At 64.0% G+C, this 56,185-nt stretch carries 56 protein-coding genes (2 of these 56 cut by a window edge); 16 read left to right on the top strand and 40 right to left on the bottom strand.

The window, feature by feature from the left end; all coding sequences use genetic code 11:
* The 25 genes from IVA74_RS29815 to IVA74_RS29695 all read right to left on the bottom strand — a co-directional run.
* Nucleotides 1-81, bottom strand: the beginning of a protein-coding gene (locus tag IVA74_RS29815) for a carbohydrate kinase (RefSeq protein ID WP_247350117.1). The gene continues 852 nt to the left of window position 1, outside the view; 81 of the gene's 933 nt are visible here — the first part of the coding sequence; the start codon lies at nt 79-81; its stop codon lies beyond the left edge, outside the window.
* Entirely contained in the window at nt 75-1,724 is a 1,650-nt protein-coding gene (locus tag IVA74_RS29810) for an FGGY-family carbohydrate kinase (RefSeq protein WP_247350115.1), read from the bottom strand. The genes IVA74_RS29815 and IVA74_RS29810 overlap by 7 nt, the downstream gene beginning before the upstream one ends.
* Before the next feature lie 37 nt (nt 1,725-1,761).
* Nucleotides 1,762-2,535 carry an SDR family oxidoreductase gene (locus tag IVA74_RS29805; RefSeq protein ID WP_247350114.1) on the bottom strand — a complete coding sequence of 258 codons (774 nt, stop codon included), beginning with the start codon at nt 2,533-2,535 and terminating at the stop codon, nt 1,762-1,764.
* 52 nt (nt 2,536-2,587) lie between these two features.
* Entirely contained in the window at nt 2,588-3,595 is a 1,008-nt protein-coding gene (locus IVA74_RS29800) for an ABC transporter ATP-binding protein (protein ID WP_247350112.1), read from the bottom strand.
* Nucleotides 3,596-3,611: 16 nt separating this feature from the next.
* Entirely contained in the window at nt 3,612-4,442 is an 831-nt protein-coding gene (locus tag IVA74_RS29795) for a carbohydrate ABC transporter permease (protein ID WP_247350109.1), read from the bottom strand.
* A gap of 3 nt (nt 4,443-4,445) precedes the next feature.
* Nucleotides 4,446-5,318 carry a sugar ABC transporter permease gene (locus tag IVA74_RS29790; protein ID WP_247350107.1) on the bottom strand — a complete coding sequence of 291 codons (873 nt, stop codon included), beginning with the start codon at nt 5,316-5,318 and terminating at the stop codon, nt 4,446-4,448.
* A gap of 91 nt (nt 5,319-5,409) precedes the next feature.
* Nucleotides 5,410-6,723 (bottom strand): sugar ABC transporter substrate-binding protein, encoded by a 1,314-nt coding sequence (locus IVA74_RS29785; RefSeq protein WP_247350104.1) that lies wholly within the window; start codon nt 6,721-6,723, stop codon nt 5,410-5,412.
* 350 nt (nt 6,724-7,073) lie between these two features.
* Nucleotides 7,074-8,024 carry a sugar-binding domain-containing protein gene (locus tag IVA74_RS29780; RefSeq protein ID WP_247350102.1) on the bottom strand — a complete coding sequence of 317 codons (951 nt, stop codon included), beginning with the start codon at nt 8,022-8,024 and terminating at the stop codon, nt 7,074-7,076.
* Between the two features lie 20 nt (nt 8,025-8,044).
* On the bottom strand, nt 8,045-8,698 hold the full coding sequence (locus IVA74_RS29775; RefSeq protein WP_247350101.1) for an HAD family hydrolase: 654 nt from the start codon (nt 8,696-8,698) through the stop codon (nt 8,045-8,047).
* A gap of 115 nt (nt 8,699-8,813) precedes the next feature.
* Nucleotides 8,814-10,004, bottom strand: coding sequence for a multiple monosaccharide ABC transporter permease (gene mmsB, locus IVA74_RS29770; protein WP_247350099.1), 1,191 nt, complete (start codon nt 10,002-10,004; stop codon nt 8,814-8,816).
* Nucleotides 10,001-11,578 carry a multiple monosaccharide ABC transporter ATP-binding protein gene (mmsA, locus tag IVA74_RS29765; protein ID WP_247350097.1) on the bottom strand — a complete coding sequence of 526 codons (1,578 nt, stop codon included), beginning with the start codon at nt 11,576-11,578 and terminating at the stop codon, nt 10,001-10,003. Before mmsA ends, mmsB begins: the two co-directional genes overlap by 4 nt.
* A 230-nt stretch (nt 11,579-11,808) precedes the next feature.
* Entirely contained in the window at nt 11,809-12,882 is a 1,074-nt protein-coding gene (chvE, locus tag IVA74_RS29760) for a multiple monosaccharide ABC transporter substrate-binding protein (RefSeq protein ID WP_247350094.1), read from the bottom strand.
* Nucleotides 12,883-12,955: 73 nt separating this feature from the next.
* Nucleotides 12,956-13,834 (bottom strand): SMP-30/gluconolactonase/LRE family protein, encoded by an 879-nt coding sequence (locus IVA74_RS29755; RefSeq protein ID WP_247350272.1) that lies wholly within the window; start codon nt 13,832-13,834, stop codon nt 12,956-12,958.
* Nucleotides 13,834-14,910, bottom strand: a complete 1,077-nt coding sequence (locus IVA74_RS29750; protein WP_247350092.1) for an aldose epimerase family protein — start codon at nt 14,908-14,910, stop codon at nt 13,834-13,836. Before IVA74_RS29750 ends, IVA74_RS29755 begins: the two co-directional genes overlap by 1 nt.
* 2 nt (nt 14,911-14,912) lie before the next feature.
* On the bottom strand, nt 14,913-15,839 hold the full coding sequence (locus tag IVA74_RS29745) for a Gfo/Idh/MocA family oxidoreductase (protein WP_247350090.1): 927 nt from the start codon (nt 15,837-15,839) through the stop codon (nt 14,913-14,915).
* Entirely contained in the window at nt 15,836-16,612 is a 777-nt protein-coding gene (locus IVA74_RS29740) for a FadR/GntR family transcriptional regulator (RefSeq protein ID WP_247350089.1), read from the bottom strand. Before IVA74_RS29740 ends, IVA74_RS29745 begins: the two co-directional genes overlap by 4 nt.
* The gene (yjfF, locus tag IVA74_RS29735) at nt 16,609-17,589 is read right to left on the bottom strand and encodes a galactofuranose ABC transporter, permease protein YjfF (RefSeq protein WP_247350087.1); all 981 of its coding nucleotides are present in this window, start codon (nt 17,587-17,589) and stop codon (nt 16,609-16,611) included. The genes IVA74_RS29740 and yjfF overlap by 4 nt, the downstream gene beginning before the upstream one ends.
* Entirely contained in the window at nt 17,586-18,578 is a 993-nt protein-coding gene (locus IVA74_RS29730; protein WP_247350086.1) for an ABC transporter permease, read from the bottom strand. The genes yjfF and IVA74_RS29730 overlap by 4 nt, the downstream gene beginning before the upstream one ends.
* Nucleotides 18,575-20,119 carry a sugar ABC transporter ATP-binding protein gene (locus IVA74_RS29725; protein ID WP_247350270.1) on the bottom strand — a complete coding sequence of 515 codons (1,545 nt, stop codon included), beginning with the start codon at nt 20,117-20,119 and terminating at the stop codon, nt 18,575-18,577. Before IVA74_RS29725 ends, IVA74_RS29730 begins: the two co-directional genes overlap by 4 nt.
* Nucleotides 20,120-20,240: 121 nt before the next feature.
* Nucleotides 20,241-21,206 carry a galactofuranose ABC transporter, galactofuranose-binding protein YtfQ gene (gene ytfQ, locus IVA74_RS29720; protein ID WP_247350085.1) on the bottom strand — a complete coding sequence of 322 codons (966 nt, stop codon included), beginning with the start codon at nt 21,204-21,206 and terminating at the stop codon, nt 20,241-20,243.
* Nucleotides 21,207-21,590: 384 nt separating this feature from the next.
* A complete protein-coding gene (locus IVA74_RS29715; RefSeq protein WP_247350084.1) occupies nt 21,591-22,763 on the bottom strand; it encodes a fumarylacetoacetate hydrolase family protein in 1,173 nt (390 codons plus the stop codon).
* A 111-nt stretch (nt 22,764-22,874) separates the two neighbouring features.
* Complete coding sequence (locus IVA74_RS29710) at nt 22,875-23,852, bottom strand: HEAT repeat domain-containing protein (RefSeq protein WP_247350082.1); 978 nt, start codon at nt 23,850-23,852, stop codon at nt 22,875-22,877.
* A 2-nt stretch (nt 23,853-23,854) separates the two neighbouring features.
* Nucleotides 23,855-24,088: a ferredoxin family protein gene (locus tag IVA74_RS29705; RefSeq protein WP_008141081.1), complete on the bottom strand. Its 234-nt coding sequence runs from the start codon at nt 24,086-24,088 to the stop codon at nt 23,855-23,857.
* A 29-nt stretch (nt 24,089-24,117) separates the two neighbouring features.
* The gene (locus IVA74_RS29700; protein WP_247350080.1) at nt 24,118-25,860 is read right to left on the bottom strand and encodes a fumarate reductase/succinate dehydrogenase flavoprotein subunit; all 1,743 of its coding nucleotides are present in this window, start codon (nt 25,858-25,860) and stop codon (nt 24,118-24,120) included.
* A gap of 104 nt (nt 25,861-25,964) precedes the next feature.
* A complete protein-coding gene (locus tag IVA74_RS29695; protein ID WP_247350078.1) occupies nt 25,965-26,738 on the bottom strand; it encodes a ferredoxin--NADP reductase in 774 nt (257 codons plus the stop codon).
* 206 nt (nt 26,739-26,944) lie between these two features.
* Between IVA74_RS29695 and IVA74_RS29690 the strand changes: the two genes are divergently transcribed.
* The 5 genes from IVA74_RS29690 to IVA74_RS29670 all read left to right on the top strand — a co-directional run bounded on the left by IVA74_RS29690 (nt 26,945) and on the right by IVA74_RS29670 (nt 31,611).
* Nucleotides 26,945-27,241, top strand: a complete 297-nt coding sequence (locus IVA74_RS29690; protein WP_247350077.1) for a gamma-butyrobetaine hydroxylase-like domain-containing protein — start codon at nt 26,945-26,947, stop codon at nt 27,239-27,241.
* Between the two features lie 235 nt (nt 27,242-27,476).
* The gene (locus tag IVA74_RS29685; protein WP_247350076.1) at nt 27,477-28,250 is read left to right on the top strand and encodes a Crp/Fnr family transcriptional regulator; all 774 of its coding nucleotides are present in this window, start codon (nt 27,477-27,479) and stop codon (nt 28,248-28,250) included.
* A gap of 165 nt (nt 28,251-28,415) precedes the next feature.
* Nucleotides 28,416-29,837, top strand: coding sequence for an ABC transporter substrate-binding protein (locus IVA74_RS29680; protein ID WP_247350074.1), 1,422 nt, complete (start codon nt 28,416-28,418; stop codon nt 29,835-29,837).
* 35 nt (nt 29,838-29,872) lie between these two features.
* Complete coding sequence (locus tag IVA74_RS29675) at nt 29,873-30,742, top strand: ABC transporter permease (protein ID WP_247350072.1); 870 nt, start codon at nt 29,873-29,875, stop codon at nt 30,740-30,742.
* Nucleotides 30,739-31,611 (top strand): ABC transporter ATP-binding protein, encoded by an 873-nt coding sequence (locus tag IVA74_RS29670; protein WP_247350070.1) that lies wholly within the window; start codon nt 30,739-30,741, stop codon nt 31,609-31,611. The genes IVA74_RS29675 and IVA74_RS29670 overlap by 4 nt, the downstream gene beginning before the upstream one ends.
* A 201-nt stretch (nt 31,612-31,812) precedes the next feature.
* Here the strand turns inward: IVA74_RS29670 and IVA74_RS29665 are convergent, their stop codons facing one another.
* The 7 genes from IVA74_RS29665 to IVA74_RS29635 all read right to left on the bottom strand — a co-directional run bounded on the left by IVA74_RS29665 (nt 31,813) and on the right by IVA74_RS29635 (nt 38,120).
* Nucleotides 31,813-32,871: a putative sulfate exporter family transporter gene (locus IVA74_RS29665; RefSeq protein ID WP_247350068.1), complete on the bottom strand. Its 1,059-nt coding sequence runs from the start codon at nt 32,869-32,871 to the stop codon at nt 31,813-31,815.
* Between the two features lie 130 nt (nt 32,872-33,001).
* Nucleotides 33,002-33,181, bottom strand: coding sequence for a hypothetical protein (locus IVA74_RS29660; RefSeq protein WP_247350067.1), 180 nt, complete (start codon nt 33,179-33,181; stop codon nt 33,002-33,004).
* Between the two features lie 202 nt (nt 33,182-33,383).
* On the bottom strand, nt 33,384-34,097 hold the full coding sequence (locus IVA74_RS29655) for an ABC transporter ATP-binding protein (RefSeq protein WP_247350065.1): 714 nt from the start codon (nt 34,095-34,097) through the stop codon (nt 33,384-33,386).
* Nucleotides 34,094-34,849 (bottom strand): ABC transporter ATP-binding protein, encoded by a 756-nt coding sequence (locus IVA74_RS29650; RefSeq protein ID WP_247350063.1) that lies wholly within the window; start codon nt 34,847-34,849, stop codon nt 34,094-34,096. Before IVA74_RS29650 ends, IVA74_RS29655 begins: the two co-directional genes overlap by 4 nt.
* A 2-nt stretch (nt 34,850-34,851) precedes the next feature.
* A complete protein-coding gene (locus tag IVA74_RS29645) occupies nt 34,852-35,871 on the bottom strand; it encodes a branched-chain amino acid ABC transporter permease (protein ID WP_247350060.1) in 1,020 nt (339 codons plus the stop codon).
* Complete coding sequence (locus IVA74_RS29640) at nt 35,868-36,770, bottom strand: branched-chain amino acid ABC transporter permease (protein WP_247350058.1); 903 nt, start codon at nt 36,768-36,770, stop codon at nt 35,868-35,870. Before IVA74_RS29640 ends, IVA74_RS29645 begins: the two co-directional genes overlap by 4 nt.
* 90 nt (nt 36,771-36,860) lie before the next feature.
* The gene (locus tag IVA74_RS29635) at nt 36,861-38,120 is read right to left on the bottom strand and encodes an ABC transporter substrate-binding protein (protein WP_247350055.1); all 1,260 of its coding nucleotides are present in this window, start codon (nt 38,118-38,120) and stop codon (nt 36,861-36,863) included.
* A 171-nt stretch (nt 38,121-38,291) separates the two neighbouring features.
* On the opposite strand from IVA74_RS29635, the gene IVA74_RS29630 reads away from it, so the two are divergent.
* From IVA74_RS29630 to IVA74_RS29615, 4 genes are read left to right on the top strand one after another with little or no spacing between them, the layout of a single operon-like run.
* Nucleotides 38,292-39,785, top strand: a complete 1,494-nt coding sequence (locus tag IVA74_RS29630; RefSeq protein ID WP_247350054.1) for an AMP-binding protein — start codon at nt 38,292-38,294, stop codon at nt 39,783-39,785.
* On the top strand, nt 39,782-40,429 hold the full coding sequence (locus IVA74_RS29625) for a TetR/AcrR family transcriptional regulator (protein WP_247350053.1): 648 nt from the start codon (nt 39,782-39,784) through the stop codon (nt 40,427-40,429). The genes IVA74_RS29630 and IVA74_RS29625 overlap by 4 nt, the downstream gene beginning before the upstream one ends.
* A complete protein-coding gene (locus IVA74_RS29620; protein WP_247350052.1) occupies nt 40,426-42,339 on the top strand; it encodes an NAD(P)/FAD-dependent oxidoreductase in 1,914 nt (637 codons plus the stop codon). The genes IVA74_RS29625 and IVA74_RS29620 overlap by 4 nt, the downstream gene beginning before the upstream one ends.
* 21 nt (nt 42,340-42,360) lie before the next feature.
* Nucleotides 42,361-42,996: a DsbA family protein gene (locus IVA74_RS29615; protein WP_247350050.1), complete on the top strand. Its 636-nt coding sequence runs from the start codon at nt 42,361-42,363 to the stop codon at nt 42,994-42,996.
* A 9-nt stretch (nt 42,997-43,005) separates the two neighbouring features.
* Here the strand turns inward: IVA74_RS29615 and ald are convergent, their stop codons facing one another.
* A complete protein-coding gene (gene ald, locus IVA74_RS29610) occupies nt 43,006-44,121 on the bottom strand; it encodes an alanine dehydrogenase (RefSeq protein WP_247350048.1) in 1,116 nt (371 codons plus the stop codon).
* Between the two features lie 133 nt (nt 44,122-44,254).
* On the opposite strand from ald, the gene IVA74_RS29605 reads away from it, so the two are divergent.
* The 4 genes from IVA74_RS29605 (at nt 44,255) to IVA74_RS29590 (ending at nt 48,586) form a co-directional block, all read left to right on the top strand.
* A complete protein-coding gene (locus IVA74_RS29605; RefSeq protein WP_247350047.1) occupies nt 44,255-44,734 on the top strand; it encodes an Lrp/AsnC family transcriptional regulator in 480 nt (159 codons plus the stop codon).
* 138 nt (nt 44,735-44,872) lie between these two features.
* Nucleotides 44,873-45,364 (top strand): (2Fe-2S)-binding protein, encoded by a 492-nt coding sequence (locus IVA74_RS29600; protein WP_247350046.1) that lies wholly within the window; start codon nt 44,873-44,875, stop codon nt 45,362-45,364.
* Nucleotides 45,361-46,377, top strand: coding sequence for a xanthine dehydrogenase family protein subunit M (locus IVA74_RS29595; protein ID WP_247350044.1), 1,017 nt, complete (start codon nt 45,361-45,363; stop codon nt 46,375-46,377). Before IVA74_RS29600 ends, IVA74_RS29595 begins: the two co-directional genes overlap by 4 nt.
* Before the next feature lie 7 nt (nt 46,378-46,384).
* The gene (locus IVA74_RS29590; RefSeq protein WP_247350042.1) at nt 46,385-48,586 is read left to right on the top strand and encodes a xanthine dehydrogenase family protein molybdopterin-binding subunit; all 2,202 of its coding nucleotides are present in this window, start codon (nt 46,385-46,387) and stop codon (nt 48,584-48,586) included.
* Nucleotides 48,587-48,623: 37 nt separating this feature from the next.
* Here the strand turns inward: IVA74_RS29590 and IVA74_RS29585 are convergent, their stop codons facing one another.
* Together IVA74_RS29585 and IVA74_RS29580 are read right to left on the bottom strand one after the other, a co-directional pair.
* Nucleotides 48,624-48,836, bottom strand: coding sequence for a hypothetical protein (locus tag IVA74_RS29585; RefSeq protein ID WP_247350040.1), 213 nt, complete (start codon nt 48,834-48,836; stop codon nt 48,624-48,626).
* Between the two features lie 133 nt (nt 48,837-48,969).
* Nucleotides 48,970-50,019: a hydroxyacid dehydrogenase gene (locus IVA74_RS29580; protein WP_247350037.1), complete on the bottom strand. Its 1,050-nt coding sequence runs from the start codon at nt 50,017-50,019 to the stop codon at nt 48,970-48,972.
* A 265-nt stretch (nt 50,020-50,284) separates the two neighbouring features.
* On the opposite strand from IVA74_RS29580, the gene IVA74_RS29575 reads away from it, so the two are divergent.
* The 3 genes from IVA74_RS29575 to IVA74_RS29565 all read left to right on the top strand — a co-directional run bounded on the left by IVA74_RS29575 (nt 50,285) and on the right by IVA74_RS29565 (nt 51,919).
* Nucleotides 50,285-50,851, top strand: a complete 567-nt coding sequence (locus tag IVA74_RS29575) for a thiamine pyrophosphate-binding protein (protein WP_247350033.1) — start codon at nt 50,285-50,287, stop codon at nt 50,849-50,851.
* 11 nt (nt 50,852-50,862) lie between these two features.
* Nucleotides 50,863-51,465, top strand: a complete 603-nt coding sequence (locus IVA74_RS29570; protein WP_247350031.1) for a thiamine pyrophosphate-dependent enzyme — start codon at nt 50,863-50,865, stop codon at nt 51,463-51,465.
* Nucleotides 51,466-51,541: 76 nt separating this feature from the next.
* Complete coding sequence (locus IVA74_RS29565) at nt 51,542-51,919, top strand: VanZ family protein (RefSeq protein ID WP_247350029.1); 378 nt, start codon at nt 51,542-51,544, stop codon at nt 51,917-51,919.
* Between the two features lie 42 nt (nt 51,920-51,961).
* On the opposite strand, the gene IVA74_RS29560 is transcribed toward IVA74_RS29565, so the two are convergent.
* The 5 genes from IVA74_RS29560 to IVA74_RS29540 all read right to left on the bottom strand — a co-directional run.
* Entirely contained in the window at nt 51,962-52,345 is a 384-nt protein-coding gene (locus IVA74_RS29560) for a DUF1236 domain-containing protein (protein WP_247350027.1), read from the bottom strand.
* A gap of 98 nt (nt 52,346-52,443) precedes the next feature.
* A complete protein-coding gene (locus tag IVA74_RS29555; RefSeq protein ID WP_247350026.1) occupies nt 52,444-53,346 on the bottom strand; it encodes a 2-hydroxy-3-oxopropionate reductase in 903 nt (300 codons plus the stop codon).
* 12 nt (nt 53,347-53,358) lie between these two features.
* Nucleotides 53,359-54,144, bottom strand: a complete 786-nt coding sequence (gene hyi, locus IVA74_RS29550; protein ID WP_247350025.1) for a hydroxypyruvate isomerase — start codon at nt 54,142-54,144, stop codon at nt 53,359-53,361.
* An 11-nt stretch (nt 54,145-54,155) separates the two neighbouring features.
* Nucleotides 54,156-55,946 (bottom strand): glyoxylate carboligase, encoded by a 1,791-nt coding sequence (gene gcl, locus IVA74_RS29545; RefSeq protein ID WP_247350022.1) that lies wholly within the window; start codon nt 55,944-55,946, stop codon nt 54,156-54,158.
* A 152-nt stretch (nt 55,947-56,098) separates the two neighbouring features.
* Nucleotides 56,099-56,185: the 3' end of an adenine deaminase C-terminal domain-containing protein gene (locus IVA74_RS29540; RefSeq protein ID WP_247350020.1), read on the bottom strand. 1,716 nt of this gene lie beyond the right edge of the window; the window shows 87 of its 1,803 coding nt (coding positions 1,717-1,803); its start codon lies beyond the right edge, outside the window; its stop codon occupies nt 56,099-56,101.

Here is a 56,185-nt window from a genome sequence, read left to right as displayed (position 1 = left end):
GGCCGGCATCACCGCTTCGCGCCCGTCGGTGTTTCGCGTCGGGACGAAATCGATCAGCGCATCGCCGCAGGTAATCAGCATTCGTTTCGACCTCTGGCCATCGCGGCACGGCTGCCGCGATCGACCTCGCGAAGCAGCTTGTAGACCTCGCGCTTGCGGGCGTGAAAGGCGGCGATATCGGGCGCGGTCGGCTCGCTCTTTCGTCCCAGCGTCGACATTTTGGCCATGGTCTCGCCGATCGAGGCATAGGCGCCGCCGGCCACCGCGCCGAGCATCGCGGCGCCGAGCAGCACCGGTTCTTTGGTCTGCGGCAGCGCGACCGTGAGGCCGGTGGTGTCCGCCATGATCTGCCGCACCAGCGGGCTACGGCTCGCTCCTCCGCCCATGATCATGATGCTGGAGCGAACGCCATGCGCGGCAAAGGCCTCGATCACCTCGGCAAGCCCATAGGCGAGCCCGCACAGGCCGGCGACGAACAGCCGTTCCATCGAGGCGATATCGGTATCGAGATCGAGGCCTGCGATCACCGCGCGCGTGTCAGGATCTGCGTAGGGCGAGCGGTTGCCGATGAACTCGGGAAGGACATGGACGTCGGAGGCCAGCAGCGCGGCGCGGATGGCGCCGCCTGCGCGTGCGATGATGCGGCGCTCGAGGAACTCGATGAGGTCGACGCCCTCACTGCGCGCCGCCGCGCTCGCTTCGGCAAAGCCGGGATGCGATTTGAGGAGATGATCGATCGCCGCGCCCGCAGCCGACTGACCGCCTTCGTTGAGCCAGAAGTTCGGCACCATGCCGGAATAGTAAGGACCCCAGACGCCCGGCACGAAGCACGGCTCCTTGGTCGTCGCCATGATGCAGGCCGACGTGCCCATGATATAGGCGAGCCGGTCGCTGACATCGGTCGCGCCGTCCGAGTCATCACGACCGCCGATCGCGCCGATGCCGCCGGCATGGGCATCGATCAGGGACGCACCGACTGGTGTGCCCACAGACAGGCCGAGGTCAGCCGCGGCAGTGCGGGTGAGACCTGCACCCAGGCCCGTACCGGGGGCGACGATCTCGGTGCCAATCCGGGCATATTTCTCGGCCACGAAATCCGAGAGGCCGATGCGCTGAAAGAACGGCGCGCTCCAGCCGCCGCCATCATGCGCGAGGTAGTTCCATTTGCAGGTGACGGTGCAGGTCGAGCGCTGCAGCGAGCCGGTCGCGCGCCAGGTCAGGTAATCCGCCAGATCGAAGAAGTGCCCTGCAGCGTCGAAGCTCGCGCGCATGTGCCGCTTCAACCACAGCAGTTTCGGCATCTCCATCTCGGGCGAGATCGAGTCGCCGACGTAGCGCAGCACGGCGTCACCGGTTTCGTTGATCAGCCGCGCCTCAGCCGTGGCGCGATGGTCCATCCAGACGATGACGTTGCGTTGCTTGTCGCCGGAGGCACTGACCGTGACCGGCTCGCCTTGCCGGTCGAGCACCACGAGGGAACAGGTCGCGTCGAAGCCAATGCCGCCGACGCTGTCGGGCGCGATGCCAGCCTCCGCCATCGCGGCTCGCACTGATCTCACGCAGGCGTCCCAGATATCCTGGGACGACTGTTCGACGATGTCGCCGGCCTCGTGCCAGGTCCTGATCGGATGCCGTGCGATCGCCAGCAAGGTGCCGGCCTCGTCAAATACCCCTGCCCGCGTGCTCGTGGTCCCTACGTCGACGCCGATATACGCTCGCGGCATTGTCGCTCCCGGTCGCTTCGTCAATTTTGACGCAAGCCTACCAGCAAGTGTAGCCGCCATCCACCAGCACAATGCTGCCGGTCATCAGGCTCGCTGCCTCTGAGGCAAGGAACAGTACGACGGAGGCGATCTCATCGACCTGCCCCATCCGCGCCATCGGGGTTCCACCAATCCAGGCATCGTACATTCTCGGATTGCTCTTCACGAAGGCGTTGAGGGGCGTCTCGATATAGGTCGGCGCCACCGCGTTGACGCGGACGCCGCGCGCGCCCCACTCGGCGGCCAGCGATTTGGTGAGATGGTGCACCCCTGCCTTGGAGGCATTGTAGAAGCACTGCTCCTGCGGCTTGTTGACGATGAAACCCGACATCGAGCCGACATTGACGATGGCGCCGCGCTTGGCGTTGAGCATGTGCTTGCCGAACTCTCGGCAGCACCAGAAGGTGCCGTTGAGATTGACGTCGATCACGTTGAGCCAGTGCTCGTCGGTCACGGTCTCCGCCGGCGTCTCGCTGCGGGCAATGCCGGCATTGTTGACGAGGATGTCGACGTTGCCATAGCGGGCGACGAGATCGCTCGCGACCTCCGCGACGCGCCTGGTGTCGGTCACGTCCATGATCGCCGTCTCGGCGTCGTAGCCCTTCGCCTTCAGGCTCTCTTTCGCGCTGTCGGCGACCTTGCTGTCGCGATCGCCGATGACGACCCTGGCGCCGGCTTCAGCCAGCGCCTCGGCGCAGGCGAACCCGATGCCCTGCCCGCCACCCGTGATGAACGCGGTCTTGCCAGTCAGCTTGAATTTTTCCAGGTACATGGTGGTATTTCCGTTTCTTTGCCGTTTCTTTGCCGTTTCTTGCGGTCTCTTGTCAGCCTCGAATGGCGTTGCCGCTCGCGTCGAAGCGATGGATCCGTGCGGGGTCCGGCACCAGCGACACGTGGTCGCCGGCGTGCAGGCTCAATTCACCGATGTAGCGCGCCGTCAGCATCCCGAGCTCACCGGCATCGACATAGAGGAAGGTGTCGCTGCCGAGATGCTCGGCGACCGCGATCGTGCCCTGCCAGCCGCCAGTGCCGTCGCGTTCGATCTTGAGATGCTCCGGCCGTACGCCGATCGTTGCTGCGCCCTTCTGCAAGGCGTGCCCGCCGGTGACGAAGTTCATCTTGGGCGAGCCGATGAAGCCGGCGACGAAGAGGTTGGCCGGCTTCTCGTAGAGATCCAGCGGCGAGCCATATTGCTCGATCTTGCCGCCGTTGAGCACCACGATCTTGTCGGCCATGGTCATGGCTTCGACCTGGTCGTGGGTGACATAGATCGCGGTGGTGCCGAGCTGCTTCTGAAGGCGCGTCACCTCGATACGCATCTGCACGCGCAGAGCCGCGTCGAGGTTGGAGAGCGGCTCGTCGAACAGAAACGCCTTGGGTTCGCGGACGATGGCGCGCCCAATCGCGACGCGCTGGCGCTGGCCACCGGAGAGCTCGCGCGGCTTGCGGTCGAGATAAGGCGTGAGGTTCAGCGTCGCGGCGGCAGCCTCGACCTTGCGGTTGGTCTCGTCCTTGGAAAGGCCCGCCATCTTCAGGCCGAAGCCGATATTGCCGCGCACGCTCATATGCGGATAGAGCGCATAGGATTGGAACACCATGGAAAGCCCACGCTTGGCGGGCGGCGTGTCGACGACGTTCTTGCCGTCGATCAGAATCTTGCCGCCGCTGACATCCTCAAGCCCGGCGATCAACCGCAGCAGCGTGGTCTTGCCGCAGCCCGAGGGACCTACGAACACCACGAACGACCCGTCGGCGATTTCAAGGTCCGCACCCTTGATGATGTGCACGGGACCGAAGGATTTTTGCACGTCCTGAAGTGTGATCTGACCCATGATTCGGCAGCCCTTCTTACTTTACCGCGCCAAAGGTGAGCCCGCGTACGAGCTGCTTCTGGCTGAACCAACCGAGGACGAGAATGGGCGCAATCGCCAGCGTCGAGGCCGCCGACAGCTTTGCCCAGAACAGCCCTTCCGGGCTCGAATAAGACGCGATGAACGTGGTGAGCGGCGCGGCGTTCGAGGTCGACAGATTGAGCGTCCAGAACGCCTCGTTCCAGGCCAGGATCAGGTTCAGCAGCATGGTCGATGCGAGCCCTGGGATCGCCATCGGCGTCAGGACATAGATCAGCTCGCGGCCTATTGTTGCGCCGTCCATGCGCGCGGCTTCGAGGATGTCGCGCGGGATCTCCTTGAAATAAGTGAACAGCATCCAGATCACGATCGGCAGATTGCCGAGGCACAGGATGAAGACAAGGCCGATGCGGGAATCGAGCAGGCCGAAGGTCTTGTAGATCAGGTAGATCGGAACCAGCACGCCGACCGGCGGCATCATCTTGGTCGAGAGCATCCAGAGCAGGATGTCCTTGGTGCGTTTGGTCGGCGAGAACGCCATCGACCAGGCCGCGGGGATAGCTATCAAAAGCGCAATGAGGGTCGAGCCGCCGGCGATGATGATCGAGTTCAGCGCGTGGTGAAAATAGTCGCTGCGCTCCTGCACGGTCGCGTAGTTCTCGGTGGTCCAGTGGAAGAACAGGAAGGATGGTGGAATCGCGAAGGCCTCAAGTTCGGTCTTGAAGCTCGCCAGCACCATCCAGAGGATCGGGAAGAAGATCAGGAAGCCGAAGAACCACGCCCCGATCGTCGAGACCACGACCCGCTGCCTCGTCGCTATCCGCGCCATGTCTCAAGCCTCCAGATTGCGGCCGACGATGCGGACCAGGAAGAAAGCTACGACGTTGGCGATCACGACAGCGACGAGGCCGCCCGCCGAGGCGGTGCCGACATCGTACTGGATCAGTGCCTGCGAATAGATCAGGAAAGCGATGTTGGTGGTCGACAGTCCCGGGCCGCCTCCCGTGGTGACGTAAATTTCAGCAAAGACGGTGAGCAGGAAGATTGTCTCGATCAGGATCACCACCGTGATGGGACGCGCGAGGTGCGGCAACGTAATGTAGATGAAGGTCGAGACCGCGCTGGCGCCGTCCATTTCGGCGGCTTCCTTCTGCTCCTCGTCGAGCGACTGCATCGCAGTGAGCAAAATCAGCGTCGCGAACGGCAGCCATTGCCAGGACACGATCAGGATCACCGCAAGCAGCGGCATGTCGTTGAACCAGTCGATCGGCGTCAGCCCGAACACCGAGGCGATCCAGGCAAACAGCCCGGATACCGGATGCATCAGCAGGTTCTTCCAGACCAGCGCGCTCACCGTCGGCATCACGAAGAACGGCGCGATCACCATCAACCGCACGATGTTGAGGCCGATCACGGGCTGGTCGAGCAGCAGCGCCAGCGGAATTCCGAGCAGGACGGTCAGCGCCAGCACCGAGCCGACCAGCACCAGCGTGTTCTGGAGCGAAGCGAGGAACGCGGGATCGGTGAGGAAGTAGCGGAAATTTTCCAGCCCGACGAATGATTCCGAGCCGGGATCGAGCAGACTGTAGTGCAGCGTCGAGAAATAGAGCGTCAGCGCGAGCGGGACGATCATCCAGATGAAGAGCAGCCCGACCGCAGGCGTCAGGAGCGTCCGTGCGAGAAGCTGCGTCTGCCGGGTTGCCATTCTTGGCTTCTCCGCTTGCGGGAAGAAGGCGGCCATCCATCCCGAGCGGGTGGATGGCCGCAAGTCTGAGCTCAGGAGGGAGAGCTCGGGTTCACTTGATGTAACCGGCCCGCTTCATCTCGCGCTCGGTTGCGGACTGCGCGGCGGCGAGCGCGGCATCGACCGTCATCGAGCCCGCAAGCGCGGCCGAGAACTGCTGGCCGACCTGCGTGCCGATGCCCTGGAATTCGGGGATCGCCGCATATTGCACGCCGACGTAAGGCACCGGCTTCACGGTCGGCCTGTTCGGATCGGCCGCATCGATCGAGGCCAGCGTCAGCTTGGCGAACGGGGCGACCTTCAGATAATCCGGGTTCTGGTAGAGCGAGGTTCGCGTGCCCGGCGGCACGTTGGCCCAGCCCTCCTTTGCGGCGACGGTCTTGGTGTAGTCCTTGCTGGTGGCCCAGGCGATGAACTTCTCGGCCGCTTCCGTCTTCTTGGAGCCCGCGGGGATCGCGAGATTCCAGGCCCACAGCCAGTTGGCGTTCTTGCCCAAGCCCGTGTTGGGCGCGAGCGCGAAGCCGACCTTGTCGGCGACCTTGGAGTCCTTCGGGTTGGTGACGAAGGACGCCGCGACCGTGGCGTCGATCCACATCGCGCACTTGCCGGCATTGAACAGCGCGAGGTTCTCGTTGAAGCCGTTCGAGCTCGCACCGGGAGGGCCGGCCTGCTTCATCAGGTCGACATAGGTCGACAGCGTCGCCTTCCATTCCGGGGTGTTGAACTGCGGCTGCCACTTCTCGTCGAACCAGCGCGCGCCGTAGGAATTGGCCATGGCGGAGAGGAACGCCATGTTCTCGCCCCAGCCGGCCTTGCCGCGCAGGCAGATGCCATAGACGCCGGCGCTCTTGTCAGTGAGCTTCTTGGCGGCGTCGATGACGAAATCCCAAGTCGGCTTTTCCGGCATCTTCAGGCCGGCCTTGTCGAACAGGTCGGTGCGGTACATCACCATCGAGCTCTCGCCGTAGAACGGTGCGGCATAGAGCTTGCCATCGACGGAGACGGCATCCTTGATCTTGGGCAGGAGGTCGGCGACGTCGTAATCGGCGCCGAGATTGGCGAGCGGCACCAGCCAGCCCTTCTTGGCCCAAATCGGCACCTCATAAGTGCCGATGGTGAGCACGTCGAACTGGCCGCCCTTGGTGGCGATGTCGGTGGTGACGCGCTGGCGCAGCACGTTCTCCTCAAGCGTCACCCATTTCACGGTGATGTCGGGGTTCTTCTTGGTGAATTCAGCCGTCAAACCCTGCATGCGGATCATGTCGCCGTTGTTCACGGTGGCGATCGTCAGGGTCGTTTCGGCCATCGCGGGGACGGCCAGCAACAGGCAAGACGCGCCGCAGACGGCGCCAAGGACGTGTTTCACGGGTGACCTCCCTAGGATCGCGCTTTTGAGCATATGCCCACGCGTTGGGCGTATGTTCAACCGAGGGCGGACCGTTGTCAAGCAGGCGCGAGGGCGTTCGCGCAACTTATGAGTGCTGCGGTGCGGGAGATGGTGTCGTGTGCCGCGAGTGGGGTGGCCGTTGCTCGAGCCGAGCGCACGCAACTTGCTCCACGTCCCCCGCTTCCGGGAGAAGTCGTATCGCATCGAAGATGCGATACGGGTGAAGGCTTTCTCCTCTTGGGCAGTCTTGCCAGCGGAGAGACCCTCTCCCCAGCCCTCTCCCGCAAGCGGGAGAGGGAGAGCAGCGGCGCTGTCGCGCTAGCTCTGCCTCAGCGCTCGATAATTGCCCTTGCGGTCGTCTCGTCGGTAATGAGCCCGTTGATCAACCGCCCGTTCAGCGCCGCCGCGATCGCCGCCACCTTGGCCGCACCGACTGCGGCGCCGATCGTCGTGGTTTTTGCCGGCACTTCCGGCGGAATGCTGGTCAAGCGTTTGTTGGTGCCGGCTTTGAGCAGGCGGCCCTTGGAATCATAGGCCCAGCCGGTGATTTCGCCGATCGCCCCTTGCCGCATCATCTCGAACAATTCGTCGCGGGTGACGAAGCCGTCGACGTGGACCTGCGCCTTCTGGTCCATCTGGCCGATGCCGACGAGGCGCAAATCCGCCTTGATCGCGACCGCCTTTACCTTGGCGATGGGCTCGATCCGCACCATCTTGTTGCGCTCGTCCTCGGACGACATCAGGAACGGCAGCGGCATCGGATAGTGCCGCGCGCCGGTGCGATCGGCGAGCCGGCCGACAGTATCGTAGAAGCTCGCAGAACCGTCGGCGGAGATGTTGCCAACCAGCGAGACGATCTGGTGGTTGGGCCGGTCGATCGGCGTGACGCGCTCGACCGCGGCGCGCACCGCCCGGCCCGTGCCGAGCGCGACGATGACGGGCGTCTCCGAACGCAGCGTGGCATCGAGCAGATTGGCGCAGCGTTCGGCAATGCCCGCTGTGGCCTGCGGCGCCGCCGGATCGGCCGGCACAACCTCGCAATGGACGAGATCAAACCGTTCCTTCAGCCGCGCCGCAAGTTCCATGCAGGCTGCGATGGGATGTTCGAGCCGGAAGGTGATGAGCCGCTCGGCGAGACACAGCGAGACCAGCCGCTGCGCCGAGGCGCGCGAGACCTGGAGCATTTTAGCGATTTCGTCCTGGGTGTGACCGGCAATGAAATAGAGCCAGCCGGCGCGTGCGGCGTCATCGAGCCTGGACTTTTCGTTCTCAGCGGCCATGGCAGGCGTCAGGCGTCCTTTCAGAAATCGATCATGCGCGCGAACACCCGGTCGGCCCCCGCACCCGACAATATAGCCTGCCCGTCGCGGCCGCGATAATGGCTGCCGCCGACAAATCCCCAGACGGTCATGCCGGCCGCCTTTCCCGCCTGCACGCCGCTGGCGCTGTCCTCGATCACCAGCGTGCGCGCGGGTTCCGCACCCATCTTCGCCGCCGCGTGGAGAAACAGATCGGGCGCTGGCTTGCCGTGCCTAACCATCTGCGCGGTGTAGACCCGATCGCCGAAATGCGCCCGCAGGCCGGTGACGTCAAGAGACAACGAGACGCGGTCGATGTCGCTGGACGACGCTACGCAAAACGGCCCGCGCAAATCGGAGATCACATCGGCGACGCCGGGAATTGGTTGAAGCGTAGCCGCGAACGTCGTCAGTACATACGACTTCAAGCGCGGCAGAAAGCCGTCCGGCACGGCCTGTCCGAGATCCCGATAATGCTGCTCGACCGCCTTGGTGCTGCGCCCGAGGAAGAGTTCGAGCGCCTGCTCTACGCTGAGCGCGATGCCGCATTCGGCCAGCACGTCGGACAAGCAGCGACAGCTCAACAGCTCACTATCGACCAGCACGCCGTCGCAGTCGAAGATGATCAGATCGGGTTTTGGCCGGCCCTGGTCCATCCGGCCATTCGATCATATACCCAACTCATGGGCAATAGCTCAGCAACGGGCGACCCTCCGCAGGCAATGCCGCGGCAGGAAACCGTAGCCGGGGCTCCATCCCGGCTGCGCGGCGTCACCTGCGCTGATTATAGACGTCGATGCACACCGCCCCGAGCAGGACCAGGCCCTTGATGACCTGCTGGTAGTCGATGCCAATGCCGAGGATGGACATGCCGTTGTTCATCACGCCCATGATCATGGCGCCGACCACGGCGCCGCCAACACGGCCGACACCGCCATAGGCCGACGCGCCGCCGATGAAGCAGGCGGCGATGACGTCGAGCTCGAAGCCGAGACCGGCCTTGGGCGTTGCGGTGTTGAGGCGCGCGGCGAAGACGAGGCCGGCGAGCGCGGCGAGCACGCCCATGTTGACGAAGGTGAGGAAGGTCAACCGTTCCGTCTTGATGCCCGACAGCTTTGCGGCTTTCGCATTGCCGCCGACCGCGTAGACCTGCCGGCCAATCACGGTGCGGCGGGTGACGAAGCCGTAGAGCGCGATCAACGCGGTCATGATGACCAGCACGTTCGGCATGCCGCGATGCGAGGCGATCAGATAGGTGAAGTAGAGCACGGCGCAGGCCAGGAGAATGCTCTTGCCGAGGAAGAACGCGTAAGGCTCGACCTCGATGCCGTGTAACTGCTCGCGCGAGCGACCCTTGGCGCCGGCGTAGACGAGGCCGAGCGCGAGCACGGCACCGATCAGCATGGACGTCGGATGCAGCGTGCCGGCCTCGGGCAGCATCTCCGGAATGAAGCCCGACGACAATTTCTGGAAGGTCGCCGGAAACGGTCCGAGCGACTGGCCCTGCAACACCGCGAGCGCAAGTCCCTTGAACACCAACATGCCGGCCAGCGTCACGATGAAGGACGGGATCTTGAAATAGGCCACCCAATAGCCCTGCGCCGCGCCGATCGCCGCGCCCAACAACAGGCAGGCGATGAAGGCGAGCGTGTAGTCGATCTTGTACGTCACCATCAGCACGGCGGCCACCGCGCCGACGAAGCCCGCGACCGAGCCGACCGAGAGGTCGATATGGCCGGTGACGATCACCAGCAGCATGCCCAGCGCCATGATGACGATGTAGCTGTTCTGGAGCACCAGATTGGTCAGGTTGAGCGGCTGCAGCAGCGTGCCGCCAGTCATGACCTGGAAGAACAGCATGATCGCGATCAGCGACATCAGCATGCCGTAATTGCGCAAATTGTTCTTGATGAAGCTGCCGTGCCGGCGCTCCTCGGGCAGCGATACCGTCTTGTCGGTCATGGCTGCGATCCTCCCATCTCCGCGCCCGCAAGGACGCTGCTTCCATAATTTCTATCGTTGCGCATGATGGCGCGCATGATCTTTTCCTGCGTCGCTTCAGTGCCCGGGAACTCGCCGACGAAGGCGCCGTCGTTCATGACACAGATGCGGTCGCAGATGCCGAGGAGCTCGGGCATCTCCGAGGAGATCACCACCACGCCGCGCCCGGCTTCCGCAAGCTCGTTGATGATACAGTAGATCTCGTATTTGGCACCGACGTCGATGCCCCGCGTCGGCTCGTCCAGGATCAAGACCTTGGGGTCCGTCATCAGCCATTTCGACAGCACGACCTTCTGCTGGTTGCCGCCGGAGAGCTGGCCGGTCTCTTGGTAGACGTCCGAGCAGCGGATGCGCATGCGGTTGCGGTAGTCGCTGGCGACCTTCAGCTCGGCGATGTCGTCGATCACCCGGCGAGGCGCGACCTGGTCGAGGCTTGCGAGCGTGATGTTCTTGCGAACGTCGTCGGCGAGGATCAGCCCGAGCTGCTTGCGGTCCTCGGTGACATAGGCAAGACCCGCGTCGATCGCGGCCGCGACGTTCGGCAGCACGATCTCATGGCCCTCGAGCCGGATGCGACCGCTGATGGTAGTGCCCCAGGACCGACCGAACAGACTCATGGCGAATTCAGTGCGGCCGGCGCCCATCAATCCGGCAATGCCGACGACCTCGCCGCGCTTCACGCCGAAATCGATGTTCTTGATCACCTGCCGCTCGGGATGGATGGGGTGATAGACCGACCAGTTCTCGACGGTGAGGACGGGCTCGCCGATCTCTGCGCTACGCTCCGGGAAACGGTGGGCGAGATCGCGGTTGACCATGCTGCGGATGATGCGGTCTTCCTGGATCGGCTCGGCGCGGCAGTCGATGCCGTCGACGGTGCGGCCGTCGCGCAGCACGGTGATGTGGTCGGCGACGCGGGCGACCTCGTTCAGCTTGTGCGAGATCAGGATCGAGCCGATGCCCTGCTCGCGGAAGGCCACGAGACGTTCGAGCAGCGCGGCACTGTCAGCCTCGTTGAGACTGGCGGTGGGCTCGTCCAGGATCAGCATCCGCACCCGCTTGGACAGGGCCTTCGCGATTTCGACGAGCTGCTGCTTGCCGACGCCGAGATCGGTGATCAGCGTATCCGGCGATTCCTTGAGGCCAACCTGCGCGAGGAGTTCCCGCGTGCGCCGATACACCTCGTCGCGATCGACGACGCCGAGTCTTGAAGGCGGATGCGACAGGAAGATGTTTTCGGCAATCGACATCAGCGGGATCAGCGCCAGCTCCTGATGGATGATGATGATGCCGAGCGCCTCGGAATCGTTGATGTCGCGAAAGCGCCGCTCCGCGCCATCAAAGATGATGGTGCCCTCGTAACTGCCGGCCGGATACACGCCGCTGAGCACCTTCATCAACGTCGACTTGCCGGCACCATTCTCGCCGACGAGGGCGTGGATCTGCCCGGCGTCAACCGAGAAGTTGACGTCGCGCAGCGCCTGCACGCCGGAAAAGCTCTTGCTGACGTTGCGCATCTCCAGCATTGCGGTCATCGTCGTTGTCCCTTGTTCAACCTCTCCCCATCTTGCGGGGATGATATCGCGGCATCCACATCGTCATTGCGAGCGCAGCGAAGCAATCCAGACTCTCTCCGCGGCGGAAGACTGGATTGCTTCGCTGCGCTCGCAATGACGGAGTGCATAGCAATCACTGCCCGTACGGAGATGGCCCCTCACCCCGCCCTCTCCCCGCGAGAGCGGGGCGAGGGCGAAGGAGAAAAGTCTTACTGGAATTGTGACTTCTTGTAGTAGCCGCTGTCGATCAGGACCTTCTCCCAATTGTCCTTATAGACCACGACCGGCTTGAGCAGGTAGGACGGCACGGTCTTGGCGCCGTTCTCGTAGGTCTTGGTGTCGTTGACGGTGACCTGCTTGCCGGCAAGCGCGGCGTCGACCATGTCGGCGGTCACCTTGGCGAGATCGCGGGTGTCCTTGAAGATGGTCGAATACTGGTCGCCGCGCAGCATCGCCTTGATCGAGGGCACCTCGGCATCCTGGCCCGAGATGACAGGCATCGGCTGGCCGGCGCTGCCATAACCGACGCCCTTCAGCGAGGAGATGATGCCGATCGACAGGCCGTCATACGGCGACAACACCGCATTGACCTTCTTGTTGCCGTAGTAGGCGCTGAGCAGATTGTCCATGCGAGCCTGCGCGGTGGCGCCGTCCCAGCGCAAGGTCGCGACCTTGTCCATGCCCATCTGGCCCGAAGCCACGACGAGCTTGCCGCTGTCGATGTACGGCTTCAGCACGCTCATCGCGCCGTTGTAGAAGAAGTAGGCATTGTTGTCGTCGGGCGAGCCGCCGAACAGCTCGATGTTGAACGGACCCTTGCCATCCTTGAGGCCGAGGCCCTGCACGATCGACTCGGCCTGGAGCACGCCCACCTGGAAATTGTCGAAGGTCGCATAGTAATCGACGTTCGGCGTGCCGCGGATCAGGCGGTCATAGGCGATCACGGTGATGCCCTTGGCCTTGGCCTGCTTGAGCACGTCGGAGAGCGTGGTGCCGTCGATCGCGGCGATCACCAGCGCCTTGGCGCCCTTGGTCACCATGTTCTCGACCTGCGAGAGCTGGTTCGGAATGTCGTCCTCGGCATATTGCAGGTCGGTGTTGTAGCCGCGTTCCTTCAGCACCTTGACCATGTTGTTGCCATCGTCGATCCAGCGCGCCGACGATTTGGTCGGCATGGCGATGCCGACCGTTGCTTTGTCCTGGGCTGAGGCGGTGACGCCCGCGGCCATCGTCGCGGCGCCGGCCAGCGCCAGCGCGAGGAATGTCGTCTTCAGTTTCAGCATGTTTCACTCCCTTATGGTGTCAGACTGTTTCTTGGCTTCGTCGAGAACGTGGCGATGAGCTGCTTCGGGCCTCCTATGCGAGCTTGACGTCCGGCTCCGCGCGACCATGCGCGGAGGCCTCCAACAGAAAGGTGCAGCCGGCCTGCGGATCGGCGGCGCGCGCCGCCGCGTCCATGTCCTGCCACGCCGAGGTGACGAGAATGCGCGATAAATCAGGGCCGACGAAAGCGGGGCAGCTTGCCTGCTTGGCCGGCACGCTGATCGAGCGCAGGCGCTCGCCCTGCGGCGAGTAGACATCGATGCGGCTTGCGCCCCAGCACGCGTTCCAGATCTGGCCATCTGCGTCGCACACCGAGCCGTCGAGGCCGCCGATGCCGGTATGGCGCAGCAGCACCTCGGGCTCGCCGCGCGGAAGGCCGGTCGCCGGATTGAGCGGCACGGAATAGAGCACGGCGCGTGCGGTGTCGGTGAAGTAGCCTGTGGCGCCATCGGGCGAGAAACAGATCGAGTTGGGAATGCTGATACCGGGAAACAGCGTCGAGATCTTGCCGCGATGGAACGCATAGATCGCGCCAGCCCCTCGCTCGGCCTTGCGGCCCATGGTGCCGATCCAGAACGTGCCGGATTGGTGCACGCGGCAATCATTGGAGCGCGTCGCGGGATTGTCGGCTTCGAGCGGGCAGAGCAGCGCCATCGCACCGTCGGCGAGCTTGCGGATGTAGAGTCCATCTTCCGCAACGATCAGCTGGCGCTCGGCATCGATGCGCCCGAGCGCGCTCGCCATCCGGCCGAGCGCATGGACGCGAATGCTGCCACGGCCGAGCTGCGCCTCGAACAGCCGCCCCTCGCGGATGTCGAACCACCAGGCCGTGTCGGTGGTCGCGTCATAGGTCGGTCCCTCGCCGAGATGGCAGGGATCGTCCGAGAGGACAGACGTCGGCACCTGCTCCATCATGGCGACCTCACCGCAAAGCGATAGACGGTATGATGGCGATAGACCCCGCCTGGATCGAGGCGCGGGCTTGGAAAATCCGGCCGGTTTGGTGAATTGGGCCACATGTGCGGCTCCAGGCACATCGCGTCCGACTGGCGATACAGCTTGCCGCCCTTCCCCGAGATCGTGCCGTCGAGATAGTTGCCGGAATAGACCTGAAGACCGGGCTGATCGGTGAACAGCTCCATGATCCGCCCCGAGCGCGGCGCCTCCAGCCGCGCCGCGAGCGCAAGCTTGCCGTCGCGGCCAAGACAGTAGGTATGGTCGTAGCCCTTGCCGTTCTGTAATTGCCGATCGCTCTCGCGGATGCGCGCGCCGACGGCCTGGGCGTCGCGGAAGTCGAACGGTGTGCCGGCAACGCTGCGCGGCGGCTCAGGAAGCGGAATGGCGGTGGGATCGATCGCCAGGAAATGTTCGGCGGCGACCGTCAGCTTGTGATCGAGAACGGGTGTGCCTGACGTCGCGCCCTCCAGATTGAAGAAGCTGTGATTGGTCAGGTTGACGATGGTCGGCCGGTCGGTCCGCGCCTCCATGGTGAGCGACAGCTCGCTCGGGCCGGTGACGCGATAGGTCAGGCGGACGTCGAGCCGGCCGGGATAGTTCTCCTCGCCATGCGGGCTCGTGTAGGTCAGCGTCACCGCCGACTCGGCGCCGTCGTCGATCTCCGCAATCTCCCAGAGCTTGCGGTCGAATCCGTCGAGGCCGCCATGCAACGCGTTCGGACCGTTGTTGACGGGAAGCTGCACCGTCTCGCCGTCCAGCGAAAATTGTCCGTTGGCGATGCGGTTGGCATAGCGGCCCACGGTGGCGCCAAAAAACTTCCGCTCGGCGAGATAGCCGGCGAACGCATCGTGACCCAGCACGACGTCGTCATAGCCGCCTCTCGTGTCCGGCGCGATCAGAGCCTGAATCACCGCGCCGTGGGTGATGATGCGCGCTTCGAACCCACTCTCCCCGCGCAGCACGATGCGCTCCACGCTACGGCCGTCCGGCAGTGTTCCGAAGACGTCTTTTTCTATTTTTGCGCCAGCCATGTCTAATCCACAAATGGTTCGACGATATTGCGCCTGCCGAGCAGGAAGGCATCGGCGACGAGACGAAGCGGCGCCAGATCGACGTCGCGGGCACCTGTTGCGGCAAGCGTGACGAGGCGCCGGTACAGCTCCCGATATTCCTCATCGGGCGCCTCGGCAACGGTCTTGCCGTCGATCGCCATGATCCGGCCGCCGCGGGATAGCGTCATCCGGCCCTGGTCGGTTTCGACGAGGATATCCCAGCTCTGCGGCCCGGTCTGGCGGAAATCGAACTCGGCGGTAACTCGCAGGCCATCAATATCGGCCAGCGTCAGGTTCGCGGCGATCGGCGCCTGGCAATTGGCGGGGAAGGCGAGCTCGGCCGCGGTGACGAACACCGGCTTCGGCAGGATCCTGGTCAGGATCGACAGCGCATTGATGCCGGGATCGAACACCCCGAGCCCGCCGGGCTCCCAGATCCAGGCCTGCCCGGGATGCCAGACGCGGACGTCCTCTTTCCAGTTGATGTGCACGGAGGCGATCCGCCGCGCGGCGAGCCATTGCCGCGCCGGCTCGACGGCCGGTGCTTGGCGCGAATGCCAGGTCGCAAACAGTGTGCGCTTCGCATCCGCCGCCATCGCGATCAAGGGATCGAGCTCGGCAACGCCGGTGCCGGGCGGCTTCTCCAGCATGACATGCTTGCCGGCGGCGAGCGCCAAGGCAGCCTGGGTGCGGCGCACCTGCGGCGGCGTGCACAGCGACACCGCATCGATCGACGGCCCCCTCTCCAGCAATTCCTCGATGGTGGCAAAGTGCGGCAGCCCCGGCAGCGAGGCGTTGCGGCTGGCAACGGCCGCGAGCGTCGCACCCGGCACCGCGGCGATCGCGCCGACATGCTGGTCCCGCGCGATCTTGCCGAAGCCGACGATGGCGATGCGAAGTTCAGTCACGATCTCTCTCCAGTGTCCGCGGACGGCAGCGCCTCGGCCGGTACAGTCTCGGTCACTGTACCCTCATGGCGGCGCATGCCGTTGTGAATGACGTAGACCATCGCCTCCGAGGCAGTCGCGGCATCACCCGTCGCGATGGCATCGACGATCTTCTGATGCCAGAGCAGCACGATGTCGCGGTCCTCCGGTTCGACAGGTGCGCTGAGCAGGAACGAGGCGCGCAAGGCGGCCTCGATGACGTGCCCGATCGAGCGCATGAACAGATTACCGGACGCACGCGCCACGGCGACATGAAGCGCGAGGTCGGCATCAGCAAAGCCGACGGAATCGGAAGCCTCATCCCGCATCCGCTCCATGCAGCGACGCAGCTCGGCCAAGTCCTGCTCCGACCGCTGCGCCGCTGCCAGCACGGCCGCGCGCGGCTCGACCGCAAGGCGGATCTCGGCGAGGTCGTTGAGGAAGCGCTTGTCGATGCCGGCGTCCAGATGCCAGGCCAGCACGTCGGCGTCGAACATGTTCCAGGCGACGCGCTCGCGCACGACAGTGCCGACCCTCGCCTTGGTGGTGAGCAGGCCCTTGGCGACCAGCGTCTTCACGCTCTCGCGCAGCACCGGCCGCGACACGCCGAACATCGCGATCATCTCGGCATCACCCGGAAGCCTTGTCCCCTCCGCGTAACGCCCGGCGATGATGTCGACGCCGATCGAGCGCGCCACCTCCGCGTGATTGGAGTGCGCCCGGCGCGTCGGGATGACGACGATGCGCGAGGTCATGAGACGGCTCCCGCGCGCTTCGCCACCGGCCGGCGCGCGAGCGCGACCAGCCCCTGCTGCAAGGCGATGAAGGCGAACAGCAGCACGCCGGTCGCGATCTTGGTCCACCAGCTCGACAGCGTCCCGTCGAAATTGATGTAGGTCTGGATCATGCCCTGGATCAGCACGCCGAGGAAGGTGCCGACCACCGAGCCCTGCCCGCCGGTGAGCAGCGTGCCGCCGATCACGACCGCCGCAATGCTGTCGAGCTCGACGCCGACGGCGGAAAGCGAGTATCCCGCACTGGTGTAGAAGGAGAAGACGATGCCCGCGATGCCCGCCAGCAGGCTCGACAGCATGTAGATCTTCACCGTCATCCTGCCGACGGCAACGCCCATCAGGCTCGCGGCCTGCCGGCTGCCGCCGAGCGCATAGACATTGGCGCCGAACCGGGTGAGACGCAGCAGCAATGCGCCGCCGATCACGATCGTAAGCATGATGATCGCGACCGCAGTCAGGCGCCCGCCGCCGGGTAGCCGCAGCGCGAAGTCCGACACGGTGGAATAGACCGGCGCGGTGATCGGCACCGATTCCGTCGAGAGCAGGAAGCTGGCGCCACGGGCCAGGAACATGCCGGCGAGCGTCACGATGAAAGGCGGCAGATCGAAGACGTGGATCATCGCGCCCATCGCCGCGCCAAAGGCTCCCGAGAGCGCGAGGATGGCGACGAAGGCGACGAGAGGTGGAACGCCCCAGCGCTCGATCGCCAGCGCGACGAATACAGTGGTAAAGCCGATCACCGAGCCGACCGAGAGATCGATGCCGCCGGAGATGATGACGAAGGTCATGCCGGTCGCGACGATGCCGAGGAAGGCATTATCGGTGAGGAGATTGCCGACCACGCGAGTCGAGGCGATGTTGGGGAATTGCACCGCGCAGAGCGCGAATCCCGCGACGAGCACGATGGCGGTGATGAGGACGGGCGGCAGGCCTTTCAAGCTTTTGCCCTCCGCAGCCGCGCCACGACACCGGCAACGCCGGACAGTTTCGGTGATTGCAGCAGAAGCACGGCGATCACCACCACTGCCTTGACCAGCAAATTGAACTCCGGCGGATATCCCGACAGCAAAATGCCGGTGTTCATGGTCTGGATGATCAGTGCACCTAACACAGCAAGAATTAGGCTGAAGCGGCCGCCGAACAGCGAGGTGCCGCCGATCACAACGGCCAGGATCGCGTCGAGCTCGAGCCAGAGGCCGGCATTGTTGGCATCGGCGCCCATGATGTCGGCAGCCGCGATCACGCCGGCGAGCGCAGCACAGACACCGCACCAGACATAGACCGCCAAAATCATGGCGCGCGTGCCGACGCCAGCGAGTTCGCTCGCCCGCGCATTGCCGCCGGTGGCCTCGATCAGCAGTCCGAGCGCCGAGCCGCGCACCACCGCGCCGGTGAGGATCAGCATGCCCAACGCAATCGCGACTGGCACCGGCACGCCAAGAATGGCGCCATTGCCCAGCCAGACCAGATCGGGCGAGGAGAAGGTCACGATGCGACCCTCGGTGATGAGCTGCGCGATGCCGCGTCCCGCCACCATCAGGATCAACGTCGCGACGATCGGCTGCATGCCAAGCACCGCGACGAGAAATCCGTTCCACAAGCCGCAGATCAAGCCCGCGCCGAGCGCGGCTGCCAGCACCACGGCCAGACTGTGGCTGTCGGCGAGGCTCGCCGCGATTGCGCCCGAGATAGCCATGATCGCGCCGACTGACAGATCGATGCCGCGCGTCGCGATCACCAGCACCATGCCGAGCGAGAGCAGCGCCACCGGCGTGCCGCGGTTGAGCACGTCGATCAGGCTGCCGAACAGACGGCCGTCCTGGAGACGCAGGTCGAAGAATTGCGGCGACACCACACGATCGACCGCGAGGATAACGATTAACGCAAGAATCTGGGCAAGGCCGCGGCGCGGCAACAGCGCTGTCATGCCCGGCCCTCATGCGCGACACTGCCGCCATCGGCGGCGATGGCGGCGAGAATGCTGCCGACGTCGATGGCCTCGCCGGCGAGCTCCTCGACATGGGCGCGATCGCGCAGCACCACCACACGATCGGAATAGGTCACGATCTCGTCGAGCTCGGAGGAGATCACGAGCAGCGCAAGCCCGTCGTCGCAGAGCTCGCGTATCAGGCGAATGATCTCGGCGTGCGCGCCGACGTCGATGCCGCGGGTCGGCTCGTCCAGCACGAGCAGCCGCGGCGAGGTTGCGAGCCAGCGAGCCAGCAGCACCTTTTGCTGATTGCCCCCGGACAACAGGCCCACGGGACGCTCCGGATCGGGCGGGCGGATGTCGAGCATCTTGACGTAACGTCTTGCGATCTCGTCCTGCTCGCGGCGCGACAGCGGCCGATGCAGGCCGCGCTTGGCCTGGAGCGCGAGCACGATGTTCTCGCGCACGGTAAGCTCGGCGACGATGCCGTCGGTCTTGCGCTCTTCCGGGCAATAGCCAAAGCCGTGGCGCACGCCATCGCGCGGCGACTGAAGCCGGACAGGCACGCCTTCGACTCTCGCCTGCCCGCGATCGGCGCGCTCGGCGCCGAACACCAGCCGCGCCGTCTCGGTTCGGCCGGAGCCAAGCAGACCGGCGAGGCCGACGACCTCGCCGTGGCGCAGCTCGAGATTGAACGGCGCGACGTAGCCGGCCTTGCCGTAATTCTCGAAGCTCGCACAGACGTCACGCGTCTTCTGCGCGCCTGCTGATGCCCGGGTGCTGGTGGTCTCCGCGAGCTCGCGGCCGAGCATCATCCGGATCAGCTCGAGCCGCGACAGAGACGCGGTCTCGCGCTCGCCGACCAGGCGGCCGTTGCGCAAGACTGTGATGCGATCGGAAATCTCGTAGACCTGGTCGAGGAAATGGCTGACGAAAACAATCCCGATACCGCGCCCGGCGAGCTGGCGCATGATGCGAAAGAGGATCTCGACCTCGTGGCGGTCGAGGCTCGCGGTCGGCTCGTCCAGGATCAGCACGCGCGCCGAGAGATCGACGGCGCGCGCGATCGCGGTGACGTGCTGCACGGCGACGGAATAGCTGCCGAGCGGCGCCGATACATCGATATCGAGACCGAAATCCGCGAGCAATGTCTTCGCGCGACGGCGCACCTCGCCTCCGCGCACGATGCCGAAGCGCATCGGCTGGCGATCGAGGAACAGGTTCTGCGCCACCGAGAGGTTCGGCAGCAAATTGACTTCCTGATAGACGGTGGCAATGCCGGCCTGAAGTGCGGCCTTGGCCGAGCGCGGCGCGACCTCTTCGCCGCTGATCCTGACGATGCCGGCATCGCGCGGGAACACGCCCGTGATCACCTTGATCAGCGTAGATTTGCCGGCGCCGTTCTCGCCGAGCAGCGCATGGATCTCGCCGGCGCGGAGCGTGAAGTCGACCTCCTGCAACGCATGCACAGCACCAAAACTTTTGCTGATCCCGCGCACCTCCAGCAGGGAAGCGGCAGAATCCGAGCTGTTCTCCATCGTGACGTCACTCCCACCGGCGCCCGCTGATGATGCGGACACCCAGCCTATCCGTTCGCGCAGCGGTTTCGAAGGGGGCCGCCGGACTGCCGAAACACGGCCGTCCGGCGACGCACTCGCCTCAGTAACCGAGGCCCTTCTTGCTGTCGTAGATCTTCTGCGGATCGTCGGTGGGCGTGTAGAGCTTCGAGTCGGTCTGGATCCATTTCGGCGGAACCGTGCCCTTATCCTTGAACGCCGCGATGGCATCGAGGGCGGGACCCGCCATGTTCGGCGTCAGCTCGACCGTGGCATTGGCTTCGCCTGCGACCATCGCCTTGAAGATGTCGGGGACCGCGTCGATCGAGACGGTGAGGATGTCCTTGCCGGGCTTGAGGCCCGCTTCCTTCATCGCCTGGATGGCGCCGACCATCATGTCGTCGTTGTGCGCATAGACCGCGCAGATCGACTTGCCGCCGCCTTCGGCCTTGATGAAGCTTTCCATCACTTCCTTGCCCTTGGCGCGGGTGAAGTCGCCGGTCTGGCTGCGCACCACCTTCAGGTTCGCATGCTTGGCGATGGCGGCGTCAAAACCCTTCTTGCGATTGGCGGCCACGCTGGCGCCGACGGTGCCCTGCAATTCGACGATGTTGCAGGCCTTGGCCCCGACGGTCTTCGCCAGCCAGTCGCCGGCGACCTCGCCTTCGTGCACGCTGTCGGAGGTCACGGCGGTGAGATAGAGCTCCTTGCCGGAGGGATCGATGTCGCGGTCGAGCAGCACGACCGGGATCTTGGCCTCCTTCGCTTCCTTCAGCACCGAGTCCCAGCCGGTCGAGACGACAGGCGCGAGGAAGATCGCATCGACGTTCTGCGCGATGAAGGAGCGGATCGCCTTGATCTGGTTCTCCTGCTTCTGCTGCGCGTCGGCGATCTTGAGATTGACCTTGCGCTTGGTAGCCTCCTGCTTGGAGACCGACGTCTCGGCCGCGCGCCAGCCGGATTCCGATCCGATCTGCGAGAAGCCGATGGTGAGTTCGGCGGCGTTGGCCGGCAGCGCGAGCAGCAACGCGGCGGTCGCGCTGGCCGCAAAGAGGGCTTTGAGGATCATCAGGCGTGTCTCCCAAAATGTTAATCCGGGCGCGCCGATTGGTAGCATGGCACCCGCAGACCGCCCTTGGAGGCGGCGGGAGGGACTATTTCACGGAAGTTTGGTTCCGACTAGTCATATTATCTGACTATTTGCGCTGAACACGGCAGTCGGCGGGGAGCGCCATCGTATGACACGCCCAGCGCGATTTTGTTCCGCGGATGCAACGGAAAGATGAAAAGAATGTGTGCGGCCCATCCTTCGAGACGCCCGCTGTTTGCGGGCTCCTCAGGATGAGGTTCATGTTGGCAGCTAAATCCTGAACCTCATGGTGAGGAGCGCCGCTTGCGGCGCGTCTCGAACCATGAGGCCCCGCAAGTGAGATGAAGCGAAGCGAAACCGGCGCTAGATCAGCTTCCGCTGCGCCAGATTCGTCATCAGCGCACCGATGCCAAAGGTCCAGGGCTCGCACTCGTCGCTGGTCCGCATGCGGTTGACGAGCTTGCCGAGCTGGGGCGCCGAGATCGTGACGATGTCATCGCGCTTGTGGGTGAACCCCTGCCCCGGCGCATCGCGATCCTTGACCGGCGCGAACATCGTGCCGAGGAACAGTACGAAGCCATCAGGGTATTGATGCACCTTGCCGATCGTTTGCTCGACCAGGTCGGTGGGATCGCGGCTGATCATGCTGATCGAGGAGTGGCCGTCGAGGACAAAACCGTCCGCCCCTTTCACGTTCAGGCTGATGTCCAGCTTGCGCGCGTCGTCGAGCGAAAAACTGTCGTCGAACAGGCGCAGCAGCGGGCCGATCGCGCAGGAGGCGTTGTTGTCCTTGGCCTTAGACAACAGCAGCGCCGAGCGGCCCTCGAAGTCGCGCAGATTGACGTCGTTGCCGAGCGCGCCGCCGACGATCTTGCCGCGGCTGGAGACGAACAGCACCAGCTCCGGCTCCGGATTGTTCCAGGTCGATTTCGGATGCAGCCCGGCATCCATGCCGGTGCCAACCGAGGACAAGGTCGGCGCCTTGGTGAAAACCTCTGCGTCGGGGCCGATGCCGACTTCGAGGTATTGGCTCCAGGCGTTCTGGTCGATCAGCACCTGCTTCAGGTGTATCGCCTGATCCGAGCCCGGCTTGAGTTTTGACAGATCATCGCCGATCAGCCGCGTCACTTCTTTGCGGATCGCTTCCGCCGAGGCCGGATTGCCTTTCGCCCGCTCCTCGATCACGCGCTCCAGCATCGAGATGGCGAAGGTGACGCCGGCCGCCTTCAGGGTCTGGAGATCGACCGGCGCGAGCAGCCACGGCTTTTTCGAATCGCGCTGATCCGGCGCCGTGTTGGCGACGATGGCATCGAGATCGCCGATGCGCTCACCCCTGGTCGCTGCAAGCGCCTTGGCCGGCTCGTCCTCTTCGCAGAGCGCGCTGATGGTCGGGAATTTCGCGGTGACGTCGAAGACACCGTCGCCGCGCACGGCGACCACGGCCGGGCCATTCGCCTGCGGCAGCCAGACGCGGCCGACAAGCGTTCCCCGCGTGCCGTCCTCGGGGAGAAGGTCCTTAACCGTCAATGTCGTCATGGGCGTGTCCTCGCTCTTTTCGGATCGGCCGCACTCGAAGAGGCCGATCACGTTGGCGAAGACCAATAAACGTCTGGGACGGGAAGTCCAGAGCGGCAGCCTGCCGCGCTTCTATGCCTCCGCCCGCGCCTTTCGGGCCGCGATCTGCTGGAGCGCCCAGCGCGCATTCTTGCGCACGTCGGGATCGGCATCATCGGCGATGACGGCGAGGAACGCCTCGCCGTCGGGATGGGCGATCTCGCCGAGAGCCGCGGCCGCCTCCTTCCGCAAGTTCGCTTGCTCGTGATTGACGCAATTGCCGATCGGGCGCACCGCGCGCTCGATCTTCATTCGACCAAGACTGCGGATCGCCTTCAGCCGTACCTGCCAGAATTCGTCGCCGAGCGAAGCGACCAGTTGATCGGCGGCGATCGAACCGTTGACGTTGAGACCCAGCGTCTCCGCCGCCATCTCGCGCACCATCCAGTCCGAATCCTTCAGCGCACGCGTGATCGTCTCGGCCGCCGGCTTCAGCTGCGAGAAGGCGAGCGCGCTGACGGCAGCACGGCGCACATGCGCGTCGGGATCGTTGATCAGCGCGGTCAGCGCCGGAATTGATTCCTCCAGTTTGAGGAAACCGATCACACCGATCGCCTGGACGCGCACGGCGGCGTCCGTATCCTGGAGCGCCTCCAGCGCCGGCTTCAGCGTATCCTTGCAGCGCAGCTCCTTGAGCGCACGCAACGCGCCCATGCGCACGAAGGCGTGGGCATGCTTGACCAGCGGCAGGATGATGTCGGCGCAGGCTGGATCCTTGAACTCGGCCATGCTGTCGGCCGCGGCGGCGGCGACGATCCTTTCGGGATCGACCAGCAGCTTCACGAGCGCACTGGCGGCCTCCGGCCCGTCGAACTCGCCGAGCGCCATCGCCACCTGCTGGCGCACGCCGGCATCGGGATCGGCGACCATGCTGGCGAGATGGCCGACCGCTGCGGGATCGCCGGAATGGCCGAGCGCGATGATCGCGACGCGGCGCTCGGCGGGATCTGCGGCCTGCAAACGCTCGTCGGCGTCTTCGAGGTCGTCGTAGGATTCGAATGGGCTCGACATGATCACCTCAACAGATAAGGAATGTTGACGGTGACGGCGCCGGTCGGGCAATCCGCCTCGCAGGGCATGCAGTACCAGCATTCGTCATAGGCCATGTAGGCCTTGCCGGTCATGTCGCTGATGCGCAGCACGTCGAGCGGGCAGACGTCGACGCACACGGTGCAGCCCTTGTCGGCGATGCATTTGGCGTCGTCAACGACCACCGGAACCGATGTCTGATAGGAAGCGAGAGGCATGGTATGTCTCCTGTTACTCGTGCGGGGGGTCAAGCTGTCGCGCGAATGCGTTGCTTGTCGTAGAGATCCTTCTCGTCGTCGGCGATCGGCACGACGTAGGGCTCCACGGCACGCTTCTCGCTGGTCATCTTGTCGTTCTGCTTGGACAGCAGCGTGTGGCAGAACCAGTTCTCGTTGTCCTTCTCCGGGAAATCCGTGCGCCAATGATAGAGGCCCCAGCGACTTTCCTCGCGGTAGAGCGAGGCATGCACAGCCATGTCAGCGCAGTCCATGATTGATTGCACTTCGAGGGCGCGGAGCAGTTCATGCGCGTTGCGCGCGATCATGTGCTCCTGCATGTCCTCGCGTGCCTCGGCGAGGCGGCGCATTCCGAGCTCGTATTTGCGCGTGACTTTTGGCGGCTGGAGATAGTCGTTGACCAGGCGCCGGGTCTTGTACTCGATCTGGTTCGGCGGAATGCCATCCTCGCGCTTGGTCGGCGCCATCACGCGGTCGCGTTCCCTAGCGACATCGGCTGCATCGAACTCCGCAAAGTCGTGGTTCTCGGCAAACTCCATCGCGTCGATGCCGGCGACCGCCCCGTTGGTGAAGGCGCCCAGCATGTAGTTGTGCGGCACGCTCGCCATATCGCCCGCGGCATAAAGGCCGGGCACAGTGGTGCGCGCGTTGTCGTCGACGAACACGCCGGAGGCGCTGTGACCCGAGCAAAAACCGATCTCGGAGATGTGCATTTCGATCGACTCTTTGCGGTAGTCGATGCCGCGCCCCTGTTGGAATAGGCCGCGCGTCGGCCGCTCCACCTTGTGCAGCGTGGTTTCGATCTCCTCGATCGTGTTGGGATGCAGATGCTTGAGCTGGAGGAACACCGGGCCTTTGCCCGACAGGAGTTCATTGTAGAACTCCAGCATCATCTGGCCGGACCAATAGTCGCATTCGATGAAGCGCGATCCCTCGTTGTTGGCAGTGAAGGCGCCGAAAGGACCGGCGACGTAGGCGCAGGCCGGGCCGTTATAGTCCTTGATCAGCGGATTGATCTGGTAGCATTCGAGGTTCGCGAGCGCGGCGCCGGCATGATAGGCCATCGCATAACCGTCGCCGGAATTGGCGGCGTTCTCGTAAGTGCCGAACATGTAACCGGAGGTCGGGAGACCGAGGCGACCGGCTGCGCCCATGCAGAGGATCACCGACTTGGCCTTGATCACCAGGATTTCGGCCGTGCGGGTGTTGACGCTGATCGCGCCGGCGATACGACCATCAGCGGACTTCAGCAGCCGCGTCGCCATGTAGCGGTTGGAGATCAGGATGCGAGCGCGGCGAAGCTGGCGATAGAGCGCCTTCTTCACGGTCTCGCCGTTCGGCATCGGCAGAACGTAGCTGCCGATATGATGCACCTTCTTGACGGCGTAATCGCCGTTCTCGTTCTTCAGGAAGCGAATGCCGAAACTGTCGAGCTCCTCGACGATCTTGTAACAGTTCTGCGCGTATTTATAGACCGCCTTTTGATCGACGATGCCGTCATTGGCGATGGTGATTTCCTTGGTGTACTGCTCGGGCGTCGCGTAGCCGGGGATGACGGCGTTGTTCAGCCCGTCCATGCCCATCGAGATGGCGCCGGAACGCTTGACGTTGGCCTTTTCGAGCAGGACGACATTGGCCTTCGGATTCTTCAGCTTCGCCTTCAGCGCCGCCATCGGGCCGGCTGTGCCGCCGCCGATCACCAGCACGTCGCAGGAAACCTCCGAAAGTCCGTCGACGATCTGATCTAGTGCCATCGCTTGCTCCTGGTTCGCCGGTAGGTCCGGCGCCTTTGCATCAGATTTGTTCAGTGGCTCGTCCGGCGATAGCAATTAGTTGTCGCCGGGACACGATTTGCGGCTCAGCGCTCGACGAAAGCTTTTTCGATCACGAAATGGCCGGGCCTGCTGTGATTGCCCTCGACAAACCCGCGCCCAGAAAGCATCGCGGGAAGTTCCTCCAGCATCGCCGGGCTGCCGCACAGCATGATGCGGTCGGTCTCGATATCGAGGCCTGATAGTCCGATGTCGTCGAAGAGTTGATTCGAGGCGATCAGGTCGCTGATGCGGCCCCGATTCCTGAACGGCTCGCGGGTGACGGTCGGGTAGTAGACGAGCTTGTCGCGGATCAGCGGCCCGAAGAACTCGTGATCGCGCAGGCCTTCGACGAGGTGCTCGCCATAGGAGAGCTCGGAGACCTGGCGGCAGCCATGAGCGAGCACGATGGTCTCGTAGTTCTCGTAGACGTCGGGGTCCTTGATCAGGCTGGCGAACGGCGCAAGCCCCGTTCCGGTCGAGAGCAGCAACAGGCGCTTGCCGGGAATGAGATTGCCCGTGATCAGCGTGCCCGTCGCCTTGCGGCCGACCAGAATGATGTCTCCTTCCCTGATCTTCTGGAGCCGCGAGGTCAGCGGGCCGTCTTGCACCTTGATCGAGAAGAATTCGAGCGCCTCCTCATGATTGGCGCTGGCCATGCTGTAGGCCCGCAGCAACGGCTTGCCCTCGACTTCCAGTCCGATCATCGCGAACTGGCCGTTCTGAAAGCGGAAGCCGGGATCGCGCGTCGCGGTGAAGCTGAACAGGGAATCGGTCCAGTGCCTGACCGACAAAACCGTTTCCTTCTGAAATGCGCTCATTGTCTCTCCTGACCTCGATTGCGCACAAGGTTTCGAAGAGACGGGAATCGGGCAACGCCGAATTGAAATTCCCGGTCGATTAGTTTCACATTTCGTGGGCGGTGATCGAAGAGGAGGCAGCGAAGATCAGCACGCCGCGCCTGCGCCGGCAATTAGTTGCTATCGCGGCGGGTCGCGACGACGTAGAGGGAGATTGGAGATACGTCATGACCTTGGTGGCACCGACCGTGGCAGATTACGAAGCAAGCGCCGATCTCGCGACGCTCCGCGTCCGCACCGCAGAGGACAACGCGCTGGACTTGCCCGCGGAAACTCTCCGCCTCTCCTGCAAATGCGCCCACTGCACCCGCGCCCGCTTCGATGGACGCTTCCCCGAGCGGTTTCCGGGCATCGCGATCACCGAAATCGGCGATCTCGGTTATGGGCTGAACATCTCGTTTTCGGATGGGCACAACCGGGGGATTTACCCCAAGCCGTATCTGTTGAGCCTGGCGGGGCGGTAGGACGGCTTGATCGTTCCTCTTGCTCCGCTGTCATTCCCCGCGCAAGCGGGGAATCCAGTACGCCGTGGCCTATCGGTATCCCACTGACGCCTCTGGAATACTGGATCGCCCGGTCTTCGCCGGGCGATGACGGCGGAGTGAGGGGCACCGCCTCCCCACAAACGCGCTTCCGATCACCCCATCTGGCACGGACATTGCTCTCTTTAGAACGATTTCAACGTTCCGGAGGCAGACGATGTTGCAGGCGGCGAATGCGGTTCGGGGGGCTGGTCCCCCGGCAGTCCGGCCTGCCGGCAGTTCCTCGCTGCTACTCACCGAAAACCAGCAATGGATCGGCGGACCGCCGCCATTGATGGACAAGCTCAGCCAGCGCGAGCGGGAGCTGGTGCTGAAACAGGGCCGCCGGAAAGTGCTCAACCGCGGCCAGACGCTGTTCAGCCAAGGCGGCAAGCATGACGGCATCTGGCTGATCGAGAGCGGCCGTATCCGGGTGTTCTATACCTCCCCGCTCGGCCGCGAGATCACACTGGCTTACTGGCATGTCGGCAATTTCGTCGGCGGGCCCGAAGTGTTCGAGGGCACCGTGCATCAATGGTCCGGCGTTGCATCCAGCAATTGCAGCGTGGTGCATCTGCCCGGAAAGGAGCTGCGGTCCCTTGCCGTAGAGATCCCGAACCTCGCGATCGGCCTGATCGAGGGCCTGACCTTCAAGGGCAAGTGCTATTCGGCGCTGGCCCAGATGCTGGGAACGCGCTCGATCACGCAGCGCCTTGCGCATCTGTTGCTGCATCTCGTCGATCTCTACGGCGTCGAGGACGCCGACGGCCGGGTGATCGCGGCCGCCTTCACCCACGCCGATATCGCCCACATGGTCGGTGCCACCAGGCAATGGGTCACGATCAGCCTGAAGCGCATGCAGGAGAAGGGAATCGTGCTGACCAAGCGCTCCCAGATCGTGGTCTGCCGGCCCGACGTGCTGGAAGAGATGCGGGGGCAAGGATCTGACTAGGGCCGATGCCCAGGCAAGCGGCTTTATAGTGCAGGACTGCTCAAGGAGTATGCAATCCGCTTTTCCCGGCAACTAATCGACTGCGGCGGACATTCCGGATTTGCCCTGTCGGCGCCCTCACCCAATCATGGCAACCACAGCACATCCAACCGAATGAGGATGAGAATGGTCCGCCGTCTTTCCACGCACTCGATCACGATGTCGGTGACGTCGCTGGCGCTTCTCCTCGCGCAGCCGGCCTCGGCCGAAACCGTCACGCTTGGCATCGGAACGCAGGATACCACCACCAACACGGTGACCGCCGGCGTCGTCATCCGCCAGCTCCATCTCCTCGAAAAATATCTCCCGAAGGACGGCAAATACGCCAACATCAAGTTCGAGCTGGAGTGGCAGAACTTCACCTCCGGCCCACCCGTCACCAACGCGATGATGGCGAACAAGCTCCAGATCGGCATGATGGGCGACTATCCGCTGATCGTGAACGGCTTCACCTTCGACAGCAATCCGGAGAGCAAGAGCCGGCTGATCGGCATCGCCGCCTACAGCCTGTCCGGCTCAGGCAACGGCATCGTCGTTCACAAGGATTCGCCCTACTACGATCTCGCCGATCTCAAGGGCAAGCTCGTCAGCGTGCCGTTCGGCTCCGCCGCGCACGGCATGGTGCTGAAGGCGATGCAGGACCGCGGCTACACCTCCGATTTCTTCCAGCTCGTCAGCCAGAGCCCGGAGGTCGGCTCGACCAATCTCCAGGAGAAGAAGATCGACGCGCATGCCGACTTCGTCCCCTTCGCCGAGCTGCTGCCGTTCCGCGGCTTTGCGCGAAAGATCTTTGACGGCGTCGAGACCAATCTGCCGACCTTCCACGGCATTGTGGTCCGCACCGACTTCGCGGAGAAATATCCAGAGGTCGTCGTCGCATATTTCAAGGCTCTGATCGCCGCCAACCAGTGGCTGCGCGACGATCCCAAGCTTGCTGCCGAAAAAATCCAGGAATGGACCGGCATCAACAAGGAAGTCGTCTACATCTTCCTGGGGCCCGGCGGCAACATGACCACCGATCCCACCGTCAAGCCGGCGCTGATCGATGCCGCCACCGCCGACGTCAAGGTGCTGCAGAACCTCGGTCGCATGAAGGAGTTCGATCCCAAAAAATGGGTCGACGACAGCTACATCCGCAGGGCCTATGCCGAGATGAAGCTCGACTATGACGCGCAGCTCGCCAGCACCAAAAATTACGAGATCTCCGGCGACGACGCTTTCTGCAAGAAATCGATCGCCGATCCGCGCAAGGCCGGCGAGATATGGGTCGACGATTCAGGCATTCTGCCCTTCGCGTCGGCCGCCTGCACGCTCGGCGCCTATGCCGACTTCAAGGCCAAGGGCAAGAAAGTCAACGTCGCCTACCTCTTCGATACCACCCGCGGCATCAAGCTGTTCGCCGACCAGGCCTTCTTCGCAGTCGGCAATGGCGAGGTTGCGCCATTCCTGCTGAAGAAGGACGCCGAAGCCTACGCTGCGAAAATCAGCGGCAAGGTGCTCGGCTTCGACGATGCCGTGAAGGTGGCGGTCGGCGGAGGCAAGACGTGAGCAGTCCCGCCCTCCTCAGACATTCCGAACACAGCATGCCGGCAAGTGCAACCGCGGAAACGACCTCCGTGCCCGCCACCACTCCACCCGCGGCACCGCCCTCCTTCGGCACGCTGGCGCTGCGCTGGTACCGGCTCAACCGGGACGGGCTGCGTGCAACCGCGATCGGCATCATCTCGCTGCTGGCTTTCCTGCTGGTCTGGCACCTGCTCACGACCTATCACGTCGTGTTCTTTGTGCGCTTCACCAACGTGCCCTCGCCGCTCGCGGTCTATGCCAGCTTTGCCAAGGCGATCCACGATCCGAAATTCCTGCTGCACGTGCTCTTGAGCTGCCGACGCATCTTCTTCGGCTTTTCGCTCGCAGCGATCGTCGCCGTGCCGCTCGGTCTGGTCATGGGCCGCTTCAAGCTTGTCCATGAGATCATCTTCCCCGTGGCGGAGGTGCTGCGGCCGATCCCGGCGATCGCCTGGGTGCCGATGGCGATCATGCTGTGGCCGACCAACGAGCAAAGCATCGTCTACATCACCTTCCTCGGATCGTTCTTCCCGATCCTGGTCAACACGCTGCACGGCATGTCGCTGGTCGATCCCGTGCTGGTGCGCGCCGCGCAATGTCTCGGCGCGCGGGAGCGCTGGATCTTCCGCGATGTGTATTTTCCGGCCTCGCTCCCGCACATCTTCACCGGCCTCACCGTGGGCATGGGCGTGGCATGGGTGTCGCTGATCGCCGCCGAGATGATCTCGGGGCAATACGGCATCGGTTACTTCACTTGGGAGGCCTATTCGCTGGTCCAGTATGCCGACATCGCACTCGGCATGATCGCGATCGGCGTGCTCGGCCTCGGATCGAGCATGTTGATCCGGGGGGCCGGACAATTGGTAATGCCGTGGAGATCAAGATGAGCGAGATCGTCGTCAAAGCGCCGCAAGGCCATATCGAGGTCAGGAACTTCTCCCTCAGCTACGATAGCATCGAGGGGCCGGTCGAAGCCGTCACCGACACGCAGATCCATGTGAAGCCTGGCGAGTTCGTCTCGATCGTCGGGCCCTCCGGTTGTGGAAAGTCGACGCTGCTCAACGCGGTCGCGGGCTTCCTCAAGCCGACCACGGGCATCGTCACCGTCGACGGCGAGAAGGTGAACGGCCCCAGCGCCGAGCGCGGCATGGTGTTCCAGCAATATTCGCTGTTTCCCTGGAAAACCGTGCGGGAGAATGTCGAGTTCGGCCTGAAGATGCGCGGCATGCCGCGTTCGCAGCGCGAGCGCGCCGCGCGGACGTTGCTCGGGCTTGCGGGCCTCGAAGCCTTCGAGAAGCATTATCCGGAAAAGCTTTCCGGCGGAATGAAGCAGCGTGTCGGCATTGTCCGCGCGCTCGCGACGGGACCAAAGGTGCTGCTGCTGGACGAGCCCTTCGGCGCGCTCGACGCGCAGACGCGCGTCATCATGCAGCAAATCCTTACCAACATGTGGCAGCGGCTGAAGATCTCAGTGCTGTTCGTCACCCACGACATCGACGAGGCGATCTTTCTGTCCGACCGCGTCTATTGCATGACCGCGCGCCCCGGCTCGATCAAGGCGGAGATTCCGATCCCGCTGGAGCGGCCGCGGCAGCAGTCGATGATGATGTCGTCGGAATTCCTGGCGCTACGCCGCGGGCTGATGTCGCTGATCCGCGAGGAAAGCATCAAGGCAATGGGCGGCGAGCTCAACGACATGGGCATGCAGGGGCTCAACATCGAGCTGCACGGGCATTCGCTCGCGGATGTGATTTAGCTCTTCGACACTCGCGAGCAGCCTTCCCTTCTCCCCTTGCAAGAGAAGGTGGCGCGAAGCGCCGGATGAGGGGTTCTATCGGTGCGTTCGAAACGAGAGAGAGGCGTTTGCAGATACAGACCCCTCATCGGCCTTGCCTTCGGCAAGGCACCTTCTCCCGCAAGGAGAGAAGGAAGAGGAATTCGCGATCGCGGCTCAATCTCACTTGAACCAGTGCACAAGCGCGATGCTGATGCCGAGCAGCAGCATCAGTGACAACGTCACGGCCGCCGTCACCCGCCCGCCGACGTTCGCCAGTACGCGCACATCGACGCCGAGACCGAGGGCCGCCATCGACACCACCGTGAGAAAGCTGGTGATCTTTGTCACCGGACCGACCACCGTGCCCGGCACAATCTCCAGCGAGCGCAATGTCGCCAGCGCAAGGAAGCCGAGGATGAACCACGGGACCAGGCGGAAGAAGCCGACATTGGTCTTCTTGGCGTCGCTCTGCCAGCGCGAGGCCGTCAGCGAGAGGCCGACGACGACCGGTCCGAGCATCAGCACGCGCATCAGTTTCACGAGCGTGCCGATCTGCGTCGAGACAAGCCCCGCCGGCACCGTCGCGGCCAGCACCTGCGGCACCGCATAAACGGTCAGGCCTGCGAGGATGCCGTATTGCGTGGCCGACAGCTGCAGCAGCGGAATCAGCAGCGGCAGGCCGAGCACCATCATCACGCCGAGGATCGCGGTGAAGGAGATCGAGGATGCGATCTCGTCATTGTTGGCGCCGATGATCGGCGCCACCGCTGCAATCGCCGAATTGCCGCAGATGGAGTTACCGCAGGCGATCAGGATCGAGAGCCGCGTCGAGAGACCGAGCAGGCGGCTGATGCCGAAGGAGACGGAGAGCGCGACCACCACGACCGCTGCGATCGATGCCAACAGCGCGACGCCGGACGCTGCGATGGCTGCAAAGCTGATCGAGGCCCCCAGCAGCATCACTGCGACTTCGAGCAACTGCTTGGCGCTGAATGCGATGCCCGCCTGCCAGCGCGGCGCGGGCTTCCAGAAACTGCGCAGCGCCATCCCAAGCAGAATCGCCATCACCAGCGCCTCGACATAGGGATGCTCGAACACACCCAGCTCGGCTCGCTCCAGCAGCGCCGAGACACCGGCCACGACGATGCAGAGAAGGATACCCGGAAGCAGCGCGACGATACGGCCAATGGCCGTAGACGGCTTGGCGTCGGCTGGGCTGGATGCTTGATTCTGCGACACAAATCTCTCCCTGAGGAGAAGGATTTATACGCAGCGCCGCTTCGTTGGGGAATAAGTTTTCGACATATCAGGGCAGAGGGAAAGTTCTGTCCTCAGCCTGGAATGGACGGCTCAGAAGATCAGGCCAGCCTTAGAAGAACAGGTTCTTGGCCAGCGAGGCAACGTGGCTGAAGCCGTCATAGACGCCGGGCTCGAAGAAGGCCGCACGCGCGAGCACGATGCCGGCGACCAGCGACCAGAACAGGCCGGTGCCAACCCGCAGCAGCAGCTTTGACCCGCGCGAGCGCGGCTGGGTGTCCGTTGCGGACACCAACTGCTCGCCGAAAGGCTCAAATCCAGTGCGTTCCATAGCCGTCAATCCATCAATTTCTGAAGGAAATGTCGTCGTTTCGGTCCGAAACAGCAATGGAAGCGATTGGCTTTTTAGTGCCTCGGAGGGGAAACTCCTTCCGCCGGAGCGATCCGGGGCACTAGTTTTCTTCTTCCGGCCTATTTAGGCACCGGCGCCCCGGCTACAACGCCAGATAGCGGCGGCGGATCGACTCGTTGGCCTTCAGTTCGTCGATCCCGGCGGCATAGACGATCTGGCCCTTGTCGATGACGGTGGCATGGCTCGCCAGCCCCAGGCAGAAATGCATGTTCTGCTCGGCGATCAGCACGGTCGAACCGATCTTACGGAGTTGCCGCAACAACTCGCCGATCCGCTGCACGATGATCGGCGCGAGACCCTCGCTCGGCTCGTCGAGCAGCAACAGCGCCGGATTCCCCATCAGCGTGCGCGCGATGGCGAGCATCTGCTGCTCGCCGCCTGACAGGCGTCCGGCGATACGGTGGCGCAACGGCTCCAGCAGCGGGAAGACGTCGTAGATGCGCTTGATCGGCCATTCGTCCTGGCCCTCAGGCCCGCGCTTCCTGCCGATGACGAGATTGTCCTCGACCGTGTGCTCCGGGAAAATCTGGCGGTCCTCCGGCACGAAACCGAGGCCGGCGCGCGCGATATGGTGCGGCTTGCGGCCGGAGATCACCGCTCCGCGCAGGCTGATTTGGCCCCGTCGCGGCGGCGCCAAACCCATGATCGCCTTCATGGTCGTGGATTTGCCCGCGCCGTTGCGCCCGAGCAGCGCCATGGTCTCGCCCTGCCGCACCGACAGTCCGACGCCGAACAGGATCTGGCTGGTGCCGTAGTAGACGTCGAGATCGGCGACTTCGATGACGGCAGCACTCATGCGGCGGCCCCCGCATGCTCGGTGCCGAGATAGGCCTCGATCACCGCGCTGTTGTTGCGAATCTCGTCGGGCGTGCCGGTCGCGAGGATGCGGCCGTAGCAGAGCACTACGATTTTCGGTGCAATCTTGAATACGATGTCCATGTCGTGCTCGATGAAGACGACGGTGATCTTTTGCGTTTCCCAGAGCTCGCGCACCTTGTCGATCATGCGCCAGCGCTCCTCCGGGCCCATGCCGGCGGTCGGCTCATCGAGCAGCAGCACCTTCGGCTCGAGCACCAGGGCGAGTGCGATGTCGAGCAGCTTCTGGTCGCCATGCGACAGCGTCGCCGCCGTGCGATTGCGTTTGCCGGCGAGGCCCAGCAGCTCCATCACATGCTCGGCACGGTCGCGGGTCTCGGGCAACGGAAAACGCTTGTGCAGCACCGCTGACGATCGCTGGTCGGCGCTGACGGCGGCGAGCATGGTTTCCTGCACGGTCAGCGATTTGAAGATGTTTGCGACCTGAAACGCGCGGCCGATGCCGTGGCGGACGATCGCCGGCGGCGAGCGGCCGGCGAGATCGACGCCGTCGAGGAGCACCTGGCCGGAATCCGGCCTCAGCGCGCCGGTGATCAAATTGAAGAAGGTGCTCTTGCCCGCACCGTTCGGCCCGATCACGGCTGTGAGCGAGCCGTCGGGAAAGTCGAGCGAGACGTCGTTGGTCGCCTTCACGCCGCCAAAGGACTTTGCGAGATTGCGGATCTCGAGCATGGCTAGCGCCCTTCGCCCGTATTGCGCCGGTGCGAAAACCATTCGGCGACGAAATCGAGCAAGCCTTTGCGCAAGCCCAGCGCGAAGAACAGGATGACGACGCCCAGCACGATGCCGTGGTACTCGGTGAAGCGCGTTACGGTATCGTTGAGCAGCAGCAATAGCACTGTGCCGACCATCGGTCCGAGGAAGGTCGAGACGCCGCCGAGCATGTTGATGAAGATGCCCTCGCCCGAGATGGTCCAATAGGCAAATTCGGGATAGGCGCCGGAGACGAACAGCGCCATCACCATGCCGCCCATCGCCGCGAACAGCGCCGCGAGCACGAAGACGGTGAGTTTTGCGCGCCAGACGTCGATGCCGAGAAAGCTCGCGCGCGCGGCGTTGTCGCGGATCATGCGTAGCGTGTAGCCGAATGGCGATTGCGCGATCTGGCGCATTGCGAGCAGGCCGAGGATGAGAAGCGCACAGCTCGCGACATAGAGATGGACGTGGTTGGCGAGATTGATGCCGAGGAATGCGGGACGCGGAATGCCACCGCGCAGGCCCTGGTCGCCGCCGGTGAAGGAGGCCCAGGACAGGATGGTCGAGTGGATCAGCATCTGGAACGCCAGCGTAACGAAGGCGAAATAGATATCCTTCAGCCGCACGCAGATCGCACCGATGACGGCGGCGATCACCGCGGTGATCGCGAGCGTCGCGACGAAGGCGACCGGAATGGGCACGCCGAGCTTCTGCATGATGAGGCCAAAACTGTAGGCCCCTAGACCGAAGAACATGCCGTGGCCGAATGAGGTCAGGCCGGTATAGCCGACCAGCAGGTTGAGCGAGGTCGCGAACAGGCCGTAGGCGGAGCAGCGAATGACGAAATCGAGCAGCGCCTTGCTGCCGGTGAACAGCGGCAGGCTCGCCAGCACGGCGAAGGCGATCAGCGCGATCAGGACATCGCGATAGCGTTGCAGCACCGCGCCGTTGCGCGCCGGCACTAGCGTCCGCACGCGCCCGGCCTCCAGCTCGGTCATGCCGCCTCCTTGCCGAACAGGCCGGTGGGCTTGGAAACCAGCACGATCACCATGAACAGATACATCAGGCCTTCCGTGAACAGGGGAAAGCCGAGCGAGCCGAACGAGCGGATCAAACCGAGCAGCAGCGCACCGACCAGCGCGCCCACAATCGAGCCCATGCCGCCGATCACGGTGACAATGAAGGATTCGATCAGCACCGAGAATCCCATGCCGGGGGTCAGAGAGCGCACGGGCGCGGCAAGCGCGCCGGCAAGGCCGGCCAGCATGCCGCCGAGCGCGAACACGCCGCCATAGATCAGGCCGGTATTGATGCCGAGCGCGGAGACCATGCCGGGATTATGCGCCGTGGCACGGATCACCTTGCCGATGCGGCTGCGCGAGAGCCCAATCCCGAGCACGATCGCCGCGACCAGCGCCACGCCGATCAGCAGCAGATAATAAGGCGGCACCACGCCACCTGCGATGAACAGCGGCATCACCTGGAACGCCGCGGGCATGCCCATCGACTTGAATTCCGGACCCCAGATCAACCGCACCACATCGTCGAAGATCAGGACGAAGGCGTAGCAGACCAGCAACTGCATCAGCACGTCGGCGCCGTAGACGCGACTCATGAAGACGCGCTCGAAGATCAAGCCAAGAACCGCGGTGCCGGCTGCACCGGCAATCATCGCGAGCGCGAAGCTGCCGGTGAACTGATAGGCGGTCATCGCGAAATAGGCGCCGAACATGTAGAAGGCGCCGTGGCTGAAATTGACGATCTTGAGCACGCCAAAAATCAGTGTCAGCCCAACCGCGACCAGGAACAGCAGCATGCCGATGATGAGGCCGCTGGTGGTTTGCGTCACCAGGCAGGCGGAGCTGGAGAGGCAGCCGGCGAGCGCGTCGAGATCCACGGGAGCACTTTCATTGCGGCGCGCCTGATACGGCGCGGAGAACCAAACGAAACAGGCGGAGACGGTCACCCATCTCCGCCGCGTCTCAGGTCAGATGTAGCCCTTGCTCTTCTTCCACTCGGCTTCGAGCTCGAAGATGGTCTTCCAGTCGCCGGCCTTGACCTCGGGGACATAGGGCTCCTGCGGGATCGTGGTGCCCCAGCCGATGGCGTAGCCGACCAGCGTGTGGTCGTCGCCGCGCATGGTCACGGTGCCGTCGGCGCCGAACGGGCACTTGATGGTGAGACCCTTCAAGACTTCCGCGATCTTCTTGCCGTCGGTCGAGTTGGCCTTCTTCGCGGCTTCGCTAAGGAACATCACCGCGGTCGCGTTCTGCCATGACCAGTTGGTCGGATATTCGTTGTACTTGGCCTTGTAGGCATCGCCCCAGGCGGCGTTTTCCGGCGTGCTCGGGAACGACTTGATGTAGCGGTTGCCGGAGTGGATGCCCTTGGGCAGGTTCTTCACCACGGTGAGCGCGGTGTAGTCGGCCATGTTGACCGCGAACACCTCCATCTGGCCGAACATCGCGTAGATATTGGCCTGGTCGATATAGGAGGTGAGATCGCCGCCCCATAGACAAGAGTACAGCGCCTGCGGCTTGGCCTGCAAAATCTTGGTCACCACTTCGGTGTAGTCGGGCTGGAACAGCTTTGGCCAGGACTCGCTGATTATTTCTACGTCGGGCGCGAAGCGCTTCAGATACAGAGTGAACTCGCCGGTGGTGTCGCGGCCATAGGCATAGTCGGGCGAGCAGGTCGCCCATTTCTTCAGGCCCTTGGCCTTGGAGATCGACGCGGCGTAGCTGCCGCCGACGATGGAATCGTGGATGCCCTGGCGCACGCAGCGGAACGCGTTCGGGATGTGCTGCTTCGGATCGGCCGTCAGCGACGACGCTTCCGAGCAAGTGTGGACGCAGAGCACACCGAGATCGCGCGCCACTTCGTGGACCGCGAACGATCCGGACGAGGCCTCGCCGTCGATCAGCCATTCGCAGCCGTCGGTGTTGACGAGTTCGCGCGCGACGCGTGCAGCTTCCTGCGGCTGACCCTTGGAGTCGCGGATCACCATCTCGATCTGCCGGCCGGCGAGCCCGCCGGCTGCGTTGACCTTATCGACCTCGAGCATCACCGCGTTGCGCGACGACGTGCCGAGCTGCGCGACCCGGCCCGACAGGATCGTCGGCATGCCGATCTTGATGGTCTTGGCTTGCGCACGCGCCACCCACGGCGCGGCAACACTGATCGCACCGGCGCCCATCAGCGCCAATGTTGAACGGCGGCTGATGCCCGGCGTGCGGGTTCTCGTCATCTTTTCCCTCCCTCTGTCGGGTCGGCGTGTCCTGATCCCTGCCGGAGATCGTCTCGTCTCCGTGTTCCCAAGGATTTCAGAGGGAGGGGGTGACGTCAAGCCAAAGATGAATTATGAGTCAGAATTCATCAAAGAGGAAACGGCGCCGGAAATCGGCCCAAAATCCGCGCAATGATCAACCTGTCGAGCTTCATCGCCTTTCATGCCCGGCGCACGCCGGACCGGCCTGCGCTGAAATATCGCGGCGAGGAGATTTCCTACGCGGACTTCGACGCGCGCGTCGGGAAGGTCGCTGGCTGGCTCGCGGCACGAGGCATCGGCGCCGGCGATATCGTGGCCGTGCTGATGAAGAACAGCGCGGCATTCCTGGAATTGGTCTTCGCCACCAGCCATCTCGGCGCGGTGTTTTTGCCGATCAACTTCCGCCTCTCGCGCGACGAGGTCGGCTACATCGCCGGCAATGCCGGCGCGCGGCTGCTGATTGCCGACGAAGAGCTGGCTGCGAACGCAGCTGGTGCAACCTTAGTCGTACTCGACGACGCCGCGCAGCAGAGCGTGATGCGCCTCGCAGGGGAAGCGCCGCCCGCCCCGATGCACGTCCGCCAGCCGTCAGATCTGATGCGGCTGATGTACACCTCGGGCACCACCGACCGTCCCAAGGGCGTGATGATCAGTTACGACAATTTCTACTGGAAGTCCGCCGACCAGACGATCGCGCTGTCCTTGAGCGCGGAGACGCGACTTCTGATCGTCGGCCCGCTCTATCACGTCGGCGCGCTCGATTTGCCCGGCATCGCCGTGCTCTGGCATGGCGGCTTCATCATGATTGAACGCAACTTCGAGCCGGAAAGCGCGCTTGCCGCGATCGCGGAGGACAAGCTCAACGCCGCCTGGTTCGCGCCTGTGATGACCACTGCGATGCTCACCTGCCCCACCCGTGAGCGCTATGATGTGTCGAGCCTGAAATGGGCGATCGGCGGCGGCGAGAAGACACCGGAACTGCGCATCCGCGCCTTCGCGGAGTTCTTCCGCAATGCGCGCTACATCGACGCCTATGGCCTGACCGAAACCGTGGGCGGCGACACTTTCATGGAAGCCGGCCGCGAGATCGAAAAAATCGGCTCCACCGGGCGCGCCATTGCTCATGTCGAGATCGAGATCCGCGATGAGGATGGCAGGACGCTGCCGCCGAACGTGAACGGCGAGATCTGCCTGCGCGGGCCAAAAATCACGCGCGGCTATTGGAAGGATCCGGAGAAGACGGCGTCCGCCTTCTTCGGCGACTGGTTCCGCAGCGGCGACGTCGGTTATCTCGACGACGATGGCTTTCTGTATCTGACCGACCGCAAGAAGGACATGATCATCTCCGGCGGCGAGAACATCGCCTCCTCCGAGGTCGAGCGCGTCATCTACGATTTGCCTGAGGTGCGCGAGGTCGCGGTGATCGGCCTGCGCGATGCGCGCTGGGGCGAGCGGCCGGTCGCCATCGTCGTGCTGGCTGACGGCGCGAGCCTCGAACTCCCTGCCCTCACCGAGCACTGCCGCACGCGGCTGGCGAGCTTCAAGGTGCCGAAACAGCTCATCATCCGCGGCAGCCTGCCCCGCAACCCGTCCGGAAAGATTCTCAAGCGCGTGCTGCGCGCCGAACTGGAGACCGTGGCATGACGCAAGGCCCCGCCAGCGAGAAAGTCACAAAACTCAACCGCGTCGAGCGCAACGCCTGGACCAAGCAGAAGATCTTCGAGGCCGCCACAAAAGTCGTCGGCAAGCATGGCTATGCCGAGGCCTCCGTGGCCCGCATCACCGAGCAGGCCGGCGTCGCGCAAGGCACCTTCTACAATCATTTCGAGAACCGTCAGGAGCTGCTCGACCAGCTGCTGCCCAAGATCGGCCTCGACATGGTCGAGTTCATCCGCGCCCGCACCGGCACGGCGGATGCGGCACGGCAGGAGATCGAGCGCTTCTCAGCATTCTTCGACTTCATCCGCGAAGTGCCGGAATTTTTGCGCATCCTCAACGAGGCCGAGTTCTTCGCACCTCCCGGTTACCAGAAGCATCTCGACAACATCTCGGTCGCCTATGTCCGCATTTTGCGTCGCGCGCGACGCTCAGGCGCCATCGAGAATTACAGCGACGAGGAGTTCGAGGCCATCGTCCACATGCTGATGGGCTCGCGTGGCTATCTCAGCCGGCGCTACTCCTATTCCGCCGATGGCGTCACCGCCGTACCCGAGCACGTCATCTCCGCCTATCGCAAGCTGATGACGCGCGGCCTCTTCATTGCATCCGGAGATCAGGACACGCCATGAACATCGAATCTCCGCACAAGGCGCTCGACCTCACCTCGACGATTGAAGAAGGCGACGTCCGCTGCCTGCTGATGGTGCTCGTGCACATGACCGGCGACGAGCGCTGGCTGGAGCCGCCCTATCTGCCCAAGCGCGACATCCGCCTCATCCCCGATCCCGAGGCCGGCGTGCCCAGAGAAGTCCAGGACGAAATCCGCGCCGCGGTCGTCAAGCTCTTTGCCGATGGCCCACCCGAGCCTGTCATCACCGATCCCGGTGATAAACTGCTGCTCAAGATGATGCGCGCCTGTCTCGGCGAGAATGTCTCGCCGGAATACGCACCCCTGATGCGCGAGGAGATGGGTTTTGTGCCGCGCGAGGCGCGATGGACGACCAAGCGCCCTTCAGACGAAAAACTGGCCGAGCAGCATGTGCTGATCGTCGGTGCCGGCGTCTGCGCCATCGCACTCGGCGTCGCGCTCGGCCATCTCGGCATACCCTACACCATCGTCGAGAAGAACGAGGAGCTCGGCGGCACCTGGTGGATCAATCGCTATCCCGGCTGCGGTGTCGACACACCGAACCACTCCTATTCCTACTCCTTCGGCTCGGGCAATGCATGGACCCGCTACTTCTGCCAGCGCGAGGAGCTGCACGGATATCTGCTCAAGGTCGCGGACGAATATGGCATCCGCAAGCATCTGCGCGTCAACACCGAGCTGACGTCGTCGCGCTGGGACGAAGGCAAGCGGCGCTGGATCTCGACCCTCAGGACTGAGAATGGCGCCGAAACCTTCGAATCCACTGCGCTGGTGAGTGCGATCGGCCAGCTCAACGATCCCTCACGCGCCCGTTTCGAGGGCGAGGAAGACTTCAAGGGAACGATCCTGCATTCCGCGCTGTGGTCCAGCGATACCAACATCGACGGCAAGCATGTCACCGTGATCGGTACCGGCGCGACATCGATGCAGCTCGTGCCGGCGATTGCCGGCCGCGTTGCCTCGGTCACCGTCTACCAGCGCAGTGCGCAATGGGCGCGGCCGGTGCAGGGCTATGCCGATCCGATCAGCGAAGGCGCGCGCTGGCTGCTCGCGCATCTGCCGTTCTATGTGCAATGGTACCGCTTCAACATGTTCTGGCGTTACGGCGACGGTCTGCTGCCGTTCCTGCGCAAGGACCCGGCCTGGCCGCATCCTGAGCGCGCCGTCAACAAGGGCAACGACCGGCACCGCCAGGAGCTGACCGACTTCATCCGATCGGAATTGAAGGACCGGCCGGACCTGATCGAAAAATGCGTCCCGACCTATCCGCCCTATGGCAAGCGCATCCTGCTCGACAACAACTGGTTCAAGACCTTGACGCGGCCGAACGTGGAGCTTGTCACCGACGCGATCGATCATTTCGACCAGGGCGGCATCGTCACCGCGGACGGCAAGCATCGCCCCGCCGACGTCATCGTGGTCGCGACCGGCTTCAAGGTCACGGAGATGGCCGCGCGCCTCAACATCAGCGGCCGCAACGGCAAGGATTTGCGCGAGGCCTGGGGCAACGACAATCCGACCGCGTTTCTCGGCCTCACGGTGCCCGATTTCCCAAACTTCTTCTGCATGCTGGGCCCGAATTCCGGTCCCGCGCATGGCGGCAGCGTCATCTTCCAGTCGGAATGTCAGAGCCGCTACATCTCCGCCTGCCTCGCCGACATGATCGAGCACGACGTCGCAGCGATCGACGTCCGCAAGGACGTGCTGGACGACTACGTCCGGAAGGTCGATGCCGAGCACGAGACGATGATCTGGACTCATCCCGGCATGAACACCTACTATCGCAATTCGAGCGGCCGCGTGTTTTCCGCAATGCCCTGGCGCTTCGTCGACTACTGGCGCATGACGCATGATCCTGATCTGCGGCAGTACAGACTGACGAAGGCGTGAGCTTAAGGGAGGGAGTTGGCCATGCCGAAGCCACGCGTGCGCGTCTACACCGATTACAAGAGCCCCTACGCGTTCGTGGCCAACAAGCGTCTGTTCGAGCTTGAGGAGACGCACGGCGTCGAGCTCGAATGGCGGCCCTACACGCTGCGCGTCGCCGAATTCATGGGAACGGTCGAAGAGCGCACGCCGCATTTCTGGCGCAAGGTGCGCTACGCCTATATGGACGCGCGGCGCTATGCCAATGCGCAAGGGCTTGTCATGAAAGGGCCCCGACGGATTTACGACGCTTTCCATTCCAGCGTCGGCATGCTGTTCGCACAGGCGCACGGCTTCTTCCGTCCGTATCACGACACGGTGTTTCGCCGTTTCTGGAGCCATGAATTCGAAATCGACGACCTCGCCGCAATCACTGACGTCATCAGATCGTGCGGCGGCTCGGCGAGCGAATTCGAAGCCTACGTCCACGGCTCCGCGCGCGCCGAGCATGACCGCATCATCGACGAGGCCGAGGCGCTCGGCGTGTTTGGCGTTCCAACCATGGTGTTCAACGGCGAGCTGTTTTGGGGCGGCGACCGCATCGACATGCTGATCGAACGCATCGAGAAGCCCGAGACGATCGAAGCCGCGCTCGGCAGCCGCCATCGCAAGCCGGTATGAGCAGCAACGCTACGCCGCCAGTCCGCTCTCCACCGGAGCAAACTCCAGCCCGAGGCTTTCCGCCACGGCCTTGTTGGTGATGCGGCCGCGATGCACATTCAGTCCGTTGCGCAGATGTGGATTTTCCAGCACCGCGGCAAAGCCCTTGTTCGCAAGCATCAAGCCGAACGGTAGCGTCGCGTTGTTGAGCGCGTGGCTTGACGTCACCGGCACCGCGCCGGGCATGTTGGCGACGCAATAATGCACGATGCCGTCGACCACATAAGTTGGTTCTGCATGTGTCGTCGGGTGCGAGGTCTCGAAGCAGCCACCCTGATCGATCGCGACGTCGACCAGCACGGCGCCCGGCCGCATCGATGTCAGCATCGCACGCGTGACGAGCTTTGGTGCGCTGGCGCCCGGCAGCAGCACCGCGCCGATCACGACGTCCGCGGCGAACACCTCCTCCTCGACCGACTCGATGGTCGAGAACCGGGTGCGCACGCGCCCGGCAAAGAGATCGTCAAGTTCGCGCAACCGTGGAATCGAGCGGTCGATCACCGTGACCTCGGCACCGAGCCCTGCGGCCATGCGCGCAGCCTGCGTTCCCACCACCCCGCCGCCGAGCACGACGACCCTTGCCGGCTGCACGCCGGGAACACCGCCCAGCAGCAGCCCGCGGCCGCCGGCCGAGCTTTTGAGCGCGGCGCCGGCAGCCTCTATGGCAAGGCGGCCGGCGACTTCGCTCATCGGCGCAAGCAGGGGGAGGTGACCGGCCGCGTCGGTGACGGTTTCATAGGCGATCGCAGTACAGCCGGAGGCGAGCAAACCTTTGGCTTGTTCGGGATCCGGCGCGAGATGGAGGTAAGCAAACAGGATCTGGCTTTCGCGAAGCTGGGCCCATTCGCTCTTCTGCGGCTCCTTCACCTTCACGATCATGTCGGACTTCGCGAAGATGTCGCGAGCGCTCTCGGCAATGATGGCCCCTGCCCGCCGATAAACCTCGTCAGGCGCGCCGATGCCGCCGCCCGCGCCGGTCTCGACCGTCACCTGGTGCCCGGCGGCGATATATTCGCGGACCACGCCCGGGGTGAGCCCGACGCGATATTCCTGCACCTTGATCTCCTTGGGCACACCGACACGCATCCTGGGCTCCTTTTGATTCACCTCCTGATCGTAGCGACGGGGCCGGTTTGGTTTCGTGCAAATATCCGCTAGCTTTGGCTTCCCCGCGCCGGTTTCCGGCGCGCAAACGCCCTTTCACGCTGGAAACGAAACCTTGGCCCTCGACCGGAAAGATCTCGCCATCCTCGCGGAACTCACCACCAATGCGCGGGCCAGCCACACCGAGCTCGCCAACAAGGTCGGCATGTCCAGCACCGCGCTGGCACGGCGGCAGAAGGCGCTGGAGGACGACGGCTACATCCAGGCCTATCAGGCCGCGCTCGACCTCGCCCAATTCGGCCTCACCACCACGGTGCTGGTTCGTATCGCGCTGGAAAGCCAGAGCGACGAGGCGTTGAAGGCGTTCGAGGCGGAGGTGGTGAAATGCCCCTCCGTGGTGCGCTGCTTCCTGATGTCGGGGACCGACGACTACATCCTGATCGTGCTCGCCCGCGACATCCAGGATTTCGAACGTATCCACCGCACCGAGTTGTCGCGCCTGCCGCGCGTAGCACGGGTACAATCGAGCTTCGCACTGCGCGAGGTCGTCAACCGCGCGGTGCCGAATGTGGTGTTCGGGGAAGCAAAGCGCTGACTGCGGCCTCTCGGGAAGGCGAACTGCCGCCAAGGAACCAACCGGCCGGTGGTCCGTTGGGCGCTATTGGCCGGCGGAGGCGTCCCCCGCGTCAACACGACTGACGTCCGGCATCGTCGCCGTCGCAGGGAGCAGGACATGGGCGATCTCACGCATCAGATTCCCGAACGCATTCCGATCCATCTTGTCGTCAACGGCGTCAGTCACACGCTTGATCTCGTGCCCTGGACCACGTTGCTCGACGCCTTGCGGGACCATCTTGCGTTGAGCGGCACCAAGAAGGGGTGCGACCATGGTCAGTGCGGCGCCTGCACGGTGCTGGTGGACGGCCGGCGCGTCAATTCCTGCCTCACGCTCGCCGTCATGAATGACGGCGCGGAGATCACGACCGTCGAAGGTCTTGCCAAGGACGGTACGCTGCATCCCCTGCAACAGGCTTTCATCGACCATGACGCCTTCCAGTGCGGCTATTGCACGCCGGGACAGATCTGTTCGGCGGCCGGACTGCTCGTCGAAGGCCGTGCCCGGGATGCCGACGAGATCCGGGAGCTGATGAGCGGGAATCTCTGCCGCTGCGGCGCCTATCCGAACATCCTCGCCGCCATCCAACAGGCAATGGGCCAGCCATGAACAACTTCCAGTATGCCCGAGCCACGGACGTTGCCGACGCGATCCGCCTGCTCGCCGCCGATCCCGGCGCCAAACTGATTGCCGGCGGCACCAATCTGATCGACCTGATGAAAGAGAATGTCGAGCGCCCCTCCCGGCTGATTGACATTTCCCGCCTGCCGCTCCGCAAGGTCGAGGAGACGGCGGACGGGTCCTTGCGCATTGGCGCCCTGGTGCCGAACTCGGACCTCGCCTACCACCCGTTGATCGAGCAGCGCTATCCTCTGCTCGCCAGCGCCATCCTGGCCGGTGCCTCGGCGCAACTGCGCAACATGGCGTCGGTCGGAGGCAATCTGATGCAGCGAACGCGCTGCGTCTATTTCTATGACACGGCCACGCCCTGCAACAAGCGACGTCCCAGCAGCGGCTGCTCGGCAATGGACGGCCTCAATCGCAACCATGCGATCCTCGGTACGAGCGCCGCCTGCATCGCGACCAACCCGTCCGACATGAGCGTGGCGCTGGCTGCACTTGGGGCGCTGGTGCACATCGCAGGCCGCTCCGGCGAGCGCACCATCGCGCTGACCGATTTCCACCGGCTTCCCGGCGACACGCCTCATGTCGACACCAATCTCGGTACCAGCGAGATCATCACGGGAATCGAGCTCCCGGCCCGCGGCTTCGCTCAAAACTACAGCTATCTGAAAATTCGCGACCGGATGTCCTATGCTTTTGCTCTGGTCTCGGTCGCTGCCGCGCTCGAACTGGAAGGCAACGCGATCAGCGGGGCACGGATGGCGCTCGGCGGCGTGGCTCACAAGCCCTGGCGCAGCCTCGAAGCCGAAGCGGCGTTGCGCGGCCAGGCCGCGACGCCCGATCATTTCTCGCGCGCCGCGGATCTCTTGCTCCAGGGAGCTACGACCCGCTCACATAACGGCTTCAAGGTCGAGCTCGCACGCCGCGCCATCGTGCGGACGCTGACACAGGCGGCGAATGCCACGCCGCAATCCCAGGCCCACAAGAAGATCGCGTGAGGGACCGATGAACGCCTATATCGGAACGCCAACGTCGCGTGTCGACGGCCGGGCCAAAGTCACCGGCGCCGCCAAATACGCCGGCGAATTCCCGGCCGACGGACTCCTCCATGGCTTCGTCGTCGAGGCCACCATTCCATGCGGGCGCATTGCCCGCCTCGACACCAGTGCGGCGCTGCAGGTCAAGGGCGTGCTCGACGTGCTTACGCATGCGAACCGTCCGCCGCTCGCCGACAAGGACGAGGCGTGGAGGGACGAGGTTGCACCGGAGGGTTCGCCTTTCCGTCCACTCTACGACGACACGGTCAAGTTCAACGGCCAGCCGATTGCGTTGGTCGTGGCGGAGGACTGGGAAACCGCGAAATTCGCGGCCACACTGGTGCGGGTCGAGTATGAGCAGCGCGGCTTTGCGACCGACCTCGAGGGCGAGCGCGGCAAGGCTGCCGAGATGGACAAGCCGCATAAGCCGCGCGGCGACGCCGCAGCAACTCTTGCCCAAGCCCGCGTGCGCCACGAGGCGGAGTACGTGATTCCAACAGAGCATCACAACCCGATGGAGCTCTATGCGACCACGGCGATCTGGGACAGCAATGGCAAGCTCACGATCTACGACAAGACGCAGGGCGTTCAAAACGTCCACAAATTTCTCTGCGGCGTGTTCGACAAGAAGCCGGATGACATTCGCGTGGCCTCGCCTTATGTCGGCGGCGCCTTCGGCTCCGGCTTGCGGCCGCAATACCAGGTGGTGCTGGCAACGCTTGGCGCGCTCGCACTGAAGCGGTCTGTTCGCGTCGTGCTGACGCGGCAGCAGATGTACGGGCTCGGCTACCGGCCGATGACGATCGAGCGCGTCGGCCTCGGCGCAAAATCCGACGGTACGCTCGATGCAGTCACGCACGAGGCGATTGCCGTCACCTCCCGCTACGAGGATTTCGCACGCAATGACACCGGCTGGGCAGAACAGCTCTACAGCAGCCCGAACAGCCGTTTCTCCCACAAGCTCGTCCACCTCGACGTCTCGACCCCCTGCGACATGCGCGCACCGGGCGCGGCGTCGGGCGTCTGCGCCCTCGAATGCGCCATGGACGAGCTCTCCGTCGCGCTCAAGCTCGACCCGATCGAACTGCGGCTGAAGTGCTATTCGGATCGCGACCAGAGCGAAAACCTCCCCTACACGAGCAAGCAGTTGCGCGAATGCTATGCGCGCGGCGCGGACGCCTTCGGCTGGAGCAGACGCAATCCTGCGCCGCGCTCGATGCGCGATGGCAAAGAGCTGGTCGGCTGGGGCATGGCGACGGGCGTGTGGGAAGCGTTGCAGATGCCGGTCGCGGTGCGCATCGTGCTGACGTCGAACGGACATGCCGAAGTGTCCTGCGCCGCATCCGACATCGGCACCGGTACCTACACCATCGTGGCGCAGGTCGCGGCCGATGCGCTCGGCCTGCCGATCGAGAACATCAGCGTCCGGCTTGCCGATTCCACTCTGCCGCAGGCGCCGGTCGAGGGCGGCTCCTGGATGGCCGCATCGAGCGCGCATGCGGTGCTCGCAGCCGCTGAAGAGGTGCGCAAGGAGCTGTTGCGCTTGGCCGGGAAAATTCATGGCTCGCCGCTCGCCGGCGCCGAGTTGGCCGATACGGTGCTGACCGACGGCAGCATTGCCAGGGCCAGCGACAACCGCCGTGCGGTCTCGATCGCCGACGCGATGCGCCATGGCGGCGTCGAACGTATCGAGAAGGAAAAGCTCAACCAGTTCGGTGAGGACAAGAAGCACGCACGCAATACCCATTCGGCCGTCTTTGCCGAGGTCAAGGTGGACGAATTGCTTGGCGTCATCCGCGTCACGCGGGTCGTGAGCGCAATCGCGGCCGGGCGGATTCTCAACACCAAGACCGGCCGCAGCCAGATCATGGGCGGCGTGGTCTGGGGGATCGGGATGGCCCTGCACGAGGAGACGGTGATGGACCACCGCTTCGGCCGGATCATGAACGCGAACATCGCCGAGTACCACATCCCGGTGAATGCGGATGTTCACGACATCGACGTGATCTTCGTCGACGAGCCGGACGCGCACATCAACGCGCTCGGCATCAAGGGACTGGGCGAGATCGGCATCGTCGGCGTCCCCGCCGCGATCGCGAACGCCGTCTATCACGCCACCGGCAAACGCATCCGCCGCTTCCCGATTACATTGGACAAAGTGCTCGACTGAGACGTTGCAGCGGTCGCTCGGAGCCGGCCGCTAGACCTCACGACGGAAAGTCAGCCGGCCTGACCTGGATGCGGTCGGCATGCAGCGACCAGTGGTGCAAGGCCTGGTCCTTGCAAAACCTCGCCTTCGCCCGCTCCCTGGCCTCGTTCTCGTCGGTGGCGTCGATCTCGAGCGAGCCCTGGCACACCTCGATCTGCCGGCCGTACTGGCCGAGCACGTCCTTCATGAATCTGACGACATAAGTTGACATGGGACCTCCTGCTGCCACGGCCAGCCCCGGCGACACTCTAATACCATTTAGCCTGAATGAGGGAGGGAGAATTTGACGCGCATCAAGGCCGGTAGGCGGTTCCACGCTGCCCCGGAATGGCAAGCTCCTAACCCTACCCCGGCGTTACCCCGAACGCCTGCTTGAAGCGCTCGGCATAGCGCGGCCAAACCTCGGGATTGATGATGCGCGGCGGGCGTTTGCCGTCGAGCGTGTCCAGCACCTGCTCGGCGGCGATGCGGCCCATGTTCTGGCGCGCCTCGATCGTGACGCCTGCGGTATGCGGGCTCGCCAGCACGTTGTCGAACTGCAGCAGCGGATGCTCCGGCGGCGGCGGCTCCTTGGACCAGACGTCGAGGCCGGCACCCGCGATGCGCTTGTCGCGCAACGCCTGGAGCAGCGCGTCCTCGTCGTGAATGAAGCCCCGGGCCGTGGTGACAAAATACGCATGCGGCTGCATCAGCGCGAACTCGCGCACGCTGATCAAGTTGCGGCTGCCCTTGTTGAGGGGACAGGAGATCGAAACGAAATCGGCGCGGCGCAGCAGCTCGTCGAGTTCGACCTTCTCCCCGCCTCGCTCGGACATCACCTCGGCCGTGAGATACGGATCATAGGCCAGCACCTTCATGCCGAGCAGGCCCTTGCACAGCGCGGCGATGCGGCGGCCGACATTGCCGAGCCCGATGATGCCGACGGTCTTGTGCTCGACCTCGTTACCGACGAGTTCGTTGCGATTGACGTTGGGCTCCCTGCGAAGCTTGCGGTCGGACTGGATGATGCGCTTGGACAGCGTCAGCATCATCGCCAGCGCATGCTCGGCGACCGAATGCGCGTTGCCGCCGGACTGGTTGACGACGAGCACGCCCGCATCGGTGCACGCTTCGGCGTCGACAGGATCGAAGCCCGCGCCGTTGCTGGAAACGAGCAGGAGGTTCGGCGTACGCTTCAGGAAGGCGGCGTCAACATGGAAATGCGTCGCGAGTTCATCGCGAGCAGCCCCGATCTGGTAGACATGGGCCGCGCTCAGGATCGGCGCGTAGAAATCCTCGGAGCTTTCGTTCTCGATGCGATCGAGCCGGACGTCGGGCCGCGCCTTCAGGATGTCGATATAAATCGGATTGGCCAGATATTTGACGTAGAAGACACGCTTGCTGTTGACGGACATCAGGACCCTTCCGGCTCTCTCCAGGAGATACGCAGGGCCAGCGCAGCGCGCGCTCCTGTCATGCGTTCCTCCGTTCTCTTGTTATGCCGCTTATGACACGTCGGTACCGGTCGCGGCAGGCCGTCTGGCGCAGATCACGGTGCAGTCCGGACATGTTGACAATCCCGCCCGCCGCGTCAAGTTCGGGATACCGCCGCGACGGCCAAGACGACGCCTAAGGCAATGGCCAAGACCAAGAAGCATGCGCGGCTGAAGGGAGAACGCAATGGCGATTGCGGAGCAACATACCTCATCCGAGGCGGTGCAGACCTCCAGTGACAAGAGCTGGCACGGCATCGTCCTGCAAACCCTGAAGCGGAACGAGATCAGCCTCATCCCTTACGTGCCCGACCGCGTGCTGACGCCGCTGATCAAGAACCTGCACGCCGATCCCTTCTTCACCACCTTTGCCACCGCCCGTGAGGAGGAAGCCGTCGGCATCGTCTCGGGCGCATGGATGGGCGGACGGCGGGCTGCGGTGCTGATGCAGACCTCCGGCTTTGCCACGCTCGCCAACGTGCTGGCCTCGCTCGCGGTGCCCTACCAGATCCCGCTGATCATGTTCGTGTCCGAGCGCGGCACGCTCGGCGAGTTCAACTACGGCCAGTCGCTGGTCTGCCGCACCATGCGTCCGGTGCTGGATTCGCTGGCGCTCGAGCATCACACCATCACCCGGCTCGACGAGCTCGAATTCATCGCCGACCGTTCGATCAAGCAGGCCATCACGACACAGGCGCCGGTGGCGCTGATCCTCAACCCGCTGCTCACGGGCGGCAAGACTTTCGACAAGTGAGGCCGGCCCAAATGAATACAGACGCGCGCAACACCAAAGTGATGAACCGCTTCGACGTCACCTCGCGCCTGATCGCGAAACTCAAGCGCGAGGAAGCCGTGATCGGCGGCATCGGCAACACCAATTTCGATCTCTGGGCCGCCGGCCACCGTCCGCAGAATTTCTACATGCTCGGCAGCATGGGGCTTGCCTTTCCGATCGCGCTGGGGGTGGCGCTGGCGCAGCCGGACCGGCACGTCTTTGCACTCGAAGGCGACGGCTCGCTGCTGATGCAGCTCGGCGCGCTCTCGACGATTGCGGCGTTGAAGCCTGAGAACCTCATCATGATCGTGATGGACAACGGCATCTACCAGATCACCGGCGCGCAGCCGACACCGGCCGCGAACGTGGCTGACATCGTCGCCATCGCCACCGGCTCGGGGCTTGCCAACAGCGCCTGGGCCGCGGACGAAGAGGATTTCGAGCGGCTGGTCGAGGAAGCTATGGCGGCCTCCGGGCCGAGCCTGATCGCCGTCCGCATCGACGACAAGCCGGGCGTCGGCGCCACCCGGCGCGATCCCGTGCAGATCCGGGAACGCTTCATGCACGGCCTTGGCGTGCGCGAGGCACTTTAACGTTTCGTCATTAACCACACGGCGATCTGATCCCTGCCTCACTGCAGGCGCGGCAAATCCATGCTAAGCGGGGCGTATGTCCATTTTCATCCGCTTTTTTGCGTGGCTGCTCGCAGCCGCCGTCACTTTCGCAACGCTCGGCCCGCCCGGCCTGCGGCCCCATTCCGACCTCGGCCAGGACGGCGAGCATGCCCTCGCCTTTGTTCTCGTCGGATTGGCCTTCGGCCTGGCTTACCGGAACCGTCGCTGGGCCGTGGCTGCCGTGGCGGTGATTCTGATCGGCGTGCTCGAACTGATGCAATTCTGGGCGCCGGGGCGGCATGCGCGGCTGGAGGATTTTTTGGTCGATGCCGGCACGGCCTGCATCGGGTTTGCGCTCGCGGCCGCCGTCGATTGGGTCATGACGCGCTTCCGCGCCAATTCGGCTCTGACGAGCGAAGGCCCCGCGGAGTGACGCTCCGCAGGGCCCAACTGTTCAAGCCTAGACTCTGATCGATCAGTCGATGATCTTGACGACGCGGCGTGTGCGCGGCTCGACGATCACGCGGCGATCGTTGACGACTGCATAGCGATACTCGGTGTAGTTCGGAACGGGGCGCAGCACAACGGTCGGCGGCAACGGCTCGCCGACAACGACGCGATCCTCGACGACGACGGAATCGCTACGCGGGATTCCGCCCAGGATCGCATTCGGAATTTCCAGACCGGCACCGACCGCTGCACCGACGGTGCCGCCGACCATCGCGCCAACCGGGCCGCCGATGTCGCCGCCCGCACGTGCACCGTTCGCGGCGCCCTCGGCGGTCGTCGACTGAGCAAAGGCTGCGCTCGACGCCAGCAGCGACGCGGCAGCCAACGAAATCGCAAGACGGGTTTTCATGTCCTGATGTCTCCAGTGATTGTTGTGCGCCTTCAACCGCGGGGCCGGAGCATTGTTCCGGTTCCCCGTGGCGAAAGACGCGCCAGATCCGGAGATGATTACCCCGTAACAGTTCGGGCCGCGGCGATCTCGTGGCCAGCCATCAGTTCCAGCGCCCGCACCATCGCCGAGTGATCCCAGCCCTTGCCGCCATGCGCGGTGCAGGACGAGAACAATTGCTGCGCCACCGCCGTGCTCGGCAACGACAGGCCGAGCGCGCGAGCGCCTTCAAGCGCGAGGTTGAGATCCTTCTGGTGCAGCTCGATGCGGAAACCGGGATCGAAATTGCGCTTCACCATGCGCTCGCCATGCACTTCGAGTATCCGCGACGAGGCAAAGCCGCCCATCAGGGCCTGCCGCACCAGTGCCGGATCGGCGCCGGCTTTCGACGCGAACAGCAGCGCTTCGCTCACCGCCTCGATCGTCAACGCAACGATGATCTGGTTGGCGACCTTCGTTGTCTGGCCGTCGCCATTGGCGCCGACCCGGGTGACGTTCTTTCCCATGCGATCGAAGATCGGCTTCATGGCGCTGAAGGCACGCTCGGGCCCGCCGACCATGATGGTGAGGCTTGCCGCCCTGGCACCGACCTCCCCGCCCGAAACCGGTGCGTCGAGATAATCCGCGCCGAGCGCCTCGATCCTCTTTGCGAACTCCTTGGTCGCCAGCGGCGAGATCGAGCTCATGTCGACCACGATCTTGCCCTTGGAGATGCCGCTCGCGACGCCGTCCGTGCCGAACAGCACGGCTTCCACATGCGGCGTATCGGGCACCATGATGATGACGGCATCCGCCTCCTCTGCGACCTCCTTGCTCGACTTGCAGGCAACGCCGCCAGCCGCGATCAGCTCCGCCGCGACAGGCGCGACGTCATGCAGGAGAACGCGATGTCCTGCGGCCAGAAGATGGCCGGCCATCGGTCGTCCCATGGTGCCAAGTCCGATGAAGCCGATGTCGATCATGTCCAAATTTCCTCAGGTCTCGAATGTCTGCGCCGCATGCCAGGACAGGCCTTCCAGCGTCGTGGTGCGCGGCTTGTACTCACAGCCGACCCAGCCACGATAACCGATCGCGTCGAGATGGCGGAACAGGAAGGGATAGTTGATCTCGCCGGTGCCCGGTTCGTGGCGGCCGGGATTGTCGGCGAGCTGGATGTGGGCGATCTGGGGGAGATATTCCTGCATGGTACGGGCGAGGTCACCCTCCATGATCTGCATGTGATAGATGTCGTACTGGACGAACAGATTGTTCGACCGCACCTCCGAGATGAGCTGCACGGCCTGCTCGGTGCCGTTGAGGAAGAAGCCGGGAATGTCGAGCGTGTTGATCGGCTCGACCAGCAGCTTGATGTTCTCCCGCGCCAGCGTCGAGGCCGCGAAGCGCAAATTCCCGACCAGCGTCTCGTTCAGCTCGCGCGGATCGGCGTCCACTGGCGCGATGCCGACGAGGCAGTTGAGCTGCTCGCAATCGAGCGCCTTGGCATGGTCGATGGCGCGAAACACGCCGTCGCGGAATTCGGCGACGCGATCGGGCAGGATCGCGATGCCGCGCTCGCCTGCGGCCCAGTTGCCGGCCGGCAGATTGTGCAGCACCTGCGTCAGCCCATGGCTGTCGAGCTGCTCGCGCAAAAGCGCCTTGTCGAAATCATAGGGAAAGAGATATTCGACCCCGGAGAAGCCCGCCGCCTTGGCCGCAGCGAAGCGGTCCACGAACGGCATCTCGTTGAAGAGCATGGTGAGGTTGGCGGCGAATTTCGGCATGATGCTGTTCCCTATTCCGCCGGCTGCAGCACGCCGGACCGCGCGCTCTCGACCTCGTCGAGCGGCAGATCCAGCACCTCCTCGAACTCGACGATGTTGTCGATCTCCGTGCCCATCGCGATGTTGGTGACGCGTTCGAGGATGAACTCGACCATCACGGGCACGCGGTACTTCGCCATCCATTCGCGCGCGGTCGCGAACGCGGCCTGCGAATCCTTGGGATCGGTGACGCGAATCGCCTTGCAACCGAGGCCTTCGGCGACCGCGACGTGATCGACGCCGTAGCCACCGAGCTCGGGCGCGTTGATGTTATCGAAGGAGAGCTGGACGTGATAGTCCATGTCGAAGCCACGCTGGGCCTGGCGGATCAGCCCGAGATAGGAATTGTTCACGACGACGTGGATGTAGGGCAGATTGAACTGCGCGCCGACCGCGAGCTCCTCGATCAGGAACTGGAAATCGTAGTCGCCGGAGAGCGCGACGATGTCGCGATCCGGACACGCCGCGCGCACGCCGAGGGCGGCGGGCAGCGTCCAGCCGAGCGGCCCCGCCTGCCCGGCATTGATCCAGTTACGCGGCTTGTAAACGCCGAGGAACTGCGCGCCGGCGATTTGCGACAGGCCGATCACCGAAACGTAGCAGGTGTCACGGCCAAACGCCTTGGTCATCTCCTCGTAGACGCGCTGGGGCTTGATCGGGACGTTGTCGAAATGGCTCTTGCGCAGCATCGTCTTCTTGCGATCGCGGCAGGCCGCGGGCCACGCCTGGCGCTCGCGCAACCTGCCTGACCGGCGCCACTCCCTGGCGACGGTGACGAACAGTTCGAGCGCGGCCTTCGCATCCGAGACGATGCCGAGATCGGGATTGAACACGCGCCCGATCTGGGTCGGCTCGATGTCGACATGCACGAAGGTGCGACCCTTGGTGTAGGTCTCGACCGAGCCGGTGTGACGGTTGGCCCAGCGGTTGCCGATGCCGAGCACGAAATCGGATTCGAGCATCGTGGCGTTGCCGTAACGATGGCTGGTCTGAAGGCCGACCATGCCGGCCATCAGCACGTGGTCGTCGGGGATCGCCCCCCACCCCATCAGCGTCGGCACCACCGGAACATTCGCGATCTCGGCAAACTCGACCAGCAGGTCGGAGGCGTCCGCATTGATGACGCCACCGCCCGCCACGATCAGCGGCCGCTCGGCGGCGTTGAGCATCTCCAGCGCCTTCTCGACCTGCTTGCGCGTCGCGGTGGGCTTGTAGACCGGCAGTGGCTCGTAGGTCTCGTCGTCGAACTCGATCTCGGCGAGTTGCACGTCGAGCGGCATGTCGATCAGCACCGGCCCCGGGCGGCCGGAGCGCATCACGTGAAAAGCCTGGCTGAACACGCGGGGCACCAGCGCGGGCTCGCGCACGGTCACCGCCCATTTCGTTACGGGCTTTGCGATCGACTCGATGTCGACGGCCTGGAAATCTTCCTTGTAGAGCCGCGCCCGTGGCGCCTGTCCGGTGATGCAGAGGATCGGGATGGAATCGGCGATCGCCGAATAAAGCCCGGTGATCATGTCGGTGCCCGCCGGCCCCGAGGTTCCGATGCAGACGCCGATGTTGCCGGCCTTGGCCCGCGTGTAGCCCTCGGCCATGTGCGAGGCACCCTCGACATGCCGCGCCAGGATATGGCGGATCGAACCGCGCTTCTTCAGCGCCGAGTAGAGCGGATTGATCGCGGCCCCGGGAACGCCGAAGGCAGTCGAGATGCCTTCCTTCTCCAGAATTCGCACGGCAGCATCGATGGCTCGCATTTTCGCCATATCGGACCTCGCTCGGTTGCATTTGGCTGAGCGAGATCATCGGGCGCGCAGGATACGATCTCAACGAGTTCGATTTTATTTTCCACGATGCGGCAGCCGCGGAAAAAACGCGGCGGTCTCAATCGGTTAGGTCGAGAAACGCGTGAAAGCGCTCACTCGAACAGCGGCGCCAGCTCCATCTGCGGCACCAGCACGAGACCCTTGTCGGTGAGGCGAATTTCCGGAATGACCGATAGCGG

The organism is Bradyrhizobium sp. 132, from assembly GCF_023074185.1.
Classification (GTDB): domain Bacteria; phylum Pseudomonadota; class Alphaproteobacteria; order Rhizobiales; family Xanthobacteraceae; genus Bradyrhizobium.
This window is presented reverse-complemented; position numbering and strand designations above follow the sequence as displayed.

Bases quoted from the DNA above. Each gene is read 5' to 3' on its own strand.
- IVA74_RS29810 (WP_247350115.1), bottom strand. From the start codon at position 1,724: ATGCCGCGAGCGTATATCGGCGTCGACGTAGGGACCACGAGCACGCGG.
- IVA74_RS29805 (WP_247350114.1), bottom strand. From the start codon at position 2,535: ATGTACCTGGAAAAATTCAAGCTGACTGGCAAGACCGCGTTCATCACG.
- IVA74_RS29800 (WP_247350112.1), bottom strand. From the start codon at position 3,595: ATGGGTCAGATCACACTTCAGGACGTGCAAAAATCCTTCGGTCCCGTG.
- IVA74_RS29795 (WP_247350109.1), bottom strand. From the start codon at position 4,442: ATGGCGCGGATAGCGACGAGGCAGCGGGTCGTGGTCTCGACGATCGGG.
- IVA74_RS29790 (WP_247350107.1), bottom strand. From the start codon at position 5,318: ATGGCAACCCGGCAGACGCAGCTTCTCGCACGGACGCTCCTGACGCCT.
- IVA74_RS29780 (WP_247350102.1), bottom strand. From the start codon at position 8,024: ATGGCCGCTGAGAACGAAAAGTCCAGGCTCGATGACGCCGCACGCGCC.
- IVA74_RS29775 (WP_247350101.1), bottom strand. From the start codon at position 8,698: ATGGACCAGGGCCGGCCAAAACCCGATCTGATCATCTTCGACTGCGAC.
- mmsB (WP_247350099.1), bottom strand. From the start codon at position 10,004: ATGACCGACAAGACGGTATCGCTGCCCGAGGAGCGCCGGCACGGCAGC.
- mmsA (WP_247350097.1), bottom strand. From the start codon at position 11,578: ATGACCGCAATGCTGGAGATGCGCAACGTCAGCAAGAGCTTTTCCGGC.
- chvE (WP_247350094.1), bottom strand. From the start codon at position 12,882: ATGCTGAAACTGAAGACGACATTCCTCGCGCTGGCGCTGGCCGGCGCC.
- IVA74_RS29755 (WP_247350272.1), bottom strand. From the start codon at position 13,834: ATGGAGCAGGTGCCGACGTCTGTCCTCTCGGACGATCCCTGCCATCTC.
- IVA74_RS29750 (WP_247350092.1), bottom strand. From the start codon at position 14,910: ATGGCTGGCGCAAAAATAGAAAAAGACGTCTTCGGAACACTGCCGGAC.
- IVA74_RS29740 (WP_247350089.1), bottom strand. From the start codon at position 16,612: ATGACCTCGCGCATCGTCGTCATCCCGACGCGCCGGGCGCACTCCAAT.
- IVA74_RS29730 (WP_247350086.1), bottom strand. From the start codon at position 18,578: ATGACAGCGCTGTTGCCGCGCCGCGGCCTTGCCCAGATTCTTGCGTTA.
- IVA74_RS29725 (WP_247350270.1), bottom strand. From the start codon at position 20,119: ATGGAGAACAGCTCGGATTCTGCCGCTTCCCTGCTGGAGGTGCGCGGG.
- ytfQ (WP_247350085.1), bottom strand. From the start codon at position 21,206: ATGATCCTCAAAGCCCTCTTTGCGGCCAGCGCGACCGCCGCGTTGCTG.
- IVA74_RS29715 (WP_247350084.1), bottom strand. From the start codon at position 22,763: ATGACGACATTGACGGTTAAGGACCTTCTCCCCGAGGACGGCACGCGG.
- IVA74_RS29710 (WP_247350082.1), bottom strand. From the start codon at position 23,852: ATGTCGAGCCCATTCGAATCCTACGACGACCTCGAAGACGCCGACGAG.
- IVA74_RS29705 (WP_008141081.1), bottom strand. From the start codon at position 24,088: ATGCCTCTCGCTTCCTATCAGACATCGGTTCCGGTGGTCGTTGACGAC.
- IVA74_RS29700 (WP_247350080.1), bottom strand. From the start codon at position 25,860: ATGGCACTAGATCAGATCGTCGACGGACTTTCGGAGGTTTCCTGCGAC.
- IVA74_RS29695 (WP_247350078.1), bottom strand. From the start codon at position 26,738: ATGAGCGCATTTCAGAAGGAAACGGTTTTGTCGGTCAGGCACTGGACC.
- IVA74_RS29690 (WP_247350077.1), top strand. From the start codon at position 26,945: ATGACCTTGGTGGCACCGACCGTGGCAGATTACGAAGCAAGCGCCGAT.
- IVA74_RS29685 (WP_247350076.1), top strand. From the start codon at position 27,477: ATGTTGCAGGCGGCGAATGCGGTTCGGGGGGCTGGTCCCCCGGCAGTC.
- IVA74_RS29680 (WP_247350074.1), top strand. From the start codon at position 28,416: ATGGTCCGCCGTCTTTCCACGCACTCGATCACGATGTCGGTGACGTCG.
- IVA74_RS29675 (WP_247350072.1), top strand. From the start codon at position 29,873: ATGCCGGCAAGTGCAACCGCGGAAACGACCTCCGTGCCCGCCACCACT.
- IVA74_RS29670 (WP_247350070.1), top strand. From the start codon at position 30,739: ATGAGCGAGATCGTCGTCAAAGCGCCGCAAGGCCATATCGAGGTCAGG.
- IVA74_RS29655 (WP_247350065.1), bottom strand. From the start codon at position 34,097: ATGAGTGCTGCCGTCATCGAAGTCGCCGATCTCGACGTCTACTACGGC.
- IVA74_RS29650 (WP_247350063.1), bottom strand. From the start codon at position 34,849: ATGCTCGAGATCCGCAATCTCGCAAAGTCCTTTGGCGGCGTGAAGGCG.
- IVA74_RS29645 (WP_247350060.1), bottom strand. From the start codon at position 35,871: ATGACCGAGCTGGAGGCCGGGCGCGTGCGGACGCTAGTGCCGGCGCGC.
- IVA74_RS29635 (WP_247350055.1), bottom strand. From the start codon at position 38,120: ATGACGAGAACCCGCACGCCGGGCATCAGCCGCCGTTCAACATTGGCG.
- IVA74_RS29630 (WP_247350054.1), top strand. From the start codon at position 38,292: ATGATCAACCTGTCGAGCTTCATCGCCTTTCATGCCCGGCGCACGCCG.
- IVA74_RS29625 (WP_247350053.1), top strand. From the start codon at position 39,782: ATGACGCAAGGCCCCGCCAGCGAGAAAGTCACAAAACTCAACCGCGTC.
- IVA74_RS29620 (WP_247350052.1), top strand. From the start codon at position 40,426: ATGAACATCGAATCTCCGCACAAGGCGCTCGACCTCACCTCGACGATT.
- IVA74_RS29615 (WP_247350050.1), top strand. From the start codon at position 42,361: ATGCCGAAGCCACGCGTGCGCGTCTACACCGATTACAAGAGCCCCTAC.
- ald (WP_247350048.1), bottom strand. From the start codon at position 44,121: ATGCGTGTCGGTGTGCCCAAGGAGATCAAGGTGCAGGAATATCGCGTC.
- IVA74_RS29600 (WP_247350046.1), top strand. From the start codon at position 44,873: ATGGGCGATCTCACGCATCAGATTCCCGAACGCATTCCGATCCATCTT.
- IVA74_RS29595 (WP_247350044.1), top strand. From the start codon at position 45,361: ATGAACAACTTCCAGTATGCCCGAGCCACGGACGTTGCCGACGCGATC.
- IVA74_RS29590 (WP_247350042.1), top strand. From the start codon at position 46,385: ATGAACGCCTATATCGGAACGCCAACGTCGCGTGTCGACGGCCGGGCC.
- IVA74_RS29585 (WP_247350040.1), bottom strand. From the start codon at position 48,836: ATGTCAACTTATGTCGTCAGATTCATGAAGGACGTGCTCGGCCAGTAC.
- IVA74_RS29580 (WP_247350037.1), bottom strand. From the start codon at position 50,019: ATGTCCGTCAACAGCAAGCGTGTCTTCTACGTCAAATATCTGGCCAAT.
- IVA74_RS29575 (WP_247350033.1), top strand. From the start codon at position 50,285: ATGGCGATTGCGGAGCAACATACCTCATCCGAGGCGGTGCAGACCTCC.
- IVA74_RS29570 (WP_247350031.1), top strand. From the start codon at position 50,863: ATGAATACAGACGCGCGCAACACCAAAGTGATGAACCGCTTCGACGTC.
- IVA74_RS29565 (WP_247350029.1), top strand. From the start codon at position 51,542: ATGTCCATTTTCATCCGCTTTTTTGCGTGGCTGCTCGCAGCCGCCGTC.
- IVA74_RS29560 (WP_247350027.1), bottom strand. From the start codon at position 52,345: ATGAAAACCCGTCTTGCGATTTCGTTGGCTGCCGCGTCGCTGCTGGCG.
- IVA74_RS29555 (WP_247350026.1), bottom strand. From the start codon at position 53,346: ATGATCGACATCGGCTTCATCGGACTTGGCACCATGGGACGACCGATG.
- hyi (WP_247350025.1), bottom strand. From the start codon at position 54,144: ATGCCGAAATTCGCCGCCAACCTCACCATGCTCTTCAACGAGATGCCG.
- gcl (WP_247350022.1), bottom strand. From the start codon at position 55,946: ATGGCGAAAATGCGAGCCATCGATGCTGCCGTGCGAATTCTGGAGAAG.